This is a genomic window from Nitrospina gracilis 3/211 (genome assembly GCF_000341545.2).
Classification (GTDB): domain Bacteria; phylum Nitrospinota; class Nitrospinia; order Nitrospinales; family Nitrospinaceae; genus Nitrospina; species Nitrospina gracilis.
In genome coordinates, this window is record NZ_HG422173.1 from 1,333,147 (window position 1) to 1,390,236 (window position 57,090).

Consider the following 57,090-nt stretch of genomic DNA (forward strand, 5'->3'; position numbering starts at 1 on the left):
GCCGGGCCACCAGCCTCGTGACTTCACAAACGCCCAATGGCAGGACCTGCGAACCGACGGCGAGCTGATGTGGGTGCTGGAGAATGGAAGTCCCGGCACTGGAATGCCGATCCGTGTGGGGACGGTGATCACCAAGGACGAGGGCTGGTGGGTGATCCAGTTCATCCGCGCCTTCCGCAAGCCGGAGAAGTGAGCACGACAAGGGCCTGGGAAATTTGGCATTGTCAGGGGGGAGTCAACCATGATTTTCAAGCAATACTACCTCGGGTGCCTGGCCCACGCTTCCTATCTCATCGCCGATGAATCCACACGCGCCGCCGTGGTGGTCGATCCCCAGCGCGACGTCGAGCAGTACATCGAAGATGCGCGCTTGATGGACCTCACCATCCGCCATGTGTACCTCACGCATTTTCACGCCGACTTTGTGGCCGGTCATTTGGAGTTGCGCGACCGGTGCGGCGCCTCGATCCACCTGGGGGTCAAAGGCGAAGCTGAATACGAGTTCGTCCCGGAATCGGACGGCACCCGTCTGGAAATGGGGGACGTGCGGCTGGAATCCATGGAAACCCCCGGCCATACGCCGGAAGGCATCTGCATCCTCGTTTATGATCTGAAGGAAAATAAAGACCGGCCGCAGATGGTGTTGACCGGCGACACGCTGTTCATCGGCGATGTCGGCCGGCCGGACCTCATGGCCTCTGTCGGCATCACCGCCGAAGAGTTGGCCTCGTTGATGTACGATTCCCTGCACGACAAGCTGATGAAACTGCCGGACCAGACGCTGGTGTACCCCGCGCATGGTGCGGGGTCGCTTTGCGGCAAGAATTTGAGCGATGAAACGGTGAGCACCATCGGCGAACAGAAACGCCTCAACTACGCGCTTCAGCCGATGGACCGCGAGTCATTCATCAGAATGATGACGGAAAACCTGCCCGCCGCGCCGGAATACTTTCCTTACGACGCGCAACTGAACCGCAAGGAAAGGCTGACCCTCGACCGTTCCCTCGAAACCGGAATGAAGGAATTGACGCTGGATGAGCTGCTGGCCCTGCAGAAGGAGGGGGCGCAGGTTCTCGATACGCGGCCGGAGACGGAATTCAACGCCGCCCACCTGAAAGGCACCGTGCAAGTGGGGCTGGGCGGCAAATTCGCCACCTGGGCGGGCATCGTGTTGAAACCGGACATCCCCATCGTGCTCATCACCGAACCGGGAACGGAATACGAATCCGAAATGCGCCTGGGCCGGATCGGCTTCGATCAGGTATCCGGATTTTTAAAAGACGGGATGAAGGCCCTGGCCGGTCGACCGGACCTGGTGGAAAGCACGCCCGGATGGACCGTGGAGGACTGGGACCGCGCCAAAGCGCAAGGGCAAAAGGTTCGGGTGCTGGATGTGCGGTCGCCAGCGGAATACAACGAAGGCCATATCCGGGATGCTCTCAACGTGCCGTTGAACACATTGCAGGAACGGATGGACGAGGTGCCGCGCGACGGAGACACACTGGTTCATTGCGCCGGGGGTTACCGGTCCACCATCGCGTGCAGTCTGTTGCAGAAGGCTGGTCGGAAAGGTATCATCAATCTACTCGGAGGCCTTGGAGCATTCCCGCTGAATCACCCTGTTAACCGCGACCTGGTGACGGCCTCCGCGTAACGTCGATGTTCACTTAACGAGGAGCTGAGACATGAAAGGTATTCATAGCGCTTTTTTGCTGGCGACGGTTCTTTTGTGGATCGCCACGCCGGTTGTCATACAGGCGGAAGAATCGTTTTACGAACCCTTGCCGAAAATGACCCACCCGAAGGACAACCCGTGGTCGAAGGAGAAGGAGGAGTTGGGCAAGATGCTGTATTTCGACCCCCGGCTCTCAAGTAGTAATTTCATTAGTTGTGCGAGTTGTCACAATCCAGGCCTCGGCTGGGGCGACGGCCTGTCCACCCCCATCGGTCACGACTTCAACCGCAAGGGAACAAGGCACTCTCCGACGGTGATCAACAGCGGTTTTTTTGAATCGCAGTTCTGGGATGGCCGCGTCCCCTCTTTGGAAGAGCAGGCGAAGGGGCCCATCCAGAATCCCATCGAAATGAATGAGACTCAGGAAGGGGTGGTCAAGAAACTCAAGGCCATTCCCGGTTACGTAAAACGGTTCGAAAATGTATTCGGCAAAGGAGGCCTGACCTTCGACAACATTGTCAAGGCCATCGCCACGTTCGAACGGTCGGTGGTTTCAAAGAATTCGCCCTACGACAAGTATAATAACGGCGATAAAAATGCGATGTCCAAGTCCGCCGTCAACGGCATGAACCTGTTTTTCGGCAAGGCCAAGTGTTCCATCTGCCACAACGGACCTGCCTTCACCGACAGTAATTTCCACAACATCGGCGTGAAAAGCGACGATCCGGGACGCTACGGTGTTACAAAGGACGATTCGGACAAAGGCGCATTCAAGACGCCGGGACTGCGGCACATCAGCCGATCGGCTCCCTACATGCATGACGGAAGCGAGAAAACGCTGAAGGACGTGATCGAGTTTTACAACCGCGGTGGCGATGTCGATGAAAACAAAAGTCCCTTCATCACGCCGCTGGGATTGAGCAAGCAGGAAGTCAACGATCTGGTGGAGTTCATGAAGGCGCTGGAAGGCGAACCGATCAACGTGGTGGTGCCGGAGTTGCCGCCGGATAATTAACGGAGTTTATCCGTCTAAAGGTGCGGACGGAGAAGGGAGTGCCATGCAGATTCTCGAACTGGTATTCACAGCTTTGTTGCTGGTTCCCGCCGCGCCGCCGGGTTTGACGGACTTACCCGGGCATTCGGGAATCTGCCCGCAAACCCGCCAGACGCCCACGGCACCACAGGAATACCTGGAGCTGGAAAACCCGCTGGAGCCGACGGAGACCAACATCCTGGCAGGCAAAACGCTGTTCCATTTCGATGCTGAGCCGCATGCCTGCCGGCTGTGTCACGGGTTGTCGGGAAACGGTCTGGGAATCATGTTCAAGGCCGTGCATCCGAAGCCGCGCAACTTCATCTGTTTTCAAACCATGAAGGACCTCCCGGACGGCCAACTGTTCTGGGTGATTCGCAACGGTTCACCGGGAACCGTCATGCCGGCGTTTGGATCGCTGGATGTGGATCAAATCTGGCAGTTGGTTTTGTATATACGAAACTTTTCAAAAGTAGATTCAACCAACGAACAAGGGGAACCATGAACCAATGTACTTTCTGGATGAGGGCTCTTTCCTTGTCCCTGTTCATTTCAGGTATTGCGGCGGGACCGCAGTTTGCATATGCAGATGCTCCGGATTCCGCAGGCAACGAAGCAATCCAACTGGCTATGCACCAGGGCAGTCCACATGGCGGGCACCACGAACGTCATGGCCTGCACCACGGGATGGGCCGCGGCGGCAAGGGCATCTGCCCGCAAACCCGCACCTCGCCCCAGGCACCGAAGACGGTGTACAACCTGAAGAATCCATTGGAACCGACCAAGGAAAACATCGAGAAGGGCGAGTCGCTTTACCAATGGACGGCGGAACCGACCGCCTGCAAGGTGTGCCACGGTCCTTCGGGCAACGGCATGGGCATGATGGCCAACGGACTGCAGGCCCTGCCGCGGAATTTCACCTGCGGCGAAACCATGCAGGAGATCACCGACGGCCAGATGTACTGGATCATCAAAAACGGCACGCCCACGGGCATGCCGCCGTACCCGTTCATGGATGAGAACGAGGTGTGGAAGGTGATCCTCTACATCCGCGAAATGTCAAAGTAAGCTTCGGGTTTGGCCATACAGGCAGATCCATTCACAACCGCGTACCGGGCGGGTCACACGTCCCGCCCTTCAAATACTTCCACATTGCAGGAACCCATGTTCCTGCAATGTGGAAGGTTTGTGGATTCTGAAAGGAGCTGCCTTATGAATTATCTGCCTGTAATCCGTACAAGCTTTTTCCTCGTCGTTCCCACTTTCCTGTTTTTGCTGTTCCTGCCGGCCCCGCACGCAAACGCGGCGGATGAGTCGGTCGCCAGAAAGCTGATCGACCACAGTTGTTCCAATTGCCACCGGTTTGAAGGCGAGGCCAAATCCCGCTTCGAGTTGCGGGCTCCCGACCTCATGTGGGCGGGTGTCAAGTTTCAGCGCCCGTGGCTGGTTCGCTGGCTGATGGGCAAGGAAGACAACGTCTATCAGAAAAATTACCGGTGGGACATCTCGCAAACGCCGATCAACCACCCCGCCCTCACCAAAGAGCAGGCGGAAGCGATGGCGGATTATTTCGAAAAGCATCTGCAGGACCCGCGCGTCAAGAAGGACGCCATCGACCTGTCCCAATTCACCGAGCTTCACGCCCAGTTCGGGCGCGAACTGTTCAAAAAACACTCCTGCACGGGGTGCCACCAGATCATGGAAGACGATGAAAAACTCGGCGGCCCCCAGAGCGTCGCATTTTTCAATACCGGCAAGCGTCTGAACAAGGACTGGATCTACCGTTTCAATTCCAACCCGCCGGACTTCGTGCCGCACAGCGGTGAGTTCGTCGCCGATGTCAGCGGCCTGGGCCTGTACTACATCACCGGATTCCTGGCGACGGAGGGCGATCCCGACTTCCAGTATTACGAACCGTGGAAGAGCGAGCATTTCCAGAACGCCAGTACCGAACGCGGGGCGACGATCTACAAGGAATACTGCGCGCAGTGCCACGGTGCGGAAGGGAAGGGCGACGGACCGGCGGCTTCCGGACTGGATCCCAAACCCGCGGTGCATTCGGAGTTGCCGTTGAACATTTACCCGGAAGACTACCTGTACAATGTTATTTACTACGGAGGCAAAGCGGTGGGCAAGTCGCCGTATATGCCTTACTGGGGTTTGACCCTCGGCGACCAGGGTGTGGCGGATGTCATCGCCTACCTGCGTGAAACGTTCAAGGGGAATTGAAACGCAAACGGTAACGAGGGCCTTTCGGCGGATAGGGCGGAGAAAGTCCCTCGCTTTTAAAACTGGAAAACGAATCATGAAGAAATGGATTGCAGTGGGGTTGGGATGTGGGATGGTTGCCCTGTCTGCCTGCGGCGGTACCGTGGAGGTGGAGGTGCCGGAGTTCACGGCGGGAAAGGAGGAGGCCCAGGTTACCCGTGTTTCATCGTCGGGCGTCTGTCCGCAAAAGCGCACAACGCCGCGCGCTCCCACTGCATTTTACAAACGCACCAATCCTCTTGAGGCGACCGGCGAAAACCTGACACAGGGCGAGACGCTGTATCAGCGAACGGCCAAACCCCTCACCTGCAAAACCTGTCACGGTGAGCGGGGGGACGGGTTTGGCGACCCGGATTTCGAAAGCACGCCCCCGGCTCGCAACTTCACCTGCGCCGCCACCATGCAAGGTCTCTCTGACGGGCAGCTGTTCTGGGTCATCCGGAACGGCTCGCCGGGAACGTCCATGCCCGCCCACCCGAACCTCTCGGAGACCGAAATCTGGCAACTGGTTTTGTACCTGCGCACCTTCGCGGGTCAGTGAAGCGTCAGTAGTTGGAACGGCGTTTTTCGTATTTGTGCGCGTGCAGGATGCGGCGGGCCTCGTCTTCCATCTGTTCCAGCAAAGAAAAGTAAATGCCGCCCAGCGTTTCTTCCGGGTGCGGCAGGCCGTACTCCATCCCGTGCGAAACGTCGGACAGGGCCAGCACCTTTTTCTGCTTCGTCAGGTAAAGAAGGCCCTGCAGGAGGATCTTCGGGTTGTCGGGATGCCACGCGAACCCGGCGCGGTAGATGAGCAGGATGTCTTCGTCGTACCGCTCGCCCAGTTTCAGCAGCATGTCTCGGTCGACGGGCCGGTGCAGGTCGTCGCCCAGGGTGAGCGGAGCGAGGCGCGCGGGGTCGATCTTCATCAGCGTGCGTTTGACTGGAGCCTTGTCGGCAAAGACCCGGTTCACGCCCACGGGGTTCAGGCCGAGATCATCCGCATACGCTTTTTGCCCGCGGGTCACCTCCGGGGTGTGATGCAGGCAGAACTCCGCCGCCGTGCAACTCTGGATCACCTTCATCGACTTGGGAAAGACGAAGGGTTTGATGTTGGCGTCGGATTTAGGGGAATCGAGAAAATCGGCCGCGACCGCCGGTCCGGCCATCATGAGCCCGCCCGCCAGGAGCAGGCCGCAGGCGATGACCGTCCGGTTCCGCATGGCGTGTCTCCTCAATGCAGGGTGAGTTTCTTGTACTTCGACCGGCGGTTTTCCTCGCGTCCGCCCAGCTCCTGCCGCCGCGTTTCCTGATAGGCTTCGAAGTTTCCCTCAAACCAGCGCACCTTGCTGTTGCCTTCGAACACGAGCAGGTGCGTGCAGATGCGGTCCAGGAAAAACCGGTCATGGCTGATCACCACGACGCACCCCGGAAAATCGAGGATGGCGTTTTCCAGGTTGCCCAGGGTGGTGACGTCGAGGTCGTTGGTCGGTTCGTCGAGCAGGAGCACGTTGCCGCCGCGCCGCAGTAGTTTGGCCAGATGCAGGCGGTTGCGTTCGCCGCCCGACAGGTTGCCGACTTTTTTCTGCTGGTCACTGCCGCGGAAGTTGAAACGCGCGACGTACGCGCGGGAGTTCATGACGCGGTCGCCGACTTCGATCTGGTCGGTGCCCCCGGTGATCTCCTCGAACACGGTTTTATCGTCATCGAGTTCGTCGCGGTGCTGATCGACGTACGACAACTGCACGCTCGGGCCCACTTCCAGCGTGCCGCCGTCGGGTTGTTCCTCGCCGACGATCATGCGGAACAGGGTGGTTTTGCCGGTGCCGTTGGGCCCGATGACGCCGACAATGCCGCCGCGCGGAACGGAAAACGTGAGGTCCTCGATCAAGGGCGTGTCGCCGTAGCCTTTGTTGAGGCCGCGTGCTTCGATCACCTTGTCGCCCAGCTGCGGACCGGGCGCGATCTGGATGTCCAGGCTGTTGTCGCCGTTGTCGGCTTTCTTCTGCGACAGTTTTTCGAATTCCTTGATGCGGCTTTTGTTTTCGTGCGGCGTGCGCCGGGGTTGGTGTTGATCCATTCCAACTCCTTCTCCAGCCGTTTGCGCAGGCTGGATTCGGATTTTTCCTTCTGTGCCAGCCGCGACGCCTTCTGCTGCAGCCACGAAGAATAGTTGCCCTCGAACGGAATGCCGCGTCCGCCCTGCAACTCCAGAATCCACTTGGTGATGTTGTCGAGGAAGTAGCGGTCGTGAGTGGAGACGATGACGTTGCCGGGGTATTCCTTCAAAGTGTCTTCCAGCCAGGCGACGGTTTCCGCGTCGAGGTGGTTGGTGGGCTCGTCCATCAGGATGATGTCGGGCTTGAGGAGCAGGAGGCGGCACAGGGCGACGCGGCGTTTCTCGCCGCCGGAAAGGGTGCCCGTTTTCTGATCGTCCGGCGGCAGGACGAGCGCGTCCATCGCCACCTCGATCTGCCGGTCCAGTTCCCAGCCGTCCACCGCGTCGATTTCATCCTGCAACTTGCCCATGCGCTCCATGGCGCGTTCCATCTCTTCTTCAGGCAGGGCTTCGGCCATGCTGGCGCTGACTTCGTTGAACTCGTTGATGAGTTTCTGGATCGGTTCGAATGCCTCCTCCACCACCTCGCGCACGGTTTTGTCCGGATCGAGTTGCGGTTCCTGGTGCAGGATGCCGACCTTCGTGCCTTTCAGCGGTTGCGCCTTGCCTTCGAACTCCTGGTCCTCGCCCGCCATGATGCGGAGCAGGGTGGATTTGCCGGTGCCGTTCTCGCCGACGATGCCGATCTTCGCGCCGTGATAGAAAAAAAGATTGATGTCTTCGAATACCGTTTTGGCGCCGTAGGTTTTGCGCAGTTGGGAAATGGAAAAAATATATTCGCCAGCCATGATGCTTTCTTTGGTTGAAGGAGTGGATAAAGACGTTTCGAACTAGATGATCCCTGATTTTAAGATTTTTTCAAGAGGGAACGGTTAAATTAAACGCCACCCCCGTCCGTGCGTTGCAGAATGACGAAATCCTTGCCGTTGTCGAACACGCGTTTGAAACCGTAGGTGCGGCCGATCCAGTTGAATGTCTCCAGCCGGTAAAAGCAGACGTGGGTGGGATCGCGCTGGTAGTACCAGTTGAGAAACGACGAAGCGTTCGGTTCCGGACTCATTTCCGTATAAAACCGTGTCATCACCGCGAGAAACCCCCCAGGTTCCAGCAGGCCGCAGATGCGTTCCATCTCCCGCGCCGGGTTGTGAAAATGCTCGAAAGTTTCCGTGGAGACGACGACATCAAAGTGTTTTCCCTCCGGCAGGCCGGGGAAGAAAATGGAGTCGTACTTTTCGGCGCGGTAGCCTTCCCGTTCCAGAAGTGTGGCCAGCACCGGTTCGTAACCGCATCCGTAGTCGAGCGCTGTCTTTGCCTGTGGGCCGTGTTCCTTTATATGGCGGATCTTGTCCATGAACATGGCGACGTAGCCGGGGTTGTCGAGGCTGTTTTCGTGTTCGCGGTAACGCGCTTCTTCTTCCTCGCGGGAGGGGTGCGAATGCGGCGGTACGGAAATCAGTTGGCAGGTCTCGCACAGTCGGTATTCGCGTTGCGGGTTGTGGGCGAACTCCCGGGTGGGAGCCGTGCAGAGCGGGCAGTTCATGGACCGGATTGTGCCACAATTCCGCCGGTTTGGCGACGCACCCGGTGCGCCTGCGGGGAATCTGGCACCCTTAATCCATTTTGTGGTATGATCGGGCCTCGATTCGGCTCGAATCCCACTCTTACAGGTCCCGTAAACATCCATGAAACCAGTCGGCTTGCGATTCGTAAGAACGCGGTGCGGGACGGTTTTGGCAATCGTTGTGCATTAGGAGAATTTTTAGATGGCGAACTACATCAGCGGCAACTCCATCCGTGCCGGTCACGTGATCGTTTACAACAAGGACCTGTACCGGGTGATGAAGGCCGAGCACCGCACCCCCGGCAACAAGCGTGCCTTCATGCAGGCCAAACTGCGCAGTCTGAAAGACGGCACCCAGACCGAGGTCAAGTTCCGCGCCGATGAGGAAATCGAACGCGCCACGCTGGAGCAGTCGGAGATGGAGTTTCTGTATGAAGATCCGACCAGCGGCTACTGCTTCATGAACAGCGAGACCTACGAACAGATTTTCATCGAGACCGAGGTGCTGGGCGACGTGAAGCTGTACCTGCTTCCCAACAGCCGCGTGACCGTGGAGTTTCATGACGGCCGTCCGATCGGCGTGCAGCCGCCGGAGACGGTCGAGCTGAAAGTGGTCGATACCGAGCCGCAATTGCGGGGTGCCACCGTATCCGGTTCCGGCAAACCCGCCACGTTGGAGACGGGTCTCGTCGTCACCGTGCCGCAGTTCGTGGACATCGGCGAAGTGGTGCGCGTGTCCACCTCCACCGGCGCCTACCAGGAACGCGTCAAAGGCTGAAACCGGATCTCGGTTGCCTCTTGCCTCGCGGTAGCACGTGAATTCGGGTTGAATTGAAACCGGATCCCCATCAGGAACAGATGGTCGAAGTACCGGGTTTGGAGGTCGTCCCCGGTATCGATTTCATCGAACCGCAGGCCCAACGCCTGCGAAAAGATATATTGGCTGGTGATCCACACCCGGTCCTTGACTTGAAAGTCGAAGCCGACGGTAAGCGGGAAGCTGGCGCCCACCGCAGAATCGTTCTCCCCCCTGCGCCCCACCAGGGTCCCTGAGTTGTCGTAAACCCGCACTTCGTTCAATTGCAGGTGCGTGATTCCCAAACCCGCCCCCAGATAAGGTTGAAAGCGCGAAGCGAACCCCTCTTCCAGAACCCGGAACTTCGGGTAGATATGAAACATGATCGCCAGCGTTCTCACCGCGCTCATGTCGACTTCCATGGTGCCGCTGAAAGGCAGGGAGGGAAACAGGGCGGTCGTCTGGGAACCGCTGGCGGAAACGGGCTGGCGGTCTATCTTGGGATACCTTTCAAAATAGATGAACTCAATGCCTATATTCTCGACCGAACTTCCCTCTTCCGGAAGAAAACCGAATTTGGCTCCCCACGCCCCGGCGGTTTGGGCGTCCGGACCGGAAGCACGGTAATTGCGGCGTACCCGGTTGCAGCGGCTTTCACCGGATTCAAAAGCGGACGAGTCCCCAAACAGCAAATAAAACATGTCCACGAACGTGGTATCGGTACTGGCTTCGTTCTTCCTGTCGACACACGTCTCATTTTTGAATTCGGAAAAACCGCCGCCCGTGGCGACGCCTCCGAAAACTCCAAAATACGTTCTGGGCTCCGCCCAGGAAGGGGTTGCAGCAAGAAGAAACATCAGACACAACAGGACTCGGATCAATCCAATTGGCGTCAGCATGGGAGGGCACCCGGAATCTTTTTTGGACCTTGCAGGCCCTTACCGGCAATCCTCAATGAAGCTTGGATTTGCGGGGAATGACTTTGCCGGCAGGACCGCGCCTGAGAAACCGGGACAGTATAAATATCTATATAGCCAATAACAAGGAGAAAACCATGTATTCGTACCATCATGTCCTGACATCACAGGGCGGATGAGGGAGCCCCTCCTGCAAAGCCGCTGAATTTCCCACCCTTGTTTTTTTGATCATTCCCCCGATTGAATTGCGCCTCCTGAATGCGGTAAACTAAAGGCGTTTTTTTAATAGGTGGTTGATTTTAAATAATTTAAAGCGTCCCTGCCCGGAAGTTCGCAAGCACGTTCCATTCATCACTCATAGGATTTTTCTTTCATGGAAACGCTCAATCCATCGACCATGCCCCTCAGCATCTTTGAAATGGTTTCCCGTTCCAGCACCATGGCGAAAGCGGTTCTGGTACTGCTTCTCATATTCAGCATCGTGTCCTGGGCCATCATCCTGACCAAGTTCATCGCCTACCGCAAAGCCAAGCAGGAGGACCAGAGCTTCCTGCGCGTGTTCAGCCAGAGTTCCAGCCTGGTGAACATCTACAATTTTTCGCAGAAGCTGAAGTACAGCCCGGTGGCACGGGTGTTTTTGACCGGCTATTCGGAGCTGTACCGCTACAGCGGCAGCAACGATCAGGGGCGCGAAGCCGGAATGACGCGGGAGGTGGCGCTCTCCGAGCAGGACCTCAAGGGCATCGGCCTGTCGTTGACCAAAGCCATCAACCACGAAATCGAAAGGCTGGCGCACCGCTTGGATTTTCTGGCCACCACCGGAAGCACGACGCCGTTCATCGGCCTGTTCGGCACCGTGTGGGGCATCATGCATTCTTTCCGCATGATCGGCGTGAAGGGATCGGCCAGCATCGGCGGCGTCGCGCCGGGCATCGCCGAGGCGTTGATCGCCACCGCGGCGGGCCTGTTCGCGGCGATTCCGGCGGTCGTGTTCTACAACTACCTGAACGCGAAGATCCGCGGCTTCACCGCGCGTATGGACGACTTCTCCCGCGACTTCCTGTTCATGTCCGAAAAGGACTTCCTCCGCAAACCCGTCGATTACTGATTCCCCAGGAACCACATTATGGATTACCGCAAAGATCCCCGCCTGATGGCGGACATCAACGTCACCCCGTTCGTGGACGTCATGCTGGTCCTGCTGGTCATTTTTATGATCACCGCGCCGCTCATGCAGCACGGCATGGACGTGGACCTTCCGGAGGAAAGCACCGAGACGGTGGAAGTGAAGGACGTGCCGACCATCTCCATCCGCAGTAACAAGAAGGTTTTTTACGACAAGGAGGAGCTGGTGACGCTGGTGCAGTTGGGCGAGAAACTGCAACGCTACCTGGAAAACAACGAGAAGGGATCGGTTTACTTCCGCGCCGACCGCAACCTGGATTATGGATACGTGGTGAAGGTCATGGCCACCATCCGGCGCGCCGGGGTGAAAAACATCGGCATGATGACCGAGCCGGGCGAATGAGTCTGCATTCTTCACAGTTTTACAATTTCAACCAGATGCTCGTCATCAGTGTGTTCGTGCACTGCCTGATGCTGACTCTCGTGCTGTTCATGCCGAAGAACGAGTGGGTGCAGGAGAAAATCCGCCCGGTGTTCACGGTGGACCTCGTCGAAGTTCCCGCCATTCCCGGATCGCAACCCGGCGACCTGCCGGAAGAAGGCCAGCAGCAGAAGGCCGTGTCGCCATCCCAGGAGAGCGCGGTGCAAACCCCGGTGATGCAGAAGCCGCTCACGAAAAAACCGTCGGGCACCAAAGCGGAACCGAAACCCGCTCCACAGCCCAAAACCAAATTCACCGCGGGGGATAAAAGCGTGAAACTGGAAGACCTGCCGTTCACCGGAACGCCCACGCCGAAAACCAAGCCGGGGCAGTCCCTGTCCACATTGGAGGAATTGGAGCAGATGGCCAAACTGCCGCCTACGGTGAAACAACCCACGAATAAAAAGTCGTCGCCGACGTTACTGGAAGATACCCTGCGCGACCTCGATGCGTTGAAGACGCCCGCGGAGTCTCCGGGAGAAAAAAAGAAACCGGGGCCCTCGCGCGTGACCGAAGCGTTGAAAGGGTTCGACACTTTGCAGATGGAGAAACACGTTCCCATCGAGATGCCGAAGCCCAACCCCGTTCCCAAAAAGGAAGACCTGAGTCTGGAAGAACTGGAATTCGCCATGCTGGCCAAACGCAAAATCCAGAGCGGCACGCCGGACACCACCGTGGCGGACCGGCGAGAACTGCTGGAGAAACTGGAGGAGTTGCAGGAACTCAGAAAATCGAAAAAGCCCGTGGTCATCCAGAAAAAACGAGCACGAAGGAGTTTGAGACGCTGATCGTTCAGCAGATGGAATCGACCCAGCAGGTTTTGGACAAGATTGCCTCGCTCGACAAACAGCATGAAGTGGAAGTCAGTTTCGACATGGGCGAGGCGGTGAAATCCCAGCCGGTGAAATTCAAGAGCCGTATCTGGGCGGTGAAATCCGACACGCTGGGCAAGGGCGTGAAGGGTAAGGGAACCGGCGCGGGCAGCAAGCAGACGTTTGTGTATCAGGGGCCGGTCGGGCAGGCCCAGGCGGCGGACCCGCTTTCACAGTACGTCGGGCGCGTGCACCAGCAGATTTACAAAAACTGGAGAAACCCCCTCGGTGCGGGGCACAATGAGGTGAAGGTTTCCTTTTATATTTACCGTGCAGGCAATATCGACCAGCCGGAACTGGTGGCCAGCTCCGGCGATTCGCAGTTGGATAAATTGGCGCTCATGGCGATCAAGGATTCGGCCCCGTTTCCCAAATTTCCTTCCGCACTGAAAGAGCCCAACCTGCACATAACCATAAACTTCAAATACATTGCGAAAAAATAATATGCGATTCGCCTTCACGATAATTGTGTGGTTCGGGCTGTTCCTGTTTCCCCTGCCGGCGTTGGCCGAGTTGGACGTGGAGCTGGATCTTTATAAGGAAACGGCGACGGAAATTGAAATTGCCATCCCTCCGTTTTATGAAACCGAACCGGGGCAGGATGCGGATCTTGCCAGGGAAGCACGGGAGATTCTGCAAACCAACCTGCGACTGTTCGAGTTGTTCCGGCCCATGGAAACCGAAGTGTTTGCGGATTTGGCGGCAACCGAGGGCGGGCAGTCGCGTCCCCTGTTCCTCGAATGGAGCCGCATCGGCACGCAGTGGCTGGTGAAGACACAGTACCGCACTGAAGGGCTGAACGGTGGCGTGCAGTTTGTCTTTCGTCTTTACGACGTGGTTCACAACCGTTACCTGATGGGAAAACGTTATCAGGGCGGTCGGCAGTATGTGCGCACCATCATGCAGAGGTTTGCCGACGAGTTGATGGACCAGCTGACCGGAAAGCGCGGCGTGGCGGAGACGCAAATCGGTTTCCTCGCCACCAGTGATTTCGGCAAGGAATTGTATGCGGTCGATTTCGACGGCGAGAATTTGAAACAGATTTCCGACGAGCAGTCGGTGGTGTTGTCGCCCAACTGGTCGCCGGACCGCCGTACGATCGTCTTCACCTCCTACCGTGACCGCAACCCCAATATGGTTCTCATGTCCACCAACGGGGAGAAGCGCCGCACGCTTCTGGACATTCCCGGCCTCAATTCCGCGCCGTCGTGGTCGCCGGACGGATCGCGCATTGCGCTGTCGCTCAGCAAGGACGAGAACTCTGAAATCTACACGCTCAGCCGGTGGAACGAGTTGACGCGGCTGACCCGACACTTTAATATAGATACCTCACCCACCTGGTCGCCGGACGGCAAACGCATTGCGTTCACATCCGACCGCGCGGGAGCGGGACGTCCGCAGATTTACATCATGGACGCCGAGGATGGGGATCAACAGGGCGTGCGCCGCATTACCTTCGATTCCTGGTACAACGACAACCCCGCATGGTCGCCGGATGGCGATAAAATTGCCTACACTTCCCGGGTGGGGGATTACCATCAGATCCGGTTGTTCTTTCCAGAAACAGGAAAAACGGCGCTTTTTACTCAGGGTCCGAGTAATAAGGAAGAACCTTCCTGGTCCCCTGATGGCCGCTTTCTGGCTTACCGTGTGGCACACGGGAGGTATTCTTCGATTCATATCAAGGGATTCAACGGAAAACCCAGCCGCCAGCTGACGCACCTGCCCCAAGGCAGTTACAGCCCAACCTGGTCCCCCTATCCCAGACGGTATTTGCAGGGAGAAACCAATTGACCCTTCCTCAGGTTGCCCCGAACTGGGAAGAATCGGGTTTTCTACGGGTCAAATCGGCTACAGGGATTTCCAATTGAAAAATGGTGAATTAAGGAGCTGCCCGGCGGCGTTCCTTTAACTGGTTGTTTTTAAAAAATTTATTTAAAAACTCAATTTGGATTTTGGGAAAAAATTGATTACAATGCTTAGAGTTATTTTCCCTGTAAATACGGCATAGTTAAAAAATTAAAGAATCGGTTTTATAATATAGCTACATCAACACGAGGGGATTCGTTAACAAGAGGTTGAAACATTATGAACAATTTACTCAAGGCAAAAAAATGCGTTTGATTTGTGGCATTGCCATTTTTATTTTGGCGGTAGGAGTTACAGGGTGTGCGAAGAAGCTCGCTCCTGAAGTGGAAAATCCTCCTGAGGAGCCCGTCGAAACCGTATCGGTGGAGCCGGAACCCACTCCGGAACCGGAAACCCAGCCGGAAGAGGGTTTCGATATCCAGGTTCAGGAAACCGAGGAAAGTGGAGCCTTCATTACCGAATCACCTGAGGAAAATGTGGAGTCGTCCACCATTCCTGATTTCCAGGTAGAGGCGCCTAAGGAAGAGGAAACCACCAAGGTCGAACAAATGGACATGAGCAACAACACGTTTGTCGCCGAGCCTCAGGAAAATCCGGTTATCGAGGATACCGCCAAGGTGTTTGAGCAGCCGGAAGAACCGGAAAAGATCGAGGAGGCACGCCTGCTTGCATTCGAACCTACGGCGCAGATCGAAGACGTTTACTTCGCCTTTGACAGCTTTGACCTCGATGAAAAAAGCAAGGATCGCCTGCGCGCCAACGTGCAATGGCTCAAGCAGAACCCCAATGCCAAAGTGGAAATTCAGGGGCACTGCGACGAGCGCGGTACCAACAACTACAACCTGGGTCTCGGCGAGCGCCGGGCTTTGGCCACCAAGAAGTTTCTGGCCTCTCAGGGTGTGGATGAAAGCCGCCTGCACACCATCAGCTACGGTGAAGAAAAGCCGTTCTGCTTTGAAAGCAGTGAGAATTGCTGGTGGCGTAACCGCCGCGCGCATTTTCTGATTTCTGAATAAGGTTGACGATTCAGCAGTTAGAAAATTTGCTCTTCAAGGGATCGACCGCAACAGGGTATACTTGTTGCGGTCGATTTTTTTTGTCCTCGACTTTTCAAAGCCTGTCATCGACTTTTTCTACAAAGTTGATCCACTTTCAACCCAATCTTTTCGCGGGAAGAAACCATGAAAACCAAGCCTCTTATATTTTTCTTAACCGCTATTTTTGTTTTGTTTCTGTTGGGCAGCAACGGATTTGCGCAATTGTTTGGTGGTGGTGATGCCTCGGATGAACAAATCCACGCAGAACTCAAAAAACTGAATACCCGGCTGGTGGAAAACCTGTTCCCGGAACTGGCGGCCGTTAAAAAGGCCCAGAGTCAGTTAGTGGACCAAATGAACAGGCTCAATGATATCACGCTCAAACGTCACAACCGGATTGCCCGTCAGGTCGAACTGCTCAACAGCAGTCTGGCTTCTTTGCAGGGGTCTATCGAGCAGAACCAGGTGATCAATCAAAAAGCCAATGTGAAACTGGATGGCGACATCACCCGCGTTAAAACCCAGATGAACAGCCTGGAAGCAAAACTGACCGGTGATCTGAAAAACCAGTTCGCGGGGCAAATTGAAGCCCTGAACCGGCAGGCGGAACAGCAGAAAGCCGATCAGCAGGCTTTCATGAAAAATCTTGAGACGAACTTTCATGGATTGCAGAAAGGGCTGGCGCAGGATATGGACCGCATCGGACAGGCGCAGGAACAGCGTATCGGCCGCGCCGTTTCGGCGGTGACGGAAATGGCCAATCTGCAAAAGCAAAACAACCAGGTCATGACCAGCGGGTTCCAAACGCTCAACAAGCATGATGAAAACATTCTCGCCGGTGTGATGCGCCTGGAAACCGTGCAGAAAGGAAACCAGGAAAAAAACCAGAAGCTGATCGACATCCTATCTGACAGCCTCAAGCAGCAGCAGTCGGAACTGGTAAAGCTGGATGAGGTTTCCGCGCATCAGCAGGGAAACAAGCAGGACATTGAATTGACCCGCGAGACCATGAAAAAATTGAAGGAAATCGTGGACAAGCGCCTTGCCGAAACCGCGCAGGCGCAGGAAGCTTTGCGCGTCATGAACCAGCAGTTGCTCAAACAGCAGGAAGTGATTCAGAGCAACCTGCTGGTCTCGGATGAGAAGATGAACAAGCTCGCGGCGGGACTGCAATCACTCGATTCGCAAAACGCCGCCGCCAAGCAGCAACTAGACACGGCAAACCAGAAGCTGGACCAGGTCCGCACTCTGGGCCAGCAGACCAATGAAAAATTTGCCAAGCTGGTGGACACCACCAAGGGGGTGCTTACCAGCACCGCCCAGATCAACGATAAGATGGACGCCGTGTCGCAAAAGATCGACGCCGGGCGCACGGAAGACAACTTGAGCAATGAGAAAATTTCCAGGCTGGTGGAGATTCTGAAAACCATTGCACAGGAACAGAACAAACTGGAACAGGTCCTCGGTAACCAGAACAAGATCAACCAGAACATCCAGACCGTCACCGGGTCCATTACGGAGACACACAAAGATTTCCGGGATCGCCTGGAGGATCTCCGTCGCAAGGGCAACGTGGCCATTGCGCGCGGTGACGATATTCTGAAAATCCTGAATAAATGATCGAGTGAAAATGAAGAATCAAACAGAACCTGTCGCAATGCTGGGAACGAATTCATAATGGCGAAGACCCTGACGGCATTTGTATGCCAGTCCTGCGGACACCGCGTTCCCAAGTGGATGGGAAAGTGTCCCGCGTGCGAAGACTGGAACACCCTGGTGGAAGAGGTGTCCCCACCCTCGTCCGATTCCAAACGCGGTCCCCGCGCCAAAAAAGAAACACCGTCCCTGCAACCCATCACGCAGGTTCTGGAAGCTCCTTCCTCGCGTCTTCCCACGGGCATTGAGGAGTTCGACCGTACCCTGGGGGGCGGGCTGGTTCCGGGGTCGCTTGTGTTGATCGGTGGCGACCCGGGTATCGGCAAGTCCACCCTGGTTCTGCAAAGCATGTGGCGCGTTGCCCGCTCCGGAAAAAAAGTGTTGTACGTTTCCGGCGAAGAGTCGCCGGAACAGATCAAGCTTCGGGCCCAGCGCCTGGGTTGTCTGGATGACGACCTCATCATCGGTGCTGAGATCTGTATCGAGGAGGTGTTGCGCCTGATCGATCAGTCGAAACCGGATGTGCTGGTGCTCGATTCCATTCAGACGTTTTACACGGTAGACCTGCAATCCGCCCCGGGGAGCATCGGCCAGGTGCGCGAGGTGGCGTTCAAGGTATTTCAGGAATGCAAGGCGCGTTCGCTCCCGGTGGTCATCATCGGGCACATCACGAAAGAAGGTGCCATCGCCGGTCCCAAGTCTCTCGAGCACATCGTCGATGCGGTGCTGTACTTCGAAGGCGAGCGCGGCCATTCGTACCGCATCCTGCGTGCCATCAAGAACCGGTTCGGTGCGACGCCGGAGATGGGTGTTTTCGAGATGTCGCAGGAAGGACTGACGCCGGTCGGCAACCCTTCGGAAATTTTTCTTGCCGAGCGGCCTCAGGACACCACCGGTTCGGTCATCGTCGCCACCATGGAAGGCACGCGGCCCCTGCTGGTCGAAGTGCAGGCCCTGGTCAGCGGGTCGTCCTCCATCGGCATGCCGCGCCGCATGGCGACCGGAGTCGATCCCAACCGCATGACGCTTTTGGTGGCAATCATGGAAAAGCGGCTGGGGCTGAACCTCGCGGGGGAAGATATTTTCGTCAACCTTGCAGGGGGTATCAAAGTATCCGAACCGGCGGTGGACCTGGGCATTGCCGTCGCCATCGCCAGCAGCTTTCAGAACCGGCCTGTCGATCCGGGGGTGGTTGTGGTGGGCGAAGTCGGTCTCACCGGAGAAGTGCGCTCTGTGGTTCAACTGGAGCCGCGCCTGCTGGAGGCCGCCAGTCTCGGGTTTTCCCGTTGCGTGGTGCCGCACAGTTCGCGCAAATCGCCGGGCGGCACGTCTCCCTCCCTCGAGGTGGTGTGGGTGAAAACCCTTGCCGAAGCCCTGGAAACGATTTTATAGTGAACGCCGTCCCATTCTTTAACTTGCAACAGGAACCATCATGAAAGTGGCTGCCGTCATTCCCGCCGCCGGGCAGGGTGTGCGCATGGGGACGAACGTTCCCAAACAGTTTTTGACACTTTGCGGAAAACCCATTTTGCAGCACACACTCGAAGCGTTTGAACGGTGTGGCGTGGTGAATGAAGTCGTGCTGGCGGTGCCGGCGAGCGATCTCGACATGGTGCGCGAACTGGCGGAGTCGGTCTCCACCAAGATCAAAAACGTTGTGGTTGGAGGCAAACAGCGGCAGGATTCGGTCTGTAACGGTTTTCATGCCCTGGACGCGGATACGGATATCGTGGTCGTGCATGACGGTGTGCGGCCTTTCATCCAGCCGGAACACATCGAAGCTTCTATTGCCGCGGCGCGGGTAGACGGTGCCGCGATCGTTGCGATTCCTGTCAGCGACACCATCAAGAAAGTGAACAAGGAACAGTTCGTCGAGGGCATCGTGGACCGCAATGGATTGTGGCGAATGCAGACACCGCAGACGTTTCGTTACGCGCTGCTAAAAGAAGCGTACGAAAATGCCGCCGCGGATGGTTATTACGGCACCGACGAAGGATCGCTCATCGAGCGGCTGGGGCGCCCCTTGAAAATCATCACCGGTTCGGAATTGAATATCAAGATAACGCGGTCGGAGGATCTGGCGTTGGGAGAAAAAATCGCTGAGCTTCTCTTGGAAGGGTGACGACGATGGAGGAGCGGGGTTTGACCAAACGCATTCTCGTCGCGGCCGCCGGCTTTCTGGGTTTGGTTTACCTAATCAACCCCACCGCCGGGATTTTTGAATTGATCCCGGACAACCTTCCTCTGGTGGGGAATCTGGACGAGGCCGCCGCCTGCGCTCTTGTGCTGGCCGCGCTTCGTTATTATGGTATTGATTTGACGGCGTTTCTGGGCCGCGGACTGAAACCCGGTCCCGGGAATGAAAAGGACGGTCCCCGCGGTCCGTGAAGTTTTTAAACCTCAAGGCACCGGATCCGCATCCTATCCTGAAATGATCAAATGGTCGCTCGTCAAATTCATCGCCCAGACACTGTGGGACCGTATTCTCGGAAGGAGGAGACAGATGTTGAAAGTTGGAACCGAAGCGCCGGATTTTCTGGTCAACGATCACAACGGAAACCGGGTGACACTGAAAGACCTGCGGGGGCAGAAAGTGATCCTGTGGTTTTTTCCGAAAGCGGACACTCCCGGCTGCACCATGGAGGGGCAGGGTTTTCGCGATGCCTTTGACCAGTTCAAAGAAAAGAACACGGTGATCCTGGGCGTCAGCCTGGACAACGAAGCCGACAACAAGGCTTTCGCCGAAAAATTCAATTTTCCGTATCCTCTCTTGTGTGACGTTGGCCGCGAAATTTCCCTCGCCTACCAGGCCATCAAAAGCAAGGACGACCAGTATGCATCGCGCATCACCTACGTCATCGATGAAAACGGAAAAATCGCGGAAGCGATTGACCAGGTGGATACGAAAAACCACGCCAACGACCTGTGCTCCCGCATTTGACGCGGTGTTCCGGTGGTATGGGACATTGCCATTTCTTCTCCGGGCTTGATTTTGAAGGAATGGAAGGCTATGATTTCCATTTCATCAGCAAGCAACCGGAGTAGAAATGGCCTACAAAGATTTTCTGAAAAGTCTTCATCCCCTCGATTCCGAAGAAAAAAAGCTCAAAAAAAACCTCCTTAAAACCAAAATTTCGCCCATTGATTACACACAGATCAAGAACGTGGCCGATCTGGTGGACGCGTTCAAAGGTGCGTCAATTCAGGCACGGAACGTGGGCATGTGCGCCAGCGTTTTTGAGCGCATGCTGACCGACAAGGAACGCCCGACCATCATGCTCGGGCTGGCGGGTCCGCTGATTGCGGCGGGATTGAGGAAGGTCATTCGCGATCTCATTCATTACAATATGGTCGATGTGGTGGTGTCCACCGGTGCGGTTCTGTATCAGGATTTTTATGCGGCGCAGGGGGCAGGGCATTATCGTGGAAGCCCGCATGCGGACGACCGGGTCCTGCGCGATCTGCTTATCAACCGTATCTATGACACGTATGTCGATGAGGAAAAGTTTGCGCAATACGATTCCATGATCGGTGCTTTTGCCGACACGTTGAAACCGCGCTCCTACTCCAGCCGCGAGTTCCTGCATTACCTTTCGAAATCCATCGACGATCCGGAGTCCATTCTCGTCACCGCGCGCAAAAAAGGCGTGCCCATCTTCTGTCCCGCCATCAACGATTCCAGCATAGGAATCGGGTTGACGGAGCACTATTACGTGGCGAAACGGGAAGGCCGGAAACCGATCACCATCGACTCCATCCGCGACAACTACGAGATCACGCAAATCGTCTGCAAATCGAAACGCACCTCCGCTTTTTACGTGGCGGGAGGCGTGCCGAAAAACTACATCAACGATTCCATCGTGATGAGCTACATTTTCGGCAAAAACACCGGCGGGCACAAATACGCGATTCAGATGACTACGGATTCGCCGCACTGGGGCGGGCTGAGCGGCAGTACCCTGGCGGAGGCGCAGTCCTGGGGCAAAATCAACAAGGAAGCCAACCATTGCATGGCCTTTGTTGAACCGAGCGTTTCCCTGCCCCTCATTTTCGGCTCGGCTTTCCAGAAAAAAGCCCATAAAAACCGGCCGAAGCTTTCCATCAAGTGGTCCCGCGAAAACCTGAAAGAGTTCAAGGTGAAGAAGTAAACCGGGTTAAGGCTCTCCGGTTCCCTCATAGGCCGCCTTGTATCCAAGTATATAAAATTCGCTGAACTCCAGCGGCTCGAGTGCGGCGGGATAAACCACGTCCACGAACCGCTTGGTGGCCGGGGACCGTTGATGCCGTTCCACCGCTTTTTCATCCTCGAAGATCATCACGTGGAGAAACCGCGTCGGGTGCCCCATCTCCTGATTTGCCATGTAGAACAGGGTGGTGGGTTCGTTGATACGGATGTACTTCACAAACTCCTTCACCGTTTGTTTGATGTCTTCGACCATTTCCGGTTCCACCTGGTAACGTGCCGTCATGCAGATTGGCATGAATCTCCTTTCCTGTCGTTTAGGCAATGATTCATTCGGTTTCGAGGTACACGCGCACCTCATTCACGTGATCCAATGCAGAGAGCCGTTTCTTCAGTCCCTGTACGGTTTGAATTTCCTGCTCCCGGTTCAGGGACGCTTCCAGCCTGACGTACACCTCCAGAACGATCCGGCCATAGTGAAAATGCGTGCGGATGCGCGTTCGCTCGGCGACCCCGGGGGTTCCGGCGATCACGGGATCGGCGAGGCGGATCAAATCGCCGCGGTTCACCTGGTAGATCGGCTCGAAGTTGGTGTCGTCTTCGGTATCGACGTGGACCATCACATCCTGGATTTCGGGTTCCTCGCGGATCAACCGCCGCCGTACCGCTTCGGCAACCTGGTGACCCTCCGTGACCGACGCCTCCCGGTCCACCTGGATGTGGACGTCCAACAGGAAATCGCCCCCTACCTTGCGCGAACGCAGGTCGTGCGACCGAATGACCCCGGGAACGCTGTTGATGAACTGCGTAATTTCCAGCGCCTTGGACTCGCTCATCCCCGCATCCATTAAATCCTGAATGCCGTCCCGCACAATGACGTATCCGACATGCAGGATACCGGCGGCGACGACGACTGCGGCGATCGGGTCCAGAATCGGGTACCCCATCATGGCACCGGAAATACCCACAAGCGTGGCCAGGGACAAACCCGCATCGGCGCGATGATCCCACGCCTTGGCAACGACAGACGGACTGCTCTCCTTTTTCCCCATGAGATGGGTGTACTGGTACAGTCCTTCCTTGATAACGATGGTCAATCCGGCAACGATGGCCGCAACCAGTGTCGGTACCTGTTGCGTTTCCGCCTGGATGGATTGCCACGATTCGTAAATCAAGCCGCCACCGACGGTAATGATCACAATGCCAATGATGGTGGAGCCGATGTTCTCCACCTTGCCGTGCCCGTAGGGGTGATTGTCGTCTGCTGGAATCTGGCTGATGCGGTACGTGAACAGCACCACCGTATCGGTCAGCAGGTCGGACAGGGAATGCACCCCGTCAGCGACGAGCGCAGTGCTGCGTCCCACAATGCCGGCGATGATCTTCATCACAGACAATACGAAGTTGCCGAGTGCGCCAACCAGGATGGCTTTCGTCGCCGGGGTGAGTTTGATAATGGGTTTCACGTTTTGAGTGATCGTTTGGGGTTGGCTTTTGTCCCGCCGTTCTGCATGAGATGCTTCACGATTTTCACGTTGGCGGCGGGAAATGTGTACCTGTCCAGCTTGTTCATCGGCACCCAGCGCCATTGTTCGCATTGCGTGGGGCGCAGCCTGCCGGATTCCACCGTGCAGTCGAATACGTGCAGGGTCACGCGAAACCGGGTGTAGGCGTGCCGGATGGTCATCACCTTTTCGCGGATGGCCACATTCACGCCGAGTTCCTCCCGGATTTCCCGCACCAGGCAGGTTTCGGAATCTTCATGCGGTTCGCGTTTGCCGCCCGGGAATTCCCACAATCCCCCCATGAGGCCCTCACGGGGACGTTGCTGGATGAACACCTTCCCGTCTCTTTGGATGATGGCGGCACTCACTTCGATTTTTTTTGTTGAGGCCCGCTTTTTGGGTGGCGGAAATTTTTCCGGTTCGCCCTGCCGGTGGGCCTCGCAGTGTTGAACGATAGGGCAGAGCAGGCACATGGGATTCTGCGGGAGGCAGAGCGTGGCACCCAGCTCCATCAGCGATTGGTTGAAGTCCCCAGGGCGTTTTTGCGGGAGCAGGGATTCGGCATGTTGCCACAGGGTGTTTTCGGATTGTTTCGTTGCGCCGTTTTCCATGAGACCGAACAGGCGCGAGAGCACGCGCTTGACGTTTCCGTCGAGTACGGGGACGGGCTGATCGTAGGCGATGCTCAACACCGCGCCTGCGGTGTAACGGCCGATGCCGGGAAGCGACAGGATGCCTTCCATCGTATCAGGTACGTTGCCGTTTTGCTCCCGTACGATCTGTTTGGCCGCCTTGTGCAGGTTGCGGGCGCGGGAGTAATAACCGAGTCCTTCCCAGTGTTTCAGCACCGTGCTCTCCCGGGCCCGGGCCAGTTTTTCAACTGTGGGAAACGATTTCACCCAGCGTTCGTAATAAGGGACCACCGTTTTCACCTGCGTCTGCTGAAGCATGATCTCCGAGACCCAGATGCGGTACGGATCCCTGGTTTCGCGCCACGGCATGGCGCGCTGGTCGGAATCGAACCATTTGAGCAAGGCGCGCTGGATGGTTTTTGCGAAAGAGGGCGGTTTCATTGATTCCGGAAATCCCCGGTTACGTTCCAACCGGAGAAAGGTGACTGGAAAGGGGGAATGCTATCAGACGCCGATGGCGTCCTTGCCCCAGATCCATTTGTGCAGTTGTGTCTGGACGCGAACGGGAAGTCCGTCTTCCAGGACCCATTCGGTCAGGTCCTTCAAAGGCAGTTTGTCGTACACGGGTGAAAACAACACCTGCCCTTTTTGATCGATGTTGTATTTTTTCAGCGTGTCGCGGCTCCATTCGTAATCGGTACGGTCGGCGATGACGAACTTCACCTCGTCATGAGGTTGCAGACGGTCGAGATTGTCGTAGCGGTTCTGCATCACCTCGCCGCTCCCCGGACATTTTAGGTCGACGATCTTGATCACCGCCGCGGGGACGTGTTCGAGAGAAAGCGACCCACCGGTCTCCAGCATCACTGTGTAATCGCGGTCGAGGAGCGCCTGCATCAGTTCGTACACTTCGTCCTGCAGGAGCGGTTCGCCGCCGGTGATTTCCACCAGCGAAATCTTATGCGGGGTGAGCGCATGGATGATTTCGTCCAGGCTCATGGACTTGCCGCCGTAGAAGGAGTATTCCGTGTCGCACCACCGGCAACGCAGGTTGCATCCCGTCAACCGGACAAACAGGCACGGCAGGCCCGCACGGGTCGATTCCCCCTGCACGCTTTTGAAGATTTCGGTCACTTTCAACATAGGACGATTTTACCCCAACCCCCGGCCCGGTTCACGCCGAAAAACCGCGGAGAGAAGAGGCTCGTGCGGCGATGCCGCTTTGGGGTGGCGGGAGGTGGAAAATTTTCCTATCATTAAAAAACTTTCCTGCATTGCGAACTTTTGAACCGAAGGAACTCATGAAACCCGTTGTCACCGTCACCAATATCTTTTCTGAAACCGCGCTCGAACGGCTGCGCCAGCGTTGCCACGTTGTTTATAACGATTCAGGGGCATCGCTGCCCGTCGCCGAATTGAAACAGCGCGCCGCCGAGAGCGATGCCATGGTCACCTACCTGTCCGACCGCATCGACAGCGAAGTGCTGGGGGCTGGAAACAAATTGAAACTGGTCGCCAACTACGGTGCGGGTTTCAACAATATCGACGTCGCCCGCGCACGGCAGAACCAGATCTGGGTGACGAACACACCGGGGGTCCTGCACGAGACAACGGCAGACCTCACCTGGGCGTTGATGCTGGGCATTGCGCGCGCCATCGTGCCCGCTGACCGGTACACGCGGGAGGGCCATTTTACGGGTTGGCAGGCCAAGCTGTTTCTCGGTCATGATGTGTACGGCAAAACGCTGGGTGTGATCGGCTGCGGGGAAATAGGACGCGCTGTGGCGCGCCGTGCGTTGGGATTCGACATGAAGGTGCTGTACTGCCAGAGAAACCGCCTGCCGGAAGAGCAGGAGCAACGCCTGAACGCTGCATTCGTGCCCCTCGAGCAGCTGCTCAGGGAATCGGATTTTGTGACGCTCCATGTGCCGCTGACGGAGGAGACGCGGTACATGATCCGCGCTGAACAGATCGCCATGATGAAGCCGACGGCATACCTCATCAACACCGCGCGGGGCAAGGTGATGGATGACCGGGCCCTGGTGGAGGCGCTGAAGAAGGGAACGATTGCGGGCGCGGCCCTCGACGTGTTCGAGAACGAACCGGAACTCACCGAAGGCATGACGGAGCTCAACAACATCCTCATCCCGCCGCACATCGGCAGTGCCAGCCACGCCACGCGCGAAGTGATGGCGAACCTGGTGGTGGACAACGTGTTCGATGCGCTGGACGGCGCCACACCGCGTACGCTGGTGCCCGGCTGGAACGGCGGTTGAGCCTCAGCCGGATTTCACCACCAGCCCGCGTTTGACGAAACGGAAATCCAGAACCCGCGCGTTCTGTTTTTGCAATACCTCCTGAACGGCGTGTTTCTTCTGAGGTGGCACGAAAAACGCCACGCACCCGCCGCCGCCCGCTCCACACACCTTGGCAGCCAGCGCGCCTGCCCTGTCCGCGGCGCGGATCATCGTTTCCATTTCCCTGGTGCAGATGCCCGGCGCCAGGGCCTTCCGGGCCTTCCATTCCGCCGAGAACAGTTTGGCGAAGCGGCTCCAGTTTTTGTTTTTGAGGACCGACTCCATCTCGCGCGCGATATCTGCGATGCATTGCAGGTTGTTCCTGACCGAAGCCTTGCCGTTGATCGTTTCCTTGTACACCGTCCAGTTGTTGATGCCGGAGTTTCGGGGTTTGCCGGTGAAGCACAACACGAAACGCTGTGTGGCGTCCTCCGATTCAAAGTGGATTGGGTTCGACGCCAACCGGTCGAAATACGGTTGTACCGCCTGCAGGCCGCCGTACATGGCGGCGAAGTAGTCCTGTGTGCCTGCGGGCACGTTGATGACCTGCGTTTCTATGTTCTTGGCGATCTCGATCATTTGTTCGCGCCGGTATCCGCGCTGGGTGAAGCGGTTGAGCGCGCCGTTCAACGCAATATTGAGCGCGGAGGAGCCCCCGATACCGGAGCCCGCCGGTGCGGCGCAGTGCGTGACGATTTCCAGTCCCCGCCTGGGCGCGTAAAATTTCACAAGCCGCAGGATCAACTCCAGCGGATGCTTTTTGTCCGGCAGGCGGTCGAGACGGGCGAAGGTGGCGCGGCGGTTGAGGTCGCGCGATTCGATCACCAGTTTTCGGTCACGGCGTTGCCGGATCTCCACCCGCGCGTAAAGGTTGATGGCGGCGTTCAGGGTCGGTGGGTTGCCGAAGAACAGGTGCAGGGGCCACAGGTCCAGCGTGCCGCCTGAAAGGTCGATGCGTGTCGGAGCGGAACTTTCAATCATGCGTCGGCCGGGGAGGAGGGGCGGGGTGAATCAGAGTTCGTCCTTGTCGTCGGCGGTTCCCGCTTCCAGGTCTTTCACTTTTTTGTTCAGCTTGTTCATGAGCACGGGAAACGAGTCTTTCTTGATGATCTTGTTGAACTGCGACCGGTAGTTGCGGATGAGGCTCACGCCCTCGACGATGAAATCGTACACCTGCCAGTCACTGCCGTTCTGGATCAACTTGTAATCGACACCGATGACATCGTTTTTGCGTTTGATCTCGGTTTTCACCATGGCGTACTTGCCCTTGATGACCTCATCGACGTACAGGATCTCTTCGTTCTGATACGACTCGATTTTTTTGGCGTAGGAGTTTTCCAGAAGCTGGCCGAACAGATCGATGAAGTCTTTTCTATCCTGCGGGCTGAGGTCACGCCAGTTTCTGGCCAGCGAACGCTTGCCCATTTCGATGTAATCGAACTTGGGGTTGATGATGCCGCGTAATTTGGCGCGCCGCGCCTGCGGGTCGTTTTTGTACTTGTCGTCGGTGACAACGTTGATGACCCGGTCGATGGTGGATTTCAGCCCGTCGGTCACCGCAGAAGCCCATGCGCTGGAGACCAGGGTGAGGGTCAGTAGCAAGGTCAGGGCTCCATGAGACAGTTTGCAAACCAATGAATTTTTCATAAACGGATTCCGTGGAATTGGAATGATCAAACGTCGCCGAAAACCGCCTTGCTGATCAGGCTTTCGAGATCGAGGGCGGGTTCGGTTTCAAACAATACGCCTCCCGGCGGAACGGTTTCTTCCGAGCCCCCCATGGATAAGCTCAAAATCTTGTCGCCGATCAGGCCGCGGGTTTTCACCGACACGATGGTGTCTTCCGGCAAGGTGATGTCGTTGCGGATCTTGAGTTCCACCCGCGCCATGCCCTTGTGCAAACCAATGTTGCCGATGTTGCCGATGACCACGCCGGCGATTTCGATTTCACCATTCTGGCGCAGGCCGGACACGGTTTCAAAGTCGGCGAACACCGAGTAGTGGTCGGTGCCGAGGAGTTCTTTCTTGCCGAGCTTGAACGACAGCCATCCGAGGCTGAGGATGCCCGCGACCACGAACAGGCCCACGACGATTTCAATACGGCGGCTATTCATTAAAAGAAGTCTCCCGATTACCTTCCATTCGATTGTAAGGATACCCGATTTGAGCCGGGGTTGTCAGTTGTTAATTGATCTGAATGGGGCCGTCGAGATCCCCGTTCAAAAACTGCCGCACGGCGGCGTTCTCAGATTGTTTCATTTCCTCCGGTGTGCCCGTTTCGTGAATGACGCCGTCGAACAGCATGGCCACCCGGTCGACGAAGTCGAACACCTCCGGGATGTCGTGGCTCACCATGATCGCGGTGAAGCCGAACTGCCGCTGGGTGTCGAAGATCAACTGGTGGATGGCTTTTTTCATGATGGGGTCGAGGCCGGTGGTGGGTTCGTCGAACAGGATGATTTCCGGTTGCGTGACCAGCGCGCGGGCGAGTCCTACCCGTTTTTTCATACCGCCGCTGAGTTCCGCGGGAAACTTGTGGTTCATGCCGACGATGCCGACGTTGGCCAGGCCCTTCTCGACCCGTTCCCGGATCTCCGCTTCCTTCAACTTCGTTTTTTCGCGCAGGGGAAAGGCGACGTTGTCGTACACGCTCATCGAGTCCAAGAGCGCCGCATTCTGAAACAGCATCCCGAACTTTTTGCGCAGTTCGTTGAGGCGGTGTCCGTCGGCTTTCGTGATGTCATCGCCGTTCACCGTCACCGTGCCGGCATCCGGTTTGAGCAGGCCGATGATGTGTTTCAGCAGAACGCTCTTGCCGGTACCGCTCCGCCCAATGACGGCGGTGATCTGACCTTCCGGGATTTCTAGGTTCACCCCTCTCAGTACTTCCTGACTGCCGAATCGTTTTTGCAGGTTTTTGATTTGGATCATGGGCTCAGATCATGAAGGAAGTGATGACGTAATCCCAGACAAGGATATTGACGGAAGACAGCACCACCGCGTGTGTTGTGGCCTGGCTCACGCCCTCCGCGCCGTGGCCGCTGTAACGCTCGACGAAGTAGCCCTCGAAACAGCAGATCCACACCATGAGGAGCGCGAAGCAGATGGACTTGACGATGCCGCTGTACACGTCCTTCCACTCCACGCTGAGTTCCATGCCGCTGATGAACGACCCGGCGCTGACGTCGAACATGTGCACCCCAACCATATAACCGCCGAAAATGCCGACCACGTCGAAGATGGCGGTGAGCAGGGGGATGGCGATGAGCGCCGCGACGACCTTTGGCATGACCACGTACTTGAGCGGGCTGAGGGCCATGGTGTCCAGTGCGTCCAACTGTTCGGAGATGCGCATGATGCCGATTTCCGCGGCAATGGCACTGCCAGCCCTGCCCGTAACCATGAGCGCGGCAAGTACGGGACCCAGCTCGCGGATGATGGTCAACGCTACAGCGGAGCCAAGCAACCCTTCCGATCCGAATTTACGGAGCGAGTAATAGCCCTGCATGCCGAGCACCATGCCGGTGAAGACGGCAGTGAGAAGGATGACGAACAGGGATTTGACGCCGATGAAATTGGTCTGTTTGACCACCTCGCGTAACTTGAAAGGAGGACGGAGCGCCCAGCCGATTACCTGCACAAGAAAAATCAGCCGTACACCCAGTTTCTGGATGAAGTCGAGGGTGAAACGTCCTGTCGTTTGCAGAAGGATCATGATTGGGGTGTGCCGTCTCCAGGAACCGCGTTCCGGTTCCCGTCACTCGGAGGGATGCCTTGATTGCGGGTTGGGTGGTGATGCCGTCCGGCGGGGCGGCAGGTGGAACCCGGCGAATCCGCCAGAACCGTCACGTTGCGGTAAGCCGGTCCCCGGTTTATCCGGGGCCGGGTTTGTTTTTCTTCTGAACTTCCAGAGTCAGCAGGTGTTCCAACTGCTTCATTTCCGCTTCCGGAATCTTCGTGTGAAAGCTCAGGTAATTGTCGGCGTCCTGCTTCATCTGCCGTAAGATTTCCACGTATTTGCCGAAGTTGATGGACAGTTTTTCCATCACGTCGGACAGGCCGGTGCGCCCACCCTGAAGCGACTTCAGGCTGGCGGCGGCGGAAAAATAATAAGACCCGCCCTTGTCCATGTATGCCTCGCTGTCCCGGTACAGGTCGGAGCGGAACAGCCCCAGGTTCAGCAAAAGAAAGTCCGCGTTCACGCGAAACAGGGTGAAGCGGTTGGACTTGCTGTTGAGCGACACGGCGATGCGCCCCGCGTCGGAGTTGATATCGATGAGGTACTCGTTCAAGCAGGCGAGCGACCGGGGGTTGGCCAGTTCGGAAAGCGTCAGCGTGATGTACTGGTTGACGTCTTCCTCGTACATCAGGTCGTTGTCCTTGACTTCTTTCCAGTTGGCCTCCAGCCACTCGTCACTGCGCCCTTCAGTGAATATGGGGTCAAACCCCTCGTTGGACTCGTGCCCGGTTTTGATCCGGGCGCTCAGAAATTGGTGAGAGAAAAACGACTCGGTGGTGTCTTCCTCCCTCAGATCGACGTGTGTGAACTTGATCGGCATATCATCCACCCCCACAAATCGACAGGTCGTTCGGTTTTCACTTCAACAGGATCTTGTGAATCCATCCAACCCTTTTATTTTAATGCGCCGCCGGGTGGAAGCCAACGGTTATTCAAAAGAATTTGAAAAAATTGGGTCTGTGGGAAAACAAGCCAAGACTTTTTCCTTCCATAAGTAGGAATTTCAGTTCTTTTTGGATACAATGAGACCTTATTTCTTTCCCGAAAACCGAGTGTATGTGAAAGCGAGATTATCCGTTCTCATATAAGAATTTACCCCAGATTTGAGTTCCAATGATCCGTAACCGGCGTGTCGTATTCGTAGCTGTTTTCTGTTTGTGCGTGGCGGTGGGATTCTGGCTGATGTCGCGTTACCCCGCGCTCAGCAGTAAAGCCGCCATGTCCGGCACCGAGGCCTTCGAGGACAAGCTGTCCCATGAAGCGCACTTTCATGTTCCACCGGGAGCGGATCTGACGACGCGCATAATGTACACCACGCTCAACTGGTACGAGACGAACTGGAAGGGCATGAGTTTCGGCCTGGTGCTGGCGGGTGGATTTCTTGCCCTGTTGTCTTACCTTCCGAAAAAGCCTTCGCCCAACCGTTTTCGCAACAGCCTGCTTGGAATGATGGTGGGAACGCCGCTTGGGGTGTGCGTGAACTGCGTCGCGCCGATCGCCAAGGGAATCTACGACGCGGGAAGCCGGATGGAAACGGCGCTCGCGGTGATGTTCAGCTCGCCCACGTTGAACATCGTCGTGCTCACCATGTTGTTTTCTATTTTTCCGTTTTACATGGCGGTGTTGAAAGTCGGCGCCACGTTTCTTCTGGTGTTGCTCATTGTGCCGTTCATCTCCAAGAACGCGCCCATAAGAAAACGGAACGAAGAGAAGAAACCGAATCCGGTGTTCGACGCCTGCGATGTGGAGGTGGTGGAGAAGGAAAGCTGGGGCGAGGCGTTTGTGGGCGCGGTGAAGGATTTTTTTCGTTCCTTTAAGTACATTTTTGTGCGGACGTTCCCGCTGATGCTCCTCGCCGGGCTGATGGGAGCGGTGCTGAGCCATCTCATCACTCTCGACCGATTCATCGGCCTGCAACCGGACGTCCGCAACCTCAGCGTGCTGGCGGTGCTGGGCACGTTTCTGCCTCTGCCCATCGCGTTCGACATCATGCTCACGCAGGCGATGATGATGTCGAAACTGGCGGACGGATTCGTGATGACCCTGCTGTTCACGCTGGGGACGTTCAGCGTGTATTCGGCTATGGTGGTGTCGCGCACGTTCTCGACGTGGGTGGCGGTGAAGTTGTTCGTCATCGTCGCCGTGGTTGGCATGGGCGTCGGCCTGGCGGCGGACAAGTTTTCCTCCTACCGCCACATCCAATGGCTGGAACAATATGATGCGTTTGTCGCCAGCGCCCCCAAAGAACCGTTGGTGAAAGTTTCAGCCAACTTGAATACGGGAGGATCTCCGCCGGAGCGGATGGAGTACGTGCCTACCTCGCCGCGTTCCTCCGAATTGCTGTTTGAGGAAGATGGCCTGCGTGTCGCGTTCACGCCGCATGGCAAACGCAACCGCAACGAAACGGGGAAAATGTTCCGTTCGGTTCCAGGACCGGAGATGGGCATCACGTATTCCAATGAACTGACGCCGCGCAATTTCATCGACCCCTTTTATTTCGGCCGGGGCGTGGCTTCCGGCGACCTCAACCGCGACGGCTGGGTGGACGTGGTGGCGGCGACGGACAATGGTTTCGAGGCCTACCAGAATGTCGAAGGACGGCGGTTTGAAAAGCTGGATGTGCCGTTGGGCGAGATCGCGGGGAAAGAGGCCATCAGTGTGGCGGTGGTGGATTTGGACAACGATGGCTGGCTGGACGTGTTCGTCACCACGTTCCACGAAGGCAATTATCTGTGGCACAACCCCGGCAAGTCCGGAAAGACCCCCCAGGTGGTGCGCGTGCCCAACGGGGACACGGTGCTGACCAGCGCTCTGGCATTCGCCGATGTGAACGGTGATGGCTTTCTCGACATCGCCAACGGCAATTACCATCTCGGCATCCTCACCCGCACGCCCGTGACCAACGCGGCCAATCAACTGGTGCTGAACGACAACCTGGAATTTGAAGTGAAACCCCTGCCGGGCATTCCGGGCCAGACGCACACCGTGCTGTTCACCGACCTCAACGGGGATGCGGTGCAGGACCTCACGGTGGGCAACGACTACCGCGTGGCAGACACGTATTATTTCGGCGAAGGCGGCGGCGCGTTCCGCAAGATCAAAAGGCAGGATGGGGTCATCCCCATCACCACCGAAAACACGATGAGCATGGACACCGGTGACATCGACAACGATCTGGTGCCGGACCTGTACCTCGCCAACATCGGCATGAGCCGGGGCATCGATGTCGTGTCGAACATCTTCGGAACGTTCATGCAGGAACGCGGACGCACCTTCTGCGATGGAGGCACGCAGGTGCTGGCCCGCCGGGAGTGCGACACCCTGATGCAACTCGTCACCCTGCTCAATCCGGAAAAACAGGATATCCACGAACGGTGCAGTGTGCTCGGCAACCGGCGCGACATCGGCGACTGCATGGTGACGCGCATGGCGCTCCTCGCCACGCGCAACGACGATCCCGAACTCTGCGACCGGATTGATCCCGGCCACGTACTGGGGTACAAGATGTGCGATTTGTATTTTGAGGCAGACTGGAAACAGTACAACCGCGATGAAGAAATCCCTTTCCGCAGCATGTCCAACGTCATGCTGAAAGGAAATACGGACCACACGATGGAAGACGTGTCCGAGATGATGGGCGTGACCACGGCGGAATGGAGCTGGAACGCGCGCTGGGTGGACCTCGACAACGACGAGTGGCAGGATCTTTACGTGGTGAACGGCGTGTTGATCACGCAGGAGTACACGTCCAATAATTTCTTCCACAACCAGCAGGGAAAAACCTTTCTCCAGGCGGAGGAGGAGTTCGGACTGCAGGACTTCGACCACAGCTCCACCTACACCTACATCGATTTCGACCGCGACGGCGACCTGGACCTGGTGGTCAACACGCTGTACGGCCCATTCAAAATTTATATAAACGGCGAAAGCGAAAAGAGAAGTATCACCTTCCGTTTGCAGGACGGGCAAGGCAACCGCAACTGCATCGGTTGCCGCATCACCCTCCATTACGGGCCGGAAGGCGGCCGCCACCAGATGCGGGAAATCCGCGCCGGGGGCGGTTTTCACTCGTTTGACGCGGCGTTCGCGCATTTCGGCCTGGGCGCGCACGATTTCGTGAGCCGGGTGGGAATCCGCTGGAGCGACGGCACCACATCCACGATTTCCAGGCCTATGGCCGCCGGCGGGGAATACCTCATCTCCCGCAATTGAGTCCATCCGGGCAACCTTTCTCCATTTAATCCACACAAATCCCGTCCTCACGGGATACAATGGGAAGATTGTTGAAAAATCGGAACTCCAATTATGGCCGTTTACCAAAGAGCCTTGTGCTGGGTCCGGCGCGATCTGCGTCTTCGGGATCACACCGCGCTTACGGCTGCCACCCGTCAAGCCCGCGAGGTGATCGTGGTGTTTGTGTTCGACACCAACATCCTTCGCAAATTGGAAGACAAGGACGACCGGCGGGTCAACTTCATCCATCATTCCCTGAAAGAAATGCAGGCGCGGCTGGTTAAAAAAGGGGCCGACCTGCTGGTGTGCCACGGCGACCCGGTACTGGACATTCCCCGTCTTGCCCAGGAATTGAAAGTCGATGCGGTGTTCACCAACCGCGACTACGATCCTTACGCCAGAAAACGCGACCGCATCGTCGAACAGAAACTCAAGATCTGGGATGTGACGTTTCATTCTTATATGGATCAGGTCGTGTTCGAATATCCGGACATCGCAACGCGACAGGGGGAACCGTTCAAGGTATTCACCCCGTATAAAAATGCCTGGCTGGGGGCATTGCGTCCCGAACATGTGGCGGAGGAAAAGCCAAACCTGAAACGGCTGGCACCGGTAAAAGTTTTCAAGGAATGGATCGAGCCCTGGGACCTCGGATCCCTTGGTTTTAAAGAGAACGAGCTGTGGGTTCAACCGGGGGAGGAGGGTGCCCGCGCCGCCTGGAGAAAATTTCAGAAATACATCCACCGATATCACAAAGACCGCGACTTTCCCGCCTTGAAGCACGGAACATCAGGCCTTTCCGTGCACCTGCGTTTCGGCACCATCTCCATTCGGGAACTCGTGCGCAATGCCATGGGCAGAAAAAATGAGGGCGCGCGAACCTGGTTGTCGGAACTGATCTGGCGCGATTTTTACCAGACCATCCTCGACCGCTATTCCTATGTGGTTCGTGGCGCGTTCCGTCCCGAATACGACAGCATCCGTTGGCCGGGAAAAGAATCCCATTTCAAAAAATGGTGCGCGGGAGAGACGGGTTATCCATTGATCGATGCGGCGATGCGGCACTTCGCCCGCACCGGGTGGATGCACAACCGCCTGCGCATGGTGGTGGCATCGTTTCTGGTCAAGGACTTGCTCGTTGACTGGCGTAAGGGGGAAGCCTGGTTTGCAAGAAATCTGATCGATTTCGAACTCGCTTCCAACAATGGCGGCTGGCAGTGGTGCGCTTCCACCGGTTGCGACGCCCAGCCGTGGTTTCGCATCTTCAATCCTGTCACCCAATCCAAGAACTTCGACCCGGAAGGACGCTTCATCCGCGAAAACGTGCCGGAGCTGGCCGCGTTTTCCAACACCCACATTCACTGGCCACACGATGCGCCTGATTCCGAAAAGGAAAGAACCGGATGTCGCTTGGGTAAGGATTACCCGGACCCGATTGTGGACCATGCCCTCCAGCGAGAAAAGGCCCTCAAATTGTTTCAGGACGTCGCCCAGGCCGCCTTGACCCCGGCGGAAGAATCCTGACCTCATTTCTTCCATTCCCCTGGAATATCTCCACCTCCCCTATCTCTACGGTTTTTTCATCCCCGGTCATTTGTCTAAGTTTTTAACTGATTCTTTTTGAACAAGCCCACTGTAAACGTAAAAAATCCCAACTGCCTCCTTATTTTCAAAAATTATTAACTTAAAAATCAATAAGTTATAAATTAATTAGACAAATTTGTTATTTTTGTTTAAATAAATATTGACAATTCTTAATATTTGTATAAAATTGATATTAGACAATTAATGAAAACGCGTGAATTCGTCACGTCAGACCAACGGGATTTCAAATAAGGAGGTACGCAATGAAACGCTTCCACCAAATAAAAAAACAGCAGCCCTTTTTCTCTTCTTCTTTCCATGTCCGGCACCGCCTGGGCCTCTTCAGTGCACAATCATTCCATGGTTCCGGTGAAATGGGAATTTTCCAAAACCATTCAGGCCAAAATCGACCGCAGTTTTCAAGCCACGAAGTCTTTGGGAACGCTGGGTCTCTCCAAGTTCGAACAGCGAAAGTTCGATCATTATGGGATCAAGGTGAACAACCGTTTCAAAAGTCATTACAACGGGCACGTGCTGAACGTGGAGCGGACCACGATGGGTCTCCGCATCCTGAATATTGCTGACATGAGCCGCATCGCCGCAACCGAGACCATCCCGGTTCGTGAATTGGAAGGAATTGCCTTCATGATGAAGAATGCAAGAGAGAGCCATGCCGGACATGACCATGCCGTCCGTCACATCGAGTGGACTTTTTCCAACACCACCCACGAAAAAGTAATGGATCGTCTCAACAGCACATCCGGCCCGGCCTTCGTCGGACTGAGTGAGTTCGAGCATACTCTTCTGGATGAGTACGGCATTCGAATCGGGAATGCGTTTCAGGCGGACATCATGGACCTGCCCTACATGGCCATGCGCACTTCCGGTGGGTTGGTGGTGCACCGGAAACTGCAAGGGGGCGTGGTCGCCGAGCGTACGGTATCCAACAACGCGGACCGGTTCTGATCGGTCCGCAAGGCAGGGAAGCAAAACGAATTCAACCAATTTTGACAAGAGGAGTACAACCATGAATACGATTAGAAAAAGTTTCGCGATCATGATAATGTGCGCCCTGATTCTTGCCCCTGCGGTGAAAGCCCCCGCCAGCGAAACAAAAATCGGTGGTTACGAATGGATGCATGGACCCAATAGCACCGTGCTTCTCAAGCCCGGCTGGGTCACCAGCTGCCAGAATGATTTTGTGATTGAAAACGATTCAGAGACGGGAGCGACAGTGCGGGTTGATCTTGGTATCGAGAAGTTCAGCAACGATGCCATCACAGGCAACGGAAAGCGATTGTATTCGATTAGGGAAAGCCTGTCTTTTGCCAAGCAGCTGGGAAAAACAGTGTACATGGATGACGTTGCCCAGGTTCGTAACGAGAGCAAGGATTCAACCGTGCGGGTGCATTGTTGAGAAATAAGGAAGGAATCGGAAACATGAATGCCATGAGCGAAATTGCCCAATGGATACCGATCGGAGAACTGTCGCGGCTGACGGGAATCAGCACACACACCCTCCGCATCTGGGAAAAGAGGTACGGGACGCCTCAGGCGCACCGCCTTCCTTCGGGGCACCGCCGCTATCCGCGGGATGAAGTTCCTCGGCTGAGAGCGGTGGCGCAGGCATTGGATTCCGGGTTCCGTGCCGGACGAGTGGTGGGAGCTTCCCTGGAAGAACTGCAGGCCTTGCTAGGGGTCGGGCCTGGCAGGGCTTCCAGGGTTTCTCCGGTTGTGGAAGGTGCGGCGTCCGGGCAGGCAAGCAGGAACCTCATTGTCGAAAAATGGATTCGGGCCGTGCATCTTTATGACGAAGCGAGCCTCACCCAGAGTTTGCACGAAGAGTGGGGGCGGCAGGGTCCATTGTCATTCGTACTCGATTATGCGGGTCCTTTTCTGAAGCGTCTTGGTCAGGGATGGGCCATGGGAGAGCTTACGGTTTCTCAGGAACACTTCGCGTCGGAAAGGCTGTCGGATTTTCTTGCGGACAAATGGCGTACGCTCAATGACCGCAAGGAAGGGTCCATTGTGGTGCTCACCACCCTGCCCGGGGAGACACACCGACTGGGCCTGCTGATGTGCGCTGTCATCACCTCGCTCACCCGGTTCAAGATTCTGTATCTGGGAGCCGACACGCCTGTGCAGGATATAAAAGATGCCACTCGAAAATCCGGAGCCCTCCTTCTGGCTGTCAGCGTATCTTCATGGATGTCCAAAAGCGAAGTGGAATCCCAACTCACTGAGTTGAGAAAAGGATTGTTTCCAAGCGTGGAATTGATAGTTGGGGGAGCGGGCGCTCCAGAGGGCATGCCTGGGGTGCATCGATTTTCCCAGTTTGGTGAATACTTCGAGTGGCTGTCCGGAAAGACACCCTTTTCCTGATTCGTTCCCCCGGTGCTGTAAGAAGGTCCCCTCCCTTTCGGGGAAAAGCCATTAGACCTTTCCTGTGTTTTCTGCAAGAATAAATCAACGGGCCCTGCCGGGACGGTCTACTTCAAAAAATCACACCCTCCATACCCATGTTCTTGAACCGCTACCCAGGCTACAATTTTCTGACTATCCTGCTCGCCACCTTCAATCTGTTTCATATGGGCGTTGTTCTCGCGTCGTTGGTAACGGGGCTGATGAGCGGCATCCTTTGGGCAGCGGGAACACAGATGTGGGCCCTGGTGTTCCTGATCATTGCCACCTGCGGCCTTTCCCACCAGACCTTCTCCCGACTGGTTCATCTGTGCTCCATTCGCGGGCTGCGGCGTAAAGGAGATGTCCTTCAGGTGAAAAACCCGCGTACCGGAGAATGGTTGAACTGGGACCGGGTGCTTTCCTTTGAGAAAGCGAATTTTCCATCGTCCGGAGTAAGACGTTCCTACGCCAACTACCCGGGCATTCGTTTTGCCCTCAAACGCGACCCGGGGTCGGCAGAGGAATCATTGTTGGTAGCGGAAGACCGCTTTGGCTGGGGGATGGAGCCGGTGCGCGACCGGGTATTCGAGGACCTGCTTAAAAAATACCCTCAAAATGCAGTGGACGTATGACAAGAAACCCGGTCCCGGCCCTTGTTTTCAGGGCCGGGACGAAGGGGTTTCGCGGAAGGAATTCCCTTTTCACCCAGAAAAGCGGAGCACCGGTTATTTAAATACCGCCAGTTCATCTTTTTGAGGCTTGGGATTCTCCGGCAGTTGAATGCAGCGAAGCCGGATGTCAGATTTCGGCCCGAGATTGATAATGACTGCCTCATCCTTGTCTTTCGGGATATCATGGCCATGAAATTTTGCCGTCAGCAAGGTTCCAGGCAGGCTGAATGCGCGGCGTTCCTGAGGGTTCAGCAGTTCATCGACATAAACCTTGTGTCCCAGGACGACTTTGAGATCGGCTGTCTCTCCCGCCATGTTTTCCACGATGAAGTCCGTCTTGCAGCGTTGTGCTTCTCCCGGTTTGATCACCGTCATTTTGACTGTGGCCGGGGTGGTGCTGCTTTCCTGAGCCGCCGCCAGGCCGGGAACCAGCAGGCATGCGGCCATTAAGATTCCTGCAATCCAATTTGTTTTCGTATTCATAACCCAACTCCCTCCTGAGTGTGGTGGGTTGGTACATCCGCCCTGGCCCCTCTCCCTTTGCGGGCAACAGGTGGCATCCCATGTGTGCATACCCTTCAATATGTTCCCCCTTTGTGGTTTGGCAAGCATCGATTCCGAATCACCGGTTCCATGACAGGCAAACCGTGTCCGGAATTGAGACCGGCGGGGCCGGAAAGGCCGGAATCTGTACGAAATTTCATAAAAATCTGACAAATTTTGTCAGCCTTTGTTATGGCTTGCCGATAAAACTGGTGCCACTCCAGATTTTGAAATCCAAAAACTATTGAAAAATCATAAAAGTGAGTTGGGGCGTGCGGAAATGGGCGTGGTTTGGCACGAATCTGGAATAAACAGGGGGTAAAGGAAATCAATTTATAGATTACGGGTAAACCAGATTTCAAAAAGAAAACGGAGGAACCCCAAATGAAAAAAATCATCGCAACCATGATGATCGCGTTTTTCGTCAGTTTCCTTGGAATGACTGGCACGGCCCTGGCTCACAAGTCGGACAGGGGTGACGATGCTAACTGGAAATCCTTCAAGCATATGGTGGTGAAGGTGAAGGCCTGGGGAAAGAAAATGTGGAACGACGCCCCTGAAGAAAAGAAGGCCAAACATAAGAAAGCCTGGAAGCGGATGGCGAGCAATATGAAAGCCGCCAAGAGCAAAGCCTGTGACAAGGCCAGTGACATGGGCAAGTCCAAGGCGAACAAACTCCACTCCCGTCTGGCTACCTGCGAACCGGACAATACCGAACCGCCTCCGCCGGCTCCTACTCCGGAACCTGTGGAAGAACCGGCTCCGACAACGACGGAACCGGCTCCGACCACGACGGAACCCGAGCCTCAGCCTTCGGCAACCTGTGACGGTTCGGATCCGTTCAACCCGGCCTGCATGTAATTTCAGGTCACGAGCGGCACATAACCTGCCCGGCGCCCTTTATGGGTGCCGGGCTTTTTATTTTGGCCCGGCCTGCGGACCATCCCGTATAATGAAATTCCACTTGGAATGAAGCGGGAGACTCTCTATGAACTGGATCAAAAACGGAACCGGACTCATGGTGGCGCTGGTGTCATGGTGCTTTTTGGGATTGAGCGCCGGGCATGCGGAAATCGATCCTCAAAAGGAACGCGATATTCGCAAACTGCTCCGCGTCTCCGGAATTTACCAGCAACTGGACTATATGAAAGATGGGGTTCTGGATGCCTACGGGACCATGATCGCCTCTTCATACCCGAAAGTGCCGGATGCCTTCTGGAAAGAATATTACGGTCTCGTTGGCGACGAGGAGATGAAAGACCTCATCGATCGCGTGGTGCCTGTGTACGACAGTCATATGTCCCATGAAGTGATCAAAAAACTCATAGGCATGTTCGAAAATCCGTTCTGGGAGGAATGGAAGCAGAAGATGCCGATCATCAGCCGGGAAGCGGGCCTGGCCGGAAACGAATGGAGCCATGAACTGGTCAAGTCCGATGCATTCCGCAACCAGGTGGACGCGCTGATCGGGAAATACAAACTGGAGACCTTGAACTCAAATAAAACTCCGCCTCCAGCTTCGATGGAGTGAATTCTCCCGAAGGACCGTAATCCCTTATCATGGACACTTTCGTCAGGAGGAAACCATGAGGATCCCAACGGCCCGTAGAGTGCAGCTTCTTGTCATTGGGGTCGCCATGTTGTGTTCGGGCATAACTCCAATACTTGCCGGCCCGAAGTCTTCGGAAACCGATCCCACTCCGGACTGCCAGGAAATCATGTCCTTGAAGGTCGGCCCTTCTGAATCCGATTCCGCATCCTGCGAGCCGGAGACAGAACCCGATTCCAAAGGCGTGGAAGACCCAACGGATGCCAAGCCGGGGACAGAGGAAAAATCCGGTCAAAAAAACGAAACGCCCCGAAAACCGCTTCCCCAATGCTCGGACCCGCTTTTTGCCGAGGCCAACCCGGCGCTGTGTTTCTGATGGGGCAGGCACAGAGCCGTGAACCTCACCTCCTCCCCCCTTCCGCGTAGGTTGGAATCAGGAAGGGGATTTCAATTCTGCCATGACCGCGGACCTTCGCCGGGCCATTCGAAAATGGCGAACGAAAACACCTCATACGGCCCCACGTCGTCGTATAACTTCACCAGCCGCAATTCCGGATTTTCCGCCACAACCCGGTCCAGTGGAAACATCCTCAAACTGCCGACAAAGTAAAGCCTCCGGCCTTGCAATTCCTGAACCGGAACGACGCGCCGTTTCTTCGGCTGGTATTTGGATGCGACGGTAACGAACTCCTGCGCGCTCCTCAGCGAGCGGGGAAACGAGATCGGACGCCACGCTTCAAAGAGATCAATCCCCGGCTGGTCCTTGAGATACATATAGAGCGCGTCGCTCGGAATGCCCAGCTTGAACGTGGTGAATACGGCAATGGGTCCGTTGCGGCTCTCGTTCTTGAGAAAGTTGACCGCATCGTTGACGGCATAGGGTCCCTGGGGATACCTGACGTATTGCCAGTGGTCAAGTTCGGTCCAGGCTGCTTTTTCCGGTTCAATGAGGTAGTGCATGTTCCACTTCCACGCCGGAATCAGGCAGGCCACTCCCAGAGCAATGGCTGCCGTCCCCGCCACAACCGGAGAAAGCGGCTTCAGCGTTTCATGGACATACCGCATGAGAAAGCGCAGGCCTTCCGCAGTCAGGATTGAGAGCGGCGGCAGGGCCACCAGAAAATAGCGCGGATAGGCCACCTCGGCCAGAATCAGGAACACGGCCGTTGGCAGAAAAAACCACAGCAGGAGAAACGCAGCGATGCCGGGTTGGGCACGCAGACACACTCCCGTTCCCACTACCGCAAGGGTCATGATTGGTACCGTGATGTACAAAAGCCCCACTTCAAACAGTTCTCTCAGGTGGGGCAGGAGCCGGGGATGGTCGAAGGTGAGAACCGCAGTCAGAGTATCCAGTAAAGGAACCTTGTGATGCAGCACCTTGCTTGCATTGGAAAAGAGATAATCGGGTTCATGCAGGAGGAACGGAAGGACCAGGATCCCGAAAACCACACCGCTCACCGAAAACCGTTTCCAGAGTTCGAGGTTGCTTGGATGGTTGAACAAAAACACCGCCACCACGGGCAATGCAAGAAACATCAGTAACGGTGTTTTGGTGAGGAAACCCAGTCCCGCAAATGTCCCCAGCGCAAACGCCCAGCGCCATGAAGGCGCGTCGTCCCTGACCAGACGCAGCCCGGCATAAACCGTCCAGATGACGAAGGCCGCAAGCAGGGCATCGGTCAGGCCCAGCCGGTCATGGGTCAAAACCAGGGGCAGGGACAGGTAAATCAACGCCGCAAGCCCCGCCGTGTGGCGGGAGAAAAGGAGCGCACCGATCCGCCACAGCCCCGCCACAGCCAGCCCCCCGGCCACCATTGAAATCACTCTCGACGAGACGAGCAGGTCGTCGAACCAGCCCAGCGTGATTGCGTTCAGCCAGAAAAAGAAAGGCGGTTTGCCGTCCACCGCAGAGACGAACAGGGAAGCGGGGTCGTTCCGGATGATGTCGGCCCAGCGCAGGTAGATGGCTTCATCGAACACCATGGGAAGGCCCAGAAGGGAATACAGGCGGGTGGCGGCATAGAGCCCGATCAAAACGGCGGGTGCGCAAAATGGATGCGTGAAATAAGATTTCATACAACGGCTGGCAAGGATTCGGTGTGAACCTTTCAAAACAGGTTCGGGCAAATGAATCCAAATAGCAAATATTATCCTTGATGGAAAAACCGATCCCTGTCACGGCCACCGCGAACGGATAAAACCTCCACGGTGAAAGTCCCCCGCCCCGAAATCAATCCATGCTGAAAATGGTTTGTATAATCGGTTCTTAATTCGCGGATAAAAGCGAATCCCTCCTGCATGGATCCTCATCTAAATATTAAGTGCCAAGCGGTTTTCCGGGACCTATATTTAAGAGAAGTTTGTATGGGTTTACTTCCAACGGAGTCGCAACATGGACACAGCTTCCCGATTAGGCATCAAAAAGGTTTTTTCGGTGGAATTCGTGGTCGATTTCTTCGACCGCAGCCGTAACTTTTACATCGAGAAAATGGGCCTCGTGGAAACCCACCGGTCCACCCCTCAATGGGAAGAACGGTTCAAAAGCAAAGCCATCTATTTTTCCGCCAACGACGTGCGCCTCATGGTATCGACGCCCCTGTCGAACCACAGTTACACCGCGCAGTACCTCAAAATCCTGTGCCCCGGCATCCGCAACGTCACCCTGCAGGTGGAAGACCTCGACCGCGCCGTCGATTACCTGAAAGACCATCACGCCACCTTTGTGCATCCGGAAAAGGTTGTGGAAGCGGGCGACAGCCGCCACCGCTTCGTCACCATCGCCACGCCCATCGGGTTTCTGGAAATCACGTTTCTCGAAATCACGGGCAACGAGGAAGACATTCCCATGTTTGAGAAGGTGGCGCATCCCCCGGCGGAGCGGTCCCCCTTCAAGAATATCGACCACATGACGATCAACGCCCGCACGCTGTATCCGGTTTACAATTTTTTCGAGCATGTGCTCGACTTCAAAAAATTCTGGAGCGTGTCGTTCCACACGCCGGACACCCGGTCCGGGCGCAAGGGCACGGGACTGTCGTCGCAGGTCATGTACGACCCCGGTTCGCAGGTGAAGTTCGCCACCAACGAACCGCTGTACCCGCACTTCAACGAATCGCAGATCCAGACCTTCGTCGAGCGCAACCACGGCGCGGGCATCCAGCACATCGCGCTGGCGGTGGACAATCTTCTGGAAACGGTCGAGACGCTGAAAGGACGCGGAATCGAGTTTCTCGACACGCCGGATACCTACTACGACATGCTTCCGGAGCGCATCGCCAAACAGAACATTGGTAAAATCAGGGAAGAGATCAAGGACCTGAAAAAAGCCGGCATCCTGGTGGACGGCGAAAACGGCGATTACCTGCTCCAGATTTTCCTCAAGGATGCGTCCGGTCTCTACCATGAGGAAAACGCGGGTCCGTTTTTCTTCGAAATCATTCAGCGGTGCGGGCATCCCGGGTTCGGTGAGGGCAACTTCCGCGCCCTGTTCGAGGCCATCGAAATGCAGGAGTCGGTTTCATGAAGCTGTTGCGCTATGTGGCACCCGGACAGTCGCCTCACGACGGCCTGATCCATGAAGGCCACGTGTTCCCGTTGATCGGTATGAATACCGTGGAGGCACTCAGCGCCCTGCACGCAGGGGATTCGCTGTGGTCCAGAATTGTCGAACAACCGGGGCTGCCGCTGGAGGTGGTCACGCTCCTGCCGCCGGTGGAAAAACCCGGGGCGTTCATGGATTTCTACACGTTCGAACAGCACGTCAAGACCGCCCGGAGCAAGCGCGGTCTTGAGATGGCGCCGGAATGGTACCAGTACCCGGTGTGGTACAACGGCTCCCCGCGCTGTTTCAGCGGGCACAACACCACCGTCACCTTCCCCGCCGGCGAGGAGAAAAAGGATTTCGAGCTGGAACTGGGCGTGGTCCTCAAAAAGGAATGCCGCGGCGTGTCGGAGAAGGAGGCCACCGACTGCATCGGCGCGTACACCATCGTCAACGATTTTTCCGCGCGTGCGTTGCAGGCCGAGGTCATGAAAGTCGGGCTCGGCCCGGCGAAGGGAAAGGACTTCAACACCGGCCTCGGCCCGTGGATGGTGACGCCGGACGAAATCCCCGACCCGCGCAACCTCACCATGCGTGCCTGGGTGAACGGGGAATTGCTGACGGAAGCCAATAGCGGCTCGTCACACTTCACGTTTGAACAGGCCATTGCCTTTGCCTGCGAGTACCAGACGCTGTACCCCGGCGACGTGCTGGCCAGCGGCACCGTAGGCGGCGGATGCGGCCTGGAACTCGACCGTTTTCTGAACAGCGGTGACGTGGTCGAACTCGAAATCGAACACATAGGGAGGCTGACCCACAAGGTCGGTTGAAACTTCATGTTCCGTTACATGCAACTCGGCAACATCGCACCCATGCACCACACCGCGCATTATGCGGGATCGAAACTGCTGAACGAATACTGCTTCACCCGCGAAGGGTTTGAGGAACCTTATTCGATCCTCTACATGCACCACCCTCCGACGGGCGAGTCGATGCGCGAGGTCTATAGCGAAGCGGCGTGGGGGCGTCCCACATCACGTGGTGAAGCGATTCTGGAGCGACGGCATTTTCGAGGCTGGCAGGTTCAGCCGGAAAAGGATTTCATCGCGGGCCGCACCCTGCTTGCGTTCAACGACGACCTCACTTACGGACTGTGTCATCCGGCGGCGGAAGAGAAAACCTTTTTCGCCAACAACGACGCTGACGAGCTGTTCTTTCTTTACAAGGGCTCTGCCACACTGCAAAGCCTGTTTGGCAGGATAAAATTGCGTGAGGGCGATTACCTCGTCATCCCGCGGTCGTGTCCCTACCGCTTCCGCTTCGACACCCCGCCGGGCCTGTTGTATGTCGAGGGCAGGCGCGACATCGACATCCCCCAGGAGTTCCGTCACGACGCGGGACAGTTCAAAATGGACGCGCCGTATTCCGAGCGAAGTTTTCGATATCCGGAGTGGGACGCGGACCTGTTCGAGAACGAGGAGCCGGTGTCCATCGTGCGCAAGCGGCAGGGCGCCTTCACGCGCACGCATTACTCGGAAAACTATTTCCGCCTGGAAGGCTGGGATGGTTACGTGTACCCGTACGCGATCAACCTCGACGCCATCCAGCCGAAGACCGGCCGCGTGCACCTGCCGCCCACCTCGCACCTCACCTTCGTGGGGGGCGGATTCGCGGTGATGAGTTTCCTGCCCAGGCCCCTGGACTTCGATGCCAAGGCGGTGCCGTGCCCGTTCTACCATTCGTCGGTCAACTGCGACGAATTGCTGTTCTACCATTCCGGAAACTTCACCAGCCGCAAGGGCATCGAGCGCGGCTCGATCAGCTACCATCCGTCGGGCATTCCGCACGGACCCCACCCCGGGGCGTATGCCGGGTCCATCGGCTCGAAGCAGACCGAGGAGCAGGCGGTGATGGTCGATACCTTCGCGCCGATGACATTGACGGCGGAAGGCGAGGCGCTGGAAGACCCGGATTATCCCAAAAGCTGGCAGGAGACCCGCAAATGACCCAATACAACGGCTATGCCGCCATCCGGCCGGCGGACCATTTCTGGGTGGACGTGTACCACCTGATGAACTCCATCGTGCAGCCGCGTCCCATCGCGTGGATTTCCAGCATCTCCGCCGACGGCAAACGCAACCTCGCGCCGTTCAGTTATTTCAACATCTGTTCGATGAACCCGCCGATGATCTCCAATTCCATTTTCTTCAACCGCGACGGGTCGGAAAAGGACACGCTTAAAAACATCAAGGCGACGCGCGAGTACGTGGTGGGCGTGGTGTCGTACGAGACCGCGGACAAGGCGAATTTGAGTTCCGCCCCGTTCGATTACGGCGTCAGCGAGTTCGATGAAGCCGAAGTGGCGGTGATCGAGCGCGGCGAAGGCAAACCGCCGTTCATCGCCGAAAGCCCGGTGCAACTGGTGTGCGAACTCAACCGCACGGTTCCTTTGGGAAGCGGTGCGGGCACGGGCACGCTGGTGCTGGGCGACGTGCGTGAAATTTATCTTTCCGAATCTCTTTCCTCCATTGAGTGGCAGAAGGGCATCCCTCCCGAACTGCTCAACAACGTCGGCCGGATGGGCGCGGATTTTTACGCCAAGACCACCGACCGGTTCCGCATGGAACGCCCCACGGTCAAAAAATGACGGGTCAACCTGAAAGGTCACTCTAATGAGCCGGGAAAATTCCTTCACCTATATATACAGTGCCGTGCGCACCCCTATTGGACGCTTCAACGGCGCGCTCGCCCCGGTGCCCGCACCGGAGCTGGCGGCGTTTGCCATCCGCGAAGCGCTCAAGCGCGGCGGGTTCGAAGGCGAGGACATCGACGAGGTGATCCTCGGCAACGTGTTGACCGCGGGCGTGGGCCAGGCCCCGGCCCGGCAGGCGGCATTGCATTCCGGCATTCCGGACAACGTTGGCGCCACCACCGTCAACAAGGTCTGCGGTTCCGGTATGAAGGCGGTGATGATGGCGGATCAATCGATCCGTCTCAGTCAGTCCGATTTCGTTGTCGCCGGCGGCATGGAGAACATGAGCCGCGCGCCGTTCCTCGTGCCGCACATGCGGCGCGGTCACAAGCTGGGAAATGCGCACATGGTGGACGGCATGATCCACGATGGGCTGTGGGACCCTCATGAGAACCGGCACATGGGTGAGTTGAGCCAGATCCTCGCGCACCGCCTCGGTTACACCCGCGAGGCGCAGGACGCGTATGCGAAGGAAAGTTACACCCGCGCCCGCAAGGCGATGGACAAGGGCATCGTGGCGAAGGAACTGGTCACCATTCCCGTATGGCACCGCACCTACACGCAGACCGTCGATCACGACGAGCAGCCTCATCTCGACAACCTGGACCAGTTCGACTCGATGCCGCCGGTTTTCGAAAAGCCGGGCGGCACCATCACCAAGGCAAACGGAGCGAAACTGAGCGATGGCGCGGCGGCGCTGATCGTCGGCAAGCCGTCGGCCAACCACAAACCGCTGGCGCGCATCCTGGGATACGCCGCGCACGCGCAGTCGCCGGATACCTTCGCCTTGGCTCCGGTGGAGGCCATCCGGAAAGTGCTCGCGGCGGTGCGGCTGGAGATCAAGGATATCGACCTGTTCGAGATCAACGAAGCCTTCGCACCGATGTCGCTTGCGGTGAACGACCAACTGGGTCTCGACCCGGAAAAAGTGAACGTGCACGGCGGGTCGATCGCGCTCGGTCATCCCATCGGCGCGACGGGCGCGCGCATCCTGGTGACTCTGCTCAACGCGCTCAAGACGCAGGGCAAGAGGCGCGGATGCGCCAGTCTGTGCATCGGCGGCGGCGAGGCAACGGCGATGGTGATTGAACTGGTGTGACGCGATTGATCCGACTTTTTTAAGGAGACGGTGATGAACCCGATCCTTTGGCGGCCCTTGAAAGAACGGGCACAACATTCCCACATGGCCCGGTTTATTAAAGGCGTGAACCGGGAGTTCGATCTCAATATCAAAACGTATTCCACCCTGCACCGCTGGTCTGTGAAGCGTCTTGAACAGTTCTGGGAATACTACCTGCGCCAGTCGGGAATCGATCTCACCCGCCCGGCGAAGCAAACCCTTTCTTCCAAAACCATGCCCGGCGCGGTGTGGTTCGACGGCTCGGAACTCAACTACGCGGCGAACCTGCTGAAAGGTCCGGGAAACAAAACGGCCATCATCAGCCGCTCGGAGACGCGTCCCACCACGCACATGACCTTCGACACACTCCGCCACCAGGTGGCGTGCTTCGCCTCGGCGCTTCGCCGTGCGGGGGTGGAGAAGGGCGACCGAGTGGCGGGTTACCTGCCGAACATTGCGGAGACGGTGGTCGCCATGCTGGGCACGTCGGCGGTGGGCGGGGTGTGGACCTCGTGCTCGCCGGATTTCGGTTTGCAGGGCGTGCTCGACCGCTTCGGCCAGGTGGAGCCGAAGGTGCTGGTCACGGTGGGCGGATACACTTACAACGGCAAAGCGCATTCCCTCGACGACCGTCTGCGTAAACTCGTGCCGCAGATCAAGGGGCTCAGCGATGTGGTTGTCGTGCCCTATCTCGATCCCGATTACGATCCATCCCGGCTCGGTCTCACTTCTGCAGTTTTATGGAAGGAGTTTGCGCGCGAAGGGGGTGATGTGGAGTTGCGGTTCGATCCGGTGGGCTTCAACGATCCCCTGTTCATCCTGTACTCCTCCGGGACGACGGGTCTGCCGAAAGGCATCGTGCACGGGGCCGGCGGCACGCTGTTGCAACATCATAAGGAGCACGCGCTTCATACCGACATCGGTCCCGACGACGTGGTGTTTTATTACACCACCTGCGGCTGGATGATGTGGAACTGGCTGGTCTCGGCGCTGGCGAGGCAGGCGACGATCGTGTTGTATGAAGGCTCGCCCGCGTACCCGTCGCTCGACGTGTTGTGGCAGTTGGTGGAGGAAACGGGAATCACCGTATTCGGCACCAGCCCGAAGTACCTTGCCATCAACCGGGAGCAGGGCCGGGTGCCGGGAAAAGAGGCGGACCTCTCCAGCCTGAAAGCGATCCTTTCCACCGGTTCGCCACTGGACCGCGAAGGGTTCCGTTACGTGTACCGCGCCATCAAAAAAGATGTTCAGTTGTCATCCATCTGTGGCGGCACCGACATCATCTCCTGTTTTATGTTGGGGAATCCCATGCTTCCCGTGCGCGAGGAAGAAATCCAGTGTCTGGGGCTGGGCATGGACGTGGCGGCGCTTGGTCCTGAGAACAAACCCGTAGTCGGGGCGCAGGGGGAACTGGTGTGCCGCTCGCCTGCGCCTTCCATGCCGGTGGCGTTCTGGAACGATCCGGACGGGGCGCGCTACCGCAGTGCGTATTTCGAAAAGGTGCCCGGTGTGTGGGTGCATGGCGACTACATCACCATCACCGAGGAAGGCGGTGTCATCGTTTACGGGCGGAGCGACGCCACGCTCAATCCCGGCGGCGTGCGCATCGGCACCGCGGAAATCTACCGCGTGGTGGAGAATTTGCCGGAGGTGGAAGACAGCGTGGTGATCGGCGTGGAAGAGGCGGGGGACATCCGCCTTATCCTGTTCGTGGTGTTGGCGGAAGGGGTGGAGCTTGACGATGCCTTGCAGGCACGCATCCGTCATGCCCTCAAGACCGAAGAATCGCCGCGCCATGTGCCGCACGAAATGTTCCATGTGCGGGAGGTGCCGAAAACCATGAACGGCAAGAAGGTGGAACTGGCGGTACGCGGCGTGTTCTCAGGCAAACCTCCGGCCAACCTGCACGTCATCGCCAACGCCGGGTGCATGGCGGAGTACGAGGAATTGTACGGCCGCAGGCTGGCCGTACGCGGCGGGTGAGGCGCCCTCCCAAAAGTCGAAAAAATCGGCCCGTTGGGACACGCCCACGGGCCGATTGATTTTTCTTGCGGACTTCGGTACTCCTAACTGATTCAGGCGCCCACGACGAGCGGATAATGGTTCCGCATGGCTTCCCGGTTGTGGCGGTCGCGGTCGAGTCCCATCCAGAACGTATAGATCGCGTCCAGCGCCTTTTCTCCCGCCTGCAGGAACTTTTCGTTGTCAAAGTCAGGCTTGTGGAAGGCCTGCTGCAGTTCCTCCAGTACGTTGTCGCCATGCCCCTTCTCGCTGTTGAAATGAAACTCGAAGAAGTCGAGCGGGATGGCGGGGTCGCCATAAGCGTGACAGGTTTCGTTGTAAATTTCGAGTCCGTCGATCAATTCCTTCCAGAAGTTGTTGGACTCCTCGGAGGTGCCGATGCCCCAGGCCGCCCAGGTTTCGATGGCGTAACTGGCACCGCGCCCGACTTCCCCGTCCTTGCTTCCGTAGGTTTCCTCCAGGCCGCGGATGAAACGCCGTGTGGAAGGCGTGGCCGCGTCCCAGCTTCCCAGCAGTTCCGGGTTCAGGCCCAGTGGTTGGGCGGTATCGCGGAGCCAGTTGATGTGCGCCCACCGGGTTTTGAACGGCTGGTTTTCGGTGGTGCCGTCCGGGTTGATGTGCACTCCCAGTTCATTGGCCAGGATGTAACGTGCGTGCGCCTCCGCCTCCAGGTCCGGTGCGTGCATCATGCGCATCATTTGTACGAGCAGGAACCACTTTGAAAACACGGCGAATTGTGTGAACAGGTGAATCAGGTCCTTGAGGGTGAAAGTTCCCTGCCGAAACCATTTGCAGTAGGGGTTGTATACGATGACAGGATGCTGGTGAATTCGCGTTTGAATGGTTGCCCAAAATTCGTCGAATTGCTTTTTGGAGTTCATGGCAAACCTCGATGCTGTTATTTGTTACCTGCACGCACAACAGGGGACCTTTGTTTTAAAGGCTCCACCTATATAAAAGTAGGCCCCATCCTTGGAAATTTCCATTCAAAGACAAACCCGTGATCCCCGGGTTGGGCCTCATCGTTCATATATCGGATAAGCGAAAAATAGATGTGGTGAAATGAGGGTTGAAGGGAAGGCGGTTTTGAGAAACCTCATTGCAAAATGACCGGTCCGCTTGAATCCGATTGTCCAGAAAGTCCCGGATTCATTGAACTCCCGAATCTGCGAAAGACCTTTTGTTTTTGGGTTTTGGGTCAAAACCATATCTCAGGGAGGCTGGGTTTTTCCGAGGGCCTATCAGATAAAAAATATTCTGTTTACCTTATTTTTGGAGAAAACCTCATGGTTTTCAGATAATATAAAAGTAAGGTTTGTTTTGGGAGAAGGCAGAAATCCGTTTGGAATACGGATGGGTGTGTGACCAGGTTCCGCCAATGCAAAAACGGTTCGGAGGTGGATTGAGAGCAAAGCGGTCGGAGAACGAAGAAGCCTCAGTTTATTTTGAGACGTTTGGGAATCATCGGTGTTCGTCGAATAAGGGGTGGGGCCATAGCCAATGAATACTTCCCGGAAGATCTTTGGTCTGATTGCGCTGGTGGGCGTTCTGGTTGGAATGCTCGGTTATTTTCTTCTCAATCATTCCCAGTCCATTATCAAGGAACGCATTGCAGGCGAAATTCAGCATTTGACCGAAAGCACGCTGGAGTCTGTTAACCGCATCCTTTTCATGCGTGGGGAGGAGCTCCAGATCCTGGCTCACAGCCTGCCCATAATGGAAATGGTCGAACAATCCAACCGGGAGTTCGATGCCTTGCCGGACCGCGACGCCTTCATCCGGCAAATGGACAAGGACTGGCTGGCCGGACAGGATACCCGGGCGGTCCGCACTCTCCTGAACAATCCCTTGTCTCGAACCTTCACTGAAAAACGCCGGTTTCTGCAAAAGAAATACGGCGTGGAGGTGTTCAACGAAATCTTCGCCACCAACCGGTATGGTGCGCTGATAGCCGCCTCCCCCCGCACGACGGATTATTACCAGGCAGACGAAAGCTGGTACAGGGAAGCATTGAAGTCGGAAGACGACGTGTATGTGGAAGACATTGCGTTCGATGAGAGCACCAATTCCTTCTCCACAACCGTCGCCGTACGCCTGCGGGACGACGAGAACCGGTTTGTGGGAATGATCAAGGCCGGCCTTCACATTGTGGTCATCCGCAATCTGCTGGATCAGTTTAAAAAAGAGGAACCCATCCAATCCCTCAACTATTTCCTTGTCGATGGCAAGGGGGCCGTGATTTTAAGCAGCCTGGCCAGCGCCATCGAGGGCGGCAAGAGTCCGGCAAGGATCCATCCTTTTGGAAAAGACCTGTCCTCGTGGGAACCCGTGTCGCGGGTGCTGGCAGGAGAGAATGGTTATTATTTCCAGGAAGAAGGGGGGCAGACATCTCTGATCACCTACCAGCGGTCGCGGAAGTTTGAAAATGTTTCCGGTCTTCGCTGGTCCCTCATCCTCCAAATGGACGCGAAAGAGGTTCTGGAACCGGTATCCGTTTTGCGTGTGGGCCTGGGAAGCATATGGGGTGTCTTGATTGTGCTTGCCCTGGTTGTTGGCGGGGTCCTTATTTTCGGGTTCGTTCAGCCGGCGGAAAAACTCATGCGAACCACCCGGCCCCGTGTCCGTCCCAGTCGGAAAAGGGTCTTGTCCGATTCGGTACGTGAAAGCCCGGTGGGAGAGACCGAGCCCATCCAGGACATCTCCCTGTCCTTCAAAAACATGACGGATGAATTGGTGTTGCACCTGGAGGAACTGGAAAAACAGGTTTCGACCAAGGCCGAAGAACTTTTCGTTGCGAAAAAAGATGCGGAAAAAGCCAATCAGGCCAAAAGCCTGTTCATCTCCAACATGAGTCATGAGATCCGCACCCCACTCAATGCGGTGCTGGGATACGCGCAGATTCTGGACCGAGACCCCAAACTCGATTCCAAACAAAAGGCGAAGATCAAGGGAATTTACCATTCCGGATCGCGGCTGTTGCAATTGATCAACGATGTCCTGGACATCTCCAAGATCGAAGCGCAAAAAGAAGAACTGCATATTCATCCTTTCAATCTCAATGACCTGATCTGGGAGGTGGATTCCCGGTACGGGGCCTTGTGTCGTGGCAAAGGACTGGAGTGGGCGATCACGGGCGATGTGGATCGACCCCTTCCTGTATTCGGGGACGAGCAGAAAACCCACCGGGTATTGAGCAACCTGCTCGACAATGCTTTCAAGTTCACGGAATCGGGCCGCGTGGAATTACGGGTAACCCAGGAAGAAGGGGACCGTTACCGTTTCGAAGTGATCGATACCGGCCCCGGTATCGCCCCTGAAAACCAGGAAGCCGTGTTCGGTATTTTCGAACAGGGTAAAGTGGGTGTGGAAAAAGGTGGAGTCGGCCTCGGACTGGCTATCTGCAGGCGACTGGTGAAACTGATGGGCGGGGACATCAAGCTGGAATCTCAAAATGGCGGTCCCACCCGGTTTATTTTCGAGCTGCCGCTGCCCCCCGCCCAGCGCCCACAGAGAGTGGGCCCGGCGGATTTGAAAAAACACGTCACCCTGGCCCCCGGAACAACCCTGCGCACTCTCATTGTGGATGACGACCCAAACCATCTGGACATCATGCAGGAAATTCTCCAGCGCGTCGGCATGGAAGTCAAAATCGCCGTGAACGGGCGCGAGGGGCTGGCCGTGCTTGAGGATTGGAACCCAGACCTCCTTCTTATTGATTACCGTATGCCGGAAATGGACGGATTGGAAATGCTTCGTGAGATCTCCCGCAGGCATGGGCCCGACCGGTATCGAATTGTCATGGTTTCAGCTTCCGCACTGGATCACGAAAAGAAAATGTTTCTGGATAACGGGGTGACCACGGTCGTTTCCAAACCTTTGGTGCGGGAAGAGCTCCTGGAGGTCATCCGCCGTATCATGTCCGTGGAGTTTGTTGCCGCTTACCAGGACAACGGGAACGGGCTTGAGGCGGAGAAACCGATTGTTGAGTACACCCAACTCTCCGTTCCCACCGTGGTGGTGGAGGAGATGCGGGAGGCGCTGGCGAAAGGGCTTTTCGATGAATTCGAAAAGCTGCTCCCGACGATGGCGCATCTGGGTCCGGAAGAAGAAAAGCTTGCCGCCAGGTTGCAATGCATGGCGGAGGCGTGTGACAAAGCCTCCATAGCCGCTGAACTGGACAAGATCCCACCGCATCACTAAAAACGTCCTGTCTTCTGTTCCCCGTAAGCCAGGTGGAGTTTGCCCCGATGGTTGTCCTCTTTTCCCCCGGGTTAAATATGAAAGTTTTGGGGTGAAACCAGACTTTCCTTGGCTTATAGTTAAATAGACTGCCGCCCATCGGCTCCCGATCCCCGACCATTGGCGGACTATTTCCGTTGACCGGGTAGCCACCCAGTTCTGTTAACAGGCTTGGGCAAAATGTTTCGACTGGCTCTTTTCTCAAAGGAGGCTGGAACCGTGAAACTGGGTCAAAAGCTGCTTGCCTTCATTCTTTTGTTTGCCCTGGGTGTGGGCACGGTTATTTACGTTCAATTCAGCTTTTCTCAGGAAACGTTTCGCAACCAGGCGGGTGAGGAGGCCAGCCGTCAGGCCCAGACCTACCTGGACTTTCTTGAAAGCTATCTTTCACTTCGTATAGATCAAATTGAAGGGCTGGCCCATGATCAACGCGTGGTCGCCATGGCTCAGCGGTCTAACGAGTTTTTTGACTCCCTCGCCGATCCGGTATCCGAGATCGAGGAAATCGAGTCGGCCTGGGTGAGCGGGCGGTCGCATCCCCACATCGATAAGCTTTTAAATAACGACCTCTCAAATATCTTCGCCAGAAAAATCCGTTTCTTTCTTAAAGAATTTGAAGACGGCCTTTATGGCGAGATTCTCGCCGCCAACCGGCATGGAGTCATTTTCGGCGCTTACCCCAGGAGCACTGACTTTTATCAGGCAGACGAGGAGTGGTTTCGGCTTTCATTGAATCGCCCGGGTGTCTGGATTGATGAAATCGGTTTTGACGCCAGTTCCAATTCCTTTTCCCTTTCCGTGGGGACCCGGATTGTCGAAGACGACCGGGTGTTGGGTGTGATGAAGGTGGGCCTGAAAATCAATGCGCTTCGGGAATTTTTAGACCATTTCAAGGATATTTCCACTTTCAAGAGTTTCCAGTATTACCTGGTGGATGGGGACGGAGAGGGGATCCTGACCAGCTTGTCGAACGTGGAGACGGCAGGCAGGATGGAAGAGGGCGCGGGATTTTTCGGCACCCCCCTTGCCACGTGGGCTCCCGTGGAGCGGTTGCTGGCAGGGCAGACGGGGTATATGCACCTGGACGAAGGCGGAGCTCAAACCCTGGTGGCTTTTGCACCTTCCAGAAGCCTGATGGACTCCGAAGGTTTGGACTGGGGGCTGGTTTTAGAAATGGATGCCAGTGAAGTGCTGGCTCCTTCCAAATATTTGGAAAAACGCCTGCAATGGATTTTTGCTTTGACGCTGATCCTGTTTTTAATTCTGGGAGGGGTTTTTGTGGTGTCGGTCACCCGCCCGGTCCGGGACCTTACGGAAGGGGCGCGAAAACTGGAGAGCGGGGATTGGAATGTGGATGTGGCCACTCAATCCGCAGATGAAATCGGGGAGTTGTCCCGCGCCTTTCAGAGTATGTCGCAAGAATTGTTGAAAAATACCGAGGAACTGGAAAACCGGGTTCAGGAACGAACGGAGGAGTGCAAGAGGGAACAGGAAAAGGCGGAGCAAGCCAATGCAGCCAAAAGCGTTTTCCTGTCGACCATGAGCCATGAAATCCGCACGCCCTTGAATGCCGTACTGGGTTATTCACAGATCCTTTTGCGTGATGTCGGGCTGGACCCTCTGAAAAAGAAAAAAATCCAGGCGATCTACCTATCGGGCAAGCATCTCCTGGCCCTCATCAACGACGTTCTGGACCTTTCCAAGATTGAAGCCGGCAAACTTGAAATTTATACGGAGGATTTCGATCTGGCCGAAATGATCCGGGAAGTGGTCAGGATGAACGTCGGGGTTTGCGAGCAAAAGGGTCTCAAATTGAAAGTCACGGGCATGAACCTCGGTCAAAAGGTTGGAGTGCGCGGGGACCAGGGAAAAATCCGGCAGGTCCTGATCAATCTGGTCGGGAATGCCATCAAATTCACGGAACAGGGAGAAGTCGAATTGAAGATTGAGCAGGGGGAAGGAAACCGGTTCGACTTCACCGTCCGGGATTCCGGGCCCGGCATTTCCTCCGAACACCAGAAATTGATATTCGAACCCTTTGGCCAGGTGGACCGCGAAAAAGTAAAGGGAGGCACGGGATTGGGCCTCGCCATCTGCAAACGGTTGATTGAAGGTATGGGCGGGAAAATGGAGGTGGTTTCGAGGGAAAGGGAGGGATCGTGTTTTTACTATTCCCTTGACCTGCCGCCGGCAGAGGGCCCCTTGCCGCAAAAGGACGATACCCTGCATGCGGTCACCGGGCTGGCTTCCGGGTTTCAGGTGAAAGCGCTGGTCGTGGATGACAATGAGACCAATACGCAAATCCTCGTGGAAATGCTGGAAGCGCTCGAAGTGGAGACCCAGTCTGCGGAGAGCGGACGCAAAGCCATGGACCGGATGCGGAAGTGGGTGCCGGACATCATCTTCCTGGATTACAGCATGCCGGACATGAACGGTCTGCAGGTGGTGGAGCAGATTCACCAGCGCTTCGGCAAGGATCAGATCAAAATTGTCATGGTGTCGGCCTACACGTTCACCCATTACCGGAAAATGTTTGAAATTGGTGGCAGCCATGCCGTGCTCAAAAAGCCCGTCCAAAGGGAAGATATCCTGGAGGTCATCCAGAATCTCCTGGGTGTGGAATTCCAGCGGGCTTGATCGAGGTGGTGCCGGAACGAGCCCCCGCCTGCTTATGGCTTTCCCACTC

At 56.4% G+C, this 57,090-nt stretch carries 53 protein-coding genes and 2 pseudogenes; 38 read left to right on the forward strand and 17 right to left on the reverse strand.

Features of this window, described 5'->3' with window-relative positions; genetic code table 11:
* The 7 genes and pseudogenes from TX82_RS16205 to TX82_RS06425 all read left to right on the forward strand — a co-directional run.
* Positions 1-193 (forward strand): annotated as a pseudogene (locus TX82_RS16205) (c-type cytochrome); the annotation flags it as partial.
* A gap of 48 nt (positions 194-241) precedes the next feature.
* Positions 242-1,654: an MBL fold metallo-hydrolase gene (locus tag TX82_RS06400; RefSeq protein ID WP_005008318.1), complete on the forward strand. Its 1,413-nt coding sequence runs from the start codon at positions 242-244 to the stop codon at positions 1,652-1,654.
* Positions 1,655-1,685: 31 nt separating this feature from the next.
* The gene (locus tag TX82_RS06405) at positions 1,686-2,690 is read left to right on the forward strand and encodes a cytochrome-c peroxidase (RefSeq protein WP_005008320.1); all 1,005 of its coding nucleotides are present in this window, start codon (positions 1,686-1,688) and stop codon (positions 2,688-2,690) included.
* A gap of 43 nt (positions 2,691-2,733) precedes the next feature.
* On the forward strand, positions 2,734-3,213 hold the full coding sequence (locus tag TX82_RS06410; RefSeq protein WP_005008322.1) for a c-type cytochrome: 480 nt from the start codon (positions 2,734-2,736) through the stop codon (positions 3,211-3,213).
* Complete coding sequence (locus tag TX82_RS06415; RefSeq protein WP_005008323.1) at positions 3,210-3,776, forward strand: c-type cytochrome; 567 nt, start codon at positions 3,210-3,212, stop codon at positions 3,774-3,776. The genes TX82_RS06410 and TX82_RS06415 overlap by 4 nt, the downstream gene beginning before the upstream one ends.
* Positions 3,777-3,920: 144 nt before the next feature.
* Entirely contained in the window at positions 3,921-4,937 is a 1,017-nt protein-coding gene (locus TX82_RS15145) for a c-type cytochrome (RefSeq protein ID WP_005008325.1), read from the forward strand.
* A 76-nt stretch (positions 4,938-5,013) separates the two neighbouring features.
* Positions 5,014-5,517, forward strand: coding sequence for a c-type cytochrome (locus tag TX82_RS06425; protein WP_005008327.1), 504 nt, complete (start codon positions 5,014-5,016; stop codon positions 5,515-5,517).
* A 4-nt stretch (positions 5,518-5,521) separates the two neighbouring features.
* Here TX82_RS06425 and TX82_RS06430 read toward each other — a convergent pair whose 3' ends face one another.
* The 3 genes and pseudogenes from TX82_RS06430 to TX82_RS06440 form a co-directional block, all read right to left on the reverse strand.
* The gene (locus TX82_RS06430; protein ID WP_005008329.1) at positions 5,522-6,178 is read right to left on the reverse strand and encodes a hypothetical protein; all 657 of its coding nucleotides are present in this window, start codon (positions 6,176-6,178) and stop codon (positions 5,522-5,524) included.
* A gap of 11 nt (positions 6,179-6,189) precedes the next feature.
* Positions 6,190-7,862 (reverse strand): annotated as a pseudogene (ettA, locus tag TX82_RS17165) (energy-dependent translational throttle protein EttA).
* An 89-nt stretch (positions 7,863-7,951) separates the two neighbouring features.
* The gene (locus TX82_RS06440; protein ID WP_005008331.1) at positions 7,952-8,614 is read right to left on the reverse strand and encodes a class I SAM-dependent methyltransferase; all 663 of its coding nucleotides are present in this window, start codon (positions 8,612-8,614) and stop codon (positions 7,952-7,954) included.
* Between the two features lie 223 nt (positions 8,615-8,837).
* On the opposite strand from TX82_RS06440, the gene efp reads away from it, so the two are divergent.
* Positions 8,838-9,413 (forward strand): elongation factor P, encoded by a 576-nt coding sequence (efp, locus tag TX82_RS06445; RefSeq protein ID WP_005008333.1) that lies wholly within the window; start codon positions 8,838-8,840, stop codon positions 9,411-9,413.
* Here the strand turns inward: efp and TX82_RS06450 are convergent.
* A complete protein-coding gene (locus tag TX82_RS06450; RefSeq protein ID WP_005008335.1) occupies positions 9,389-10,330 on the reverse strand; it encodes an outer membrane protein in 942 nt (313 codons plus the stop codon). The two genes, efp and TX82_RS06450, sit on opposite strands and share 25 nt — an antisense overlap.
* A gap of 391 nt (positions 10,331-10,721) precedes the next feature.
* Here TX82_RS06450 and tolQ point away from each other — a divergent pair, with 391 nt between their 5' ends.
* The 12 genes from tolQ to TX82_RS06510 all read left to right on the forward strand — a co-directional run bounded on the left by tolQ (position 10,722) and on the right by TX82_RS06510 (position 21,536).
* The gene (gene tolQ / locus TX82_RS06455; protein WP_005008337.1) at positions 10,722-11,456 is read left to right on the forward strand and encodes a protein TolQ; all 735 of its coding nucleotides are present in this window, start codon (positions 10,722-10,724) and stop codon (positions 11,454-11,456) included.
* A gap of 18 nt (positions 11,457-11,474) precedes the next feature.
* A complete protein-coding gene (locus TX82_RS06460; protein ID WP_005008339.1) occupies positions 11,475-11,876 on the forward strand; it encodes an ExbD/TolR family protein in 402 nt (133 codons plus the stop codon).
* Positions 11,873-12,742: a hypothetical protein gene (locus tag TX82_RS06465; protein WP_005008341.1), complete on the forward strand. Its 870-nt coding sequence runs from the start codon at positions 11,873-11,875 to the stop codon at positions 12,740-12,742. Before TX82_RS06460 ends, TX82_RS06465 begins: the two co-directional genes overlap by 4 nt.
* Positions 12,743-12,753: 11 nt before the next feature.
* The gene (locus TX82_RS06470) at positions 12,754-13,269 is read left to right on the forward strand and encodes an energy transducer TonB (RefSeq protein ID WP_005008343.1); all 516 of its coding nucleotides are present in this window, start codon (positions 12,754-12,756) and stop codon (positions 13,267-13,269) included.
* 1 nt (position 13,270) lies between these two features.
* Positions 13,271-14,620, forward strand: coding sequence for a beta-propeller domain-containing protein (locus tag TX82_RS15150; RefSeq protein ID WP_005008345.1), 1,350 nt, complete (start codon positions 13,271-13,273; stop codon positions 14,618-14,620).
* Between the two features lie 398 nt (positions 14,621-15,018).
* Entirely contained in the window at positions 15,019-15,711 is a 693-nt protein-coding gene (gene pal / locus TX82_RS16210; RefSeq protein ID WP_052338211.1) for a peptidoglycan-associated lipoprotein Pal, read from the forward strand.
* 165 nt (positions 15,712-15,876) lie between these two features.
* A complete protein-coding gene (locus TX82_RS06485; RefSeq protein ID WP_005008350.1) occupies positions 15,877-17,352 on the forward strand; it encodes a coiled-coil domain-containing protein in 1,476 nt (491 codons plus the stop codon).
* 57 nt (positions 17,353-17,409) lie between these two features.
* The gene (gene radA, locus TX82_RS06490; protein WP_005008353.1) at positions 17,410-18,780 is read left to right on the forward strand and encodes a DNA repair protein RadA; all 1,371 of its coding nucleotides are present in this window, start codon (positions 17,410-17,412) and stop codon (positions 18,778-18,780) included.
* 40 nt (positions 18,781-18,820) lie between these two features.
* Positions 18,821-19,510, forward strand: coding sequence for a 2-C-methyl-D-erythritol 4-phosphate cytidylyltransferase (gene ispD, locus TX82_RS06495; protein ID WP_005008356.1), 690 nt, complete (start codon positions 18,821-18,823; stop codon positions 19,508-19,510).
* A gap of 20 nt (positions 19,511-19,530) precedes the next feature.
* Positions 19,531-19,776, forward strand: coding sequence for a DUF1232 domain-containing protein (locus tag TX82_RS15160; protein ID WP_222822977.1), 246 nt, complete (start codon positions 19,531-19,533; stop codon positions 19,774-19,776).
* Between the two features lie 115 nt (positions 19,777-19,891).
* Entirely contained in the window at positions 19,892-20,329 is a 438-nt protein-coding gene (locus TX82_RS06505; protein WP_042252039.1) for a peroxiredoxin, read from the forward strand.
* A 106-nt stretch (positions 20,330-20,435) separates the two neighbouring features.
* Positions 20,436-21,536 (forward strand): deoxyhypusine synthase family protein, encoded by a 1,101-nt coding sequence (locus TX82_RS06510; RefSeq protein ID WP_005008362.1) that lies wholly within the window; start codon positions 20,436-20,438, stop codon positions 21,534-21,536.
* Positions 21,537-21,542: 6 nt separating this feature from the next.
* Here the strand turns inward: TX82_RS06510 and TX82_RS06515 are convergent, their stop codons facing one another.
* The 4 genes from TX82_RS06515 to TX82_RS06530 form a co-directional block, all read right to left on the reverse strand.
* Entirely contained in the window at positions 21,543-21,869 is a 327-nt protein-coding gene (locus TX82_RS06515; protein ID WP_005008363.1) for a putative quinol monooxygenase, read from the reverse strand.
* Between the two features lie 31 nt (positions 21,870-21,900).
* Positions 21,901-23,037, reverse strand: a complete 1,137-nt coding sequence (locus TX82_RS06520; protein ID WP_005008366.1) for a cation diffusion facilitator family transporter — start codon at positions 23,035-23,037, stop codon at positions 21,901-21,903.
* Entirely contained in the window at positions 23,034-24,149 is a 1,116-nt protein-coding gene (gene mutY / locus TX82_RS06525) for an A/G-specific adenine glycosylase (protein WP_005008368.1), read from the reverse strand. Before mutY ends, TX82_RS06520 begins: the two co-directional genes overlap by 4 nt.
* Before the next feature lie 63 nt (positions 24,150-24,212).
* Entirely contained in the window at positions 24,213-24,851 is a 639-nt protein-coding gene (locus tag TX82_RS06530) for a radical SAM protein (RefSeq protein ID WP_005008375.1), read from the reverse strand.
* Between the two features lie 158 nt (positions 24,852-25,009).
* On the opposite strand from TX82_RS06530, the gene TX82_RS06535 reads away from it, so the two are divergent.
* A complete protein-coding gene (locus TX82_RS06535) occupies positions 25,010-25,984 on the forward strand; it encodes a 2-hydroxyacid dehydrogenase (protein WP_005008378.1) in 975 nt (324 codons plus the stop codon).
* 3 nt (positions 25,985-25,987) lie between these two features.
* Here TX82_RS06535 and TX82_RS06540 read toward each other — a convergent pair whose 3' ends face one another.
* The 6 genes from TX82_RS06540 to TX82_RS06565 form a co-directional block, all read right to left on the reverse strand.
* The gene (locus tag TX82_RS06540; protein WP_005008382.1) at positions 25,988-26,986 is read right to left on the reverse strand and encodes a GHMP family kinase ATP-binding protein; all 999 of its coding nucleotides are present in this window, start codon (positions 26,984-26,986) and stop codon (positions 25,988-25,990) included.
* Positions 26,987-27,016: 30 nt separating this feature from the next.
* Positions 27,017-27,652 (reverse strand): MlaC/ttg2D family ABC transporter substrate-binding protein, encoded by a 636-nt coding sequence (locus TX82_RS06545; RefSeq protein ID WP_005008384.1) that lies wholly within the window; start codon positions 27,650-27,652, stop codon positions 27,017-27,019.
* Between the two features lie 26 nt (positions 27,653-27,678).
* Positions 27,679-28,119 (reverse strand): outer membrane lipid asymmetry maintenance protein MlaD, encoded by a 441-nt coding sequence (gene mlaD, locus TX82_RS06550; protein ID WP_005008387.1) that lies wholly within the window; start codon positions 28,117-28,119, stop codon positions 27,679-27,681.
* 70 nt (positions 28,120-28,189) lie between these two features.
* A complete protein-coding gene (locus TX82_RS06555) occupies positions 28,190-28,936 on the reverse strand; it encodes an ABC transporter ATP-binding protein (protein ID WP_005008392.1) in 747 nt (248 codons plus the stop codon).
* A 4-nt stretch (positions 28,937-28,940) separates the two neighbouring features.
* On the reverse strand, positions 28,941-29,720 hold the full coding sequence (locus TX82_RS06560; RefSeq protein ID WP_005008394.1) for an MlaE family ABC transporter permease: 780 nt from the start codon (positions 29,718-29,720) through the stop codon (positions 28,941-28,943).
* Positions 29,721-29,877: 157 nt separating this feature from the next.
* Positions 29,878-30,564 carry a hypothetical protein gene (locus tag TX82_RS06565; protein WP_005008397.1) on the reverse strand — a complete coding sequence of 229 codons (687 nt, stop codon included), beginning with the start codon at positions 30,562-30,564 and terminating at the stop codon, positions 29,878-29,880.
* 293 nt (positions 30,565-30,857) lie between these two features.
* On the opposite strand from TX82_RS06565, the gene TX82_RS06570 reads away from it, so the two are divergent.
* From TX82_RS06570 to TX82_RS06595, 6 genes are all read left to right on the forward strand, one after another.
* Entirely contained in the window at positions 30,858-33,956 is a 3,099-nt protein-coding gene (locus TX82_RS06570; protein WP_005008399.1) for an FG-GAP-like repeat-containing protein, read from the forward strand.
* 93 nt (positions 33,957-34,049) lie between these two features.
* Positions 34,050-35,501, forward strand: a complete 1,452-nt coding sequence (locus TX82_RS06575; RefSeq protein WP_005008400.1) for a cryptochrome/photolyase family protein — start codon at positions 34,050-34,052, stop codon at positions 35,499-35,501.
* A gap of 420 nt (positions 35,502-35,921) precedes the next feature.
* On the forward strand, positions 35,922-36,527 hold the full coding sequence (locus tag TX82_RS06580; RefSeq protein ID WP_042250704.1) for a hypothetical protein: 606 nt from the start codon (positions 35,922-35,924) through the stop codon (positions 36,525-36,527).
* Between the two features lie 61 nt (positions 36,528-36,588).
* On the forward strand, positions 36,589-36,978 hold the full coding sequence (locus TX82_RS06585; RefSeq protein ID WP_005008406.1) for a hypothetical protein: 390 nt from the start codon (positions 36,589-36,591) through the stop codon (positions 36,976-36,978).
* 32 nt (positions 36,979-37,010) lie between these two features.
* Positions 37,011-37,943 (forward strand): MerR family transcriptional regulator, encoded by a 933-nt coding sequence (locus TX82_RS06590; RefSeq protein ID WP_187291925.1) that lies wholly within the window; start codon positions 37,011-37,013, stop codon positions 37,941-37,943.
* 143 nt (positions 37,944-38,086) lie between these two features.
* Positions 38,087-38,596, forward strand: coding sequence for a hypothetical protein (locus TX82_RS06595; protein ID WP_144079109.1), 510 nt, complete (start codon positions 38,087-38,089; stop codon positions 38,594-38,596).
* 93 nt (positions 38,597-38,689) lie between these two features.
* On the opposite strand, the gene TX82_RS06600 is transcribed toward TX82_RS06595, so the two are convergent.
* A complete protein-coding gene (locus tag TX82_RS06600; RefSeq protein WP_005008411.1) occupies positions 38,690-39,118 on the reverse strand; it encodes a hypothetical protein in 429 nt (142 codons plus the stop codon).
* A gap of 444 nt (positions 39,119-39,562) precedes the next feature.
* On the opposite strand from TX82_RS06600, the gene TX82_RS06605 reads away from it, so the two are divergent.
* From TX82_RS06605 to TX82_RS16215, 3 genes are all read left to right on the forward strand, one after another.
* Entirely contained in the window at positions 39,563-40,039 is a 477-nt protein-coding gene (locus TX82_RS06605) for a hypothetical protein (protein ID WP_005008413.1), read from the forward strand.
* Positions 40,040-40,166: 127 nt separating this feature from the next.
* Complete coding sequence (locus tag TX82_RS06610) at positions 40,167-40,709, forward strand: DUF2059 domain-containing protein (RefSeq protein ID WP_005008415.1); 543 nt, start codon at positions 40,167-40,169, stop codon at positions 40,707-40,709.
* 187 nt (positions 40,710-40,896) lie between these two features.
* A complete protein-coding gene (locus TX82_RS16215) occupies positions 40,897-41,103 on the forward strand; it encodes a hypothetical protein (RefSeq protein WP_042250712.1) in 207 nt (68 codons plus the stop codon).
* Between the two features lie 71 nt (positions 41,104-41,174).
* Here the strand turns inward: TX82_RS16215 and TX82_RS06620 are convergent, their stop codons facing one another.
* Entirely contained in the window at positions 41,175-42,806 is a 1,632-nt protein-coding gene (locus TX82_RS06620) for an ArnT family glycosyltransferase (protein ID WP_005008419.1), read from the reverse strand.
* Positions 42,807-43,122: 316 nt separating this feature from the next.
* On the opposite strand from TX82_RS06620, the gene TX82_RS06625 reads away from it, so the two are divergent.
* From TX82_RS06625 to TX82_RS06650, 6 genes are read left to right on the forward strand one after another with little or no spacing between them, the layout of a single operon-like run.
* Positions 43,123-44,253, forward strand: coding sequence for a VOC family protein (locus tag TX82_RS06625; protein WP_005008420.1), 1,131 nt, complete (start codon positions 43,123-43,125; stop codon positions 44,251-44,253).
* Positions 44,250-45,101, forward strand: a complete 852-nt coding sequence (locus tag TX82_RS06630; protein WP_005008421.1) for a fumarylacetoacetate hydrolase family protein — start codon at positions 44,250-44,252, stop codon at positions 45,099-45,101. The genes TX82_RS06625 and TX82_RS06630 overlap by 4 nt, the downstream gene beginning before the upstream one ends.
* Positions 45,102-45,107: 6 nt before the next feature.
* The gene (locus TX82_RS06635; RefSeq protein ID WP_005008422.1) at positions 45,108-46,277 is read left to right on the forward strand and encodes a homogentisate 1,2-dioxygenase; all 1,170 of its coding nucleotides are present in this window, start codon (positions 45,108-45,110) and stop codon (positions 46,275-46,277) included.
* Positions 46,274-46,918, forward strand: a complete 645-nt coding sequence (locus TX82_RS06640; RefSeq protein WP_005008423.1) for a flavin reductase family protein — start codon at positions 46,274-46,276, stop codon at positions 46,916-46,918. Before TX82_RS06635 ends, TX82_RS06640 begins: the two co-directional genes overlap by 4 nt.
* Before the next feature lie 25 nt (positions 46,919-46,943).
* Positions 46,944-48,122 carry a thiolase family protein gene (locus TX82_RS06645; protein WP_005008424.1) on the forward strand — a complete coding sequence of 393 codons (1,179 nt, stop codon included), beginning with the start codon at positions 46,944-46,946 and terminating at the stop codon, positions 48,120-48,122.
* A gap of 33 nt (positions 48,123-48,155) precedes the next feature.
* On the forward strand, positions 48,156-50,126 hold the full coding sequence (locus tag TX82_RS06650) for an acetoacetate--CoA ligase (RefSeq protein WP_005008426.1): 1,971 nt from the start codon (positions 48,156-48,158) through the stop codon (positions 50,124-50,126).
* 92 nt (positions 50,127-50,218) lie between these two features.
* On the opposite strand, the gene TX82_RS06655 is transcribed toward TX82_RS06650, so the two are convergent.
* Positions 50,219-51,046 (reverse strand): hypothetical protein, encoded by an 828-nt coding sequence (locus TX82_RS06655; protein ID WP_005008428.1) that lies wholly within the window; start codon positions 51,044-51,046, stop codon positions 50,219-50,221.
* A 619-nt stretch (positions 51,047-51,665) separates the two neighbouring features.
* Between TX82_RS06655 and TX82_RS06660 the strand changes: the two genes are divergently transcribed.
* Together TX82_RS06660 and TX82_RS06665 are read left to right on the forward strand one after the other, a co-directional pair.
* Positions 51,666-54,365 carry a hybrid sensor histidine kinase/response regulator gene (locus TX82_RS06660; RefSeq protein WP_005008430.1) on the forward strand — a complete coding sequence of 900 codons (2,700 nt, stop codon included), beginning with the start codon at positions 51,666-51,668 and terminating at the stop codon, positions 54,363-54,365.
* A 258-nt stretch (positions 54,366-54,623) separates the two neighbouring features.
* Complete coding sequence (locus TX82_RS06665) at positions 54,624-57,041, forward strand: hybrid sensor histidine kinase/response regulator (protein WP_005008432.1); 2,418 nt, start codon at positions 54,624-54,626, stop codon at positions 57,039-57,041.
* Positions 57,042-57,090 lie beyond the last annotated feature (49 nt).

Coding starts and splice junctions, on each gene's coding strand:
- TX82_RS06400 (WP_005008318.1), top strand. CDS start 242: ATGATTTTCAAGCAATACTACCTCGGGTGCCTGGCCCACGCTTCCTAT.
- TX82_RS06405 (WP_005008320.1), top strand. CDS start 1,686: ATGAAAGGTATTCATAGCGCTTTTTTGCTGGCGACGGTTCTTTTGTGG.
- TX82_RS06410 (WP_005008322.1), top strand. CDS start 2,734: ATGCAGATTCTCGAACTGGTATTCACAGCTTTGTTGCTGGTTCCCGCC.
- TX82_RS06415 (WP_005008323.1), top strand. CDS start 3,210: ATGAACCAATGTACTTTCTGGATGAGGGCTCTTTCCTTGTCCCTGTTC.
- TX82_RS15145 (WP_005008325.1), top strand. CDS start 3,921: ATGAATTATCTGCCTGTAATCCGTACAAGCTTTTTCCTCGTCGTTCCC.
- TX82_RS06425 (WP_005008327.1), top strand. CDS start 5,014: ATGAAGAAATGGATTGCAGTGGGGTTGGGATGTGGGATGGTTGCCCTG.
- TX82_RS06430 (WP_005008329.1), bottom strand. CDS start 6,178: ATGCGGAACCGGACGGTCATCGCCTGCGGCCTGCTCCTGGCGGGCGGG.
- TX82_RS06440 (WP_005008331.1), bottom strand. CDS start 8,614: ATGAACTGCCCGCTCTGCACGGCTCCCACCCGGGAGTTCGCCCACAAC.
- efp (WP_005008333.1), top strand. CDS start 8,838: ATGGCGAACTACATCAGCGGCAACTCCATCCGTGCCGGTCACGTGATC.
- TX82_RS06450 (WP_005008335.1), bottom strand. CDS start 10,330: ATGCTGACGCCAATTGGATTGATCCGAGTCCTGTTGTGTCTGATGTTT.
- tolQ (WP_005008337.1), top strand. CDS start 10,722: ATGGAAACGCTCAATCCATCGACCATGCCCCTCAGCATCTTTGAAATG.
- TX82_RS06460 (WP_005008339.1), top strand. CDS start 11,475: ATGGATTACCGCAAAGATCCCCGCCTGATGGCGGACATCAACGTCACC.
- TX82_RS06465 (WP_005008341.1), top strand. CDS start 11,873: ATGAGTCTGCATTCTTCACAGTTTTACAATTTCAACCAGATGCTCGTC.
- TX82_RS06470 (WP_005008343.1), top strand. CDS start 12,754: ATGGAATCGACCCAGCAGGTTTTGGACAAGATTGCCTCGCTCGACAAA.
- TX82_RS15150 (WP_005008345.1), top strand. CDS start 13,271: ATGCGATTCGCCTTCACGATAATTGTGTGGTTCGGGCTGTTCCTGTTT.
- TX82_RS06485 (WP_005008350.1), top strand. CDS start 15,877: ATGAAAACCAAGCCTCTTATATTTTTCTTAACCGCTATTTTTGTTTTG.
- radA (WP_005008353.1), top strand. CDS start 17,410: ATGGCGAAGACCCTGACGGCATTTGTATGCCAGTCCTGCGGACACCGC.
- ispD (WP_005008356.1), top strand. CDS start 18,821: ATGAAAGTGGCTGCCGTCATTCCCGCCGCCGGGCAGGGTGTGCGCATG.
- TX82_RS06505 (WP_042252039.1), top strand. CDS start 19,892: ATGTTGAAAGTTGGAACCGAAGCGCCGGATTTTCTGGTCAACGATCAC.
- TX82_RS06510 (WP_005008362.1), top strand. CDS start 20,436: ATGGCCTACAAAGATTTTCTGAAAAGTCTTCATCCCCTCGATTCCGAA.
- TX82_RS06515 (WP_005008363.1), bottom strand. CDS start 21,869: ATGCCAATCTGCATGACGGCACGTTACCAGGTGGAACCGGAAATGGTC.
- mutY (WP_005008368.1), bottom strand. CDS start 24,149: ATGAAACCGCCCTCTTTCGCAAAAACCATCCAGCGCGCCTTGCTCAAA.
- TX82_RS06530 (WP_005008375.1), bottom strand. CDS start 24,851: ATGTTGAAAGTGACCGAAATCTTCAAAAGCGTGCAGGGGGAATCGACC.
- TX82_RS06535 (WP_005008378.1), top strand. CDS start 25,010: ATGAAACCCGTTGTCACCGTCACCAATATCTTTTCTGAAACCGCGCTC.
- TX82_RS06540 (WP_005008382.1), bottom strand. CDS start 26,986: ATGATTGAAAGTTCCGCTCCGACACGCATCGACCTTTCAGGCGGCACG.
- TX82_RS06545 (WP_005008384.1), bottom strand. CDS start 27,652: ATGAAAAATTCATTGGTTTGCAAACTGTCTCATGGAGCCCTGACCTTG.
- mlaD (WP_005008387.1), bottom strand. CDS start 28,119: ATGAATAGCCGCCGTATTGAAATCGTCGTGGGCCTGTTCGTGGTCGCG.
- TX82_RS06555 (WP_005008392.1), bottom strand. CDS start 28,936: ATGATCCAAATCAAAAACCTGCAAAAACGATTCGGCAGTCAGGAAGTA.
- TX82_RS06560 (WP_005008394.1), bottom strand. CDS start 29,720: ATGATCCTTCTGCAAACGACAGGACGTTTCACCCTCGACTTCATCCAG.
- TX82_RS06565 (WP_005008397.1), bottom strand. CDS start 30,564: ATGCCGATCAAGTTCACACACGTCGATCTGAGGGAGGAAGACACCACC.
- TX82_RS06570 (WP_005008399.1), top strand. CDS start 30,858: ATGATCCGTAACCGGCGTGTCGTATTCGTAGCTGTTTTCTGTTTGTGC.
- TX82_RS06575 (WP_005008400.1), top strand. CDS start 34,050: ATGGCCGTTTACCAAAGAGCCTTGTGCTGGGTCCGGCGCGATCTGCGT.
- TX82_RS06580 (WP_042250704.1), top strand. CDS start 35,922: ATGGTTCCGGTGAAATGGGAATTTTCCAAAACCATTCAGGCCAAAATC.
- TX82_RS06585 (WP_005008406.1), top strand. CDS start 36,589: ATGAATACGATTAGAAAAAGTTTCGCGATCATGATAATGTGCGCCCTG.
- TX82_RS06590 (WP_187291925.1), top strand. CDS start 37,011: ATGAGCGAAATTGCCCAATGGATACCGATCGGAGAACTGTCGCGGCTG.
- TX82_RS06600 (WP_005008411.1), bottom strand. CDS start 39,118: ATGAATACGAAAACAAATTGGATTGCAGGAATCTTAATGGCCGCATGC.
- TX82_RS06605 (WP_005008413.1), top strand. CDS start 39,563: ATGAAAAAAATCATCGCAACCATGATGATCGCGTTTTTCGTCAGTTTC.
- TX82_RS06610 (WP_005008415.1), top strand. CDS start 40,167: ATGAACTGGATCAAAAACGGAACCGGACTCATGGTGGCGCTGGTGTCA.
- TX82_RS16215 (WP_042250712.1), top strand. CDS start 40,897: ATGTCCTTGAAGGTCGGCCCTTCTGAATCCGATTCCGCATCCTGCGAG.
- TX82_RS06620 (WP_005008419.1), bottom strand. CDS start 42,806: ATGAAATCTTATTTCACGCATCCATTTTGCGCACCCGCCGTTTTGATC.
- TX82_RS06625 (WP_005008420.1), top strand. CDS start 43,123: ATGGACACAGCTTCCCGATTAGGCATCAAAAAGGTTTTTTCGGTGGAA.
- TX82_RS06630 (WP_005008421.1), top strand. CDS start 44,250: ATGAAGCTGTTGCGCTATGTGGCACCCGGACAGTCGCCTCACGACGGC.
- TX82_RS06635 (WP_005008422.1), top strand. CDS start 45,108: ATGTTCCGTTACATGCAACTCGGCAACATCGCACCCATGCACCACACC.
- TX82_RS06640 (WP_005008423.1), top strand. CDS start 46,274: ATGACCCAATACAACGGCTATGCCGCCATCCGGCCGGCGGACCATTTC.
- TX82_RS06645 (WP_005008424.1), top strand. CDS start 46,944: ATGAGCCGGGAAAATTCCTTCACCTATATATACAGTGCCGTGCGCACC.
- TX82_RS06650 (WP_005008426.1), top strand. CDS start 48,156: ATGAACCCGATCCTTTGGCGGCCCTTGAAAGAACGGGCACAACATTCC.
- TX82_RS06655 (WP_005008428.1), bottom strand. CDS start 51,046: ATGAACTCCAAAAAGCAATTCGACGAATTTTGGGCAACCATTCAAACG.
- TX82_RS06660 (WP_005008430.1), top strand. CDS start 51,666: ATGAATACTTCCCGGAAGATCTTTGGTCTGATTGCGCTGGTGGGCGTT.